Genomic DNA, 55344 nt, shown 5'->3' with positions numbered 1-55344 from the left:
ACCGGATAGTTCGACAACGCCGTTCTGAACGCTCACCTTTATGAAGCCATTCTGGCTCCAGCTCTGATGCGACAGTTCCGCAATGACCGCCTCGGCGATCTGATCGTCGCTGGCCTGCGCCTTCTCCTTTGGCAGCATGTTGGCCAATGCCCTTAACAGATCCGATCGGCAGACGATGCCGATCACTTTGCCTTGTACGACGACGGGCAATCGCTTGATCCCATGCTTCTCCATCAGACCGACGGCATCGGTGAGCGCGGCTTTGGGGGCAATAGTGACAACTTCCGACGTCATCACTTCTCCAACGCTACGGCCATGCGAAAGAACATACTCATCAGCAAGCTTGCCGGGGCTGGTCAGAAACTCGAGCAGCCAGGATCGCTTGCGCTCCGTCTGCAATTCCCCGCGGCGAAGGAAATCGCCTTCGCTGACAATGCCGACAAGCTGTCCGCCGGCATCGACGACCGGAAGACCGCTGACGTGACGGTCGAGCATAATTGTGGCCGCGTCCACGACAGATGTCTTGGGGCTTACGGTGATAGCTGGCGCGTTCATGATTTCTTGAATGAGCATAGTCGTCTCCGGGCGATTATTTGGCTTGTGGTTGCCGATAGGGGTGGTCGTTCTATGCCGAGAAAGTTATGGCGTGCAGGATGGCTATGCTTTGATCGACATCAAATGAGCAGGATTAGTTGAGGTCATTGGCAAGCTTTGTTTGCGCGACAACCGACCGCTTGCTTGAAAGCAGTGCGGCAACTTCAAAATGACCACAGCGGGAGAATCGCGGGGCGGCTGCTATGAGACGAACATCATTATGGCTGCGACCGCCATCAATACGACCGTGGCCCAGCCGATGCATGCCGCCAATATCCCTATCGTGTATGGACCCATGACCTTTGGGTTTGCCGCCAACAACAGAATGACGGCAATCAGGGGAACCGCCAGCAGCCCATTTATGACGGCGCTCCAGAACAGTGCGCTCATCGGATTGATCGGCGAATATTGTATGACCAGAGCCAGCAACACACTTATGGCGATCACACCGTAAAAGCCTCGGGCATCATTAGGAGTGCGCTCCAGTCCGAATTTCCAACCCATGGCCTCTGCAAGTGCATAACCGGCGGAACCTGCGAGAACAGGCACGCCGATGAGGCCGACACCTAAAATTCCGAGCGCGAAGATAAGGGCGGCAAACGGTCCAGCCAGTGGCCGCAGCGCGCTTGCCGCTTGCGCGGCGGTGTCGATCTGCGTGATGCCGGCGACATTCAGCGTCACGGCGGTTGCCAGTATGATGAAGAAAGCCGTGAGGTTGGAGTAGAGCATGCCGCTCCAGGTATCCCAGCCAATCCGTCGGAGCTCTTTGGGGGCTGACGCATTGTCTTTGGACAAAGCCGTCGCATTGGGTTGCGCGTTCATATCCTCCACCTCCTCTGATGCTTGCCAGAAGAAAAGATAGGGGCTGATTGTGGTCCCGAAGACGCCGACGACCACAGCGGCGTAGGCTGGTGTCGGGGTGATGGTCGGCCAGATTGTTCTCAAGGCGACCTGCTGCCAGTCGATATGAACGGTGAAAAGGACGGCCGCATAGGCCAGGAGCGAAACTGTCAGCCACTTCAGGAACGCGACGTAGCGGTGGTATGGGATGAAGACCTGAAGCGCGAGCGTCCCGAAGACGAAGAACATCGTCATCAGATGGCGGTTGAAGCCTGTGACCAACTCCGCGACTTCACCCATGGCCGCAACATCTGCGGCGATATTCAGAATATTGGCGATCAGAAGCGAGAACACCACGGCATAGAGCACGAAGGGCGGGAAGGTTTCCTTTATGTTTGCCGCCAAGCCCCGCCCGGTCACACGCCCGATCCGCGCGCAAGTCGCCTGGACGACGGCCATCATCGGAAACGACACCGGCATGGTCCAAAGCATGTTCAGGCCAAACTGCGCGCCTGCCTGGGAGTAAGTCGCGATGCCGCTCGGGTCATCGTCGGCAACGCCGGTAATGAGACCCGGCCCGACGCTGGCGAGCGGGTGCTCGCGCAGGCGAGCCAGCCGACCCGATATGCGCGAACGCCACGAGGTTTGTTGAACAGTGGTGAGTTCCTGTGTCATCGGCCATCGTCGGGCGTGGCTGAGAAGCCGACAACGTTCGAAGGCGAGAGTATTGTCCGATCAACATATCCGCCGACACCTCGAATGTTCTCCACAAGTATCCGGATCGCCTGACGTTGGATATCGGAATCGAGGTTTCCGCGCACCTCCACCTGTCCGTCTTTAACGGTGACGTCGACCCTGTCGCTCCCGATCCCAAGATCCGTTACCAACCGGGTTCTGATGGCGAGCCTCACGGCATCGTCACCAATGGCGACATTTTGAACAGGCGCGTCAATGATCAGGTTGAGCAGATCGCTCCGACTGACGATACCGACAAGGCGATGCTCATTGATGACCGGAACTCGTTTTATCTTGTGAGATAACATCAGGCCGCCAATCCGCCCGACATCCGTATCCGGCGCGACGCTTATAACGTCGTGGCTCATGGCCTCGCCGACCGACCAGCCGTACATTTGAATATAGGTGCTCAAACCATGCTGATCGTCCTGTTTCAGGGTGCCATTCACAGCCGACGCGCAATTATTGCCAAAGCGTCGCATGAGATCCCCTTCGGTCAGCATGCCACACACCTTGCCATCGTCATCTATTATCGGCAAGCCGCTGATATCATTGGCGCGCATCAGCAATGCCGCATTTCGAACGTTCATTGTCGGCGGTGCCGTGATGACGTTCCGTGTCATGATGTCCTTCGCTTGCATTGCTCTCATCCCTGGTTGCTATGGATATTCCTGTTACAGTTGTGCTTATGGAAGCTGTAGCGCGGCGAAATGAACATCAGGCGTTCCCCGAGCCGCTCGATCTTCCGAGCGATCAGCAGGCATGTTTTCGGGTTTTCTCCAGATCGATCGCTTGTTCTTGTGCGCAAGCCAGCAAACCTTCCGCATATTTCTCGGCGGACTCAGTGTCGGTTCCGCACAATCTGGCATCATGGCATTTTCGATCGATGGCGTGCCGCATCGCTTTCATGAGATCGCCTCTCTCGCCGACGTCATGAAGGCGTATCAGCCGAGTGAGCGCCGTCAGCGCGATGAGTTCGAGGATCATCATGCGGCCTTCTACATCGCCGAGGGAGGGGATGGCTCTAGAAGCTGCACCGCCGAGGCTATCGCGCTTGGCTCTGAGCATTGGCTTGTTCCTTCATGGGTTGTTTGCATGAAACAGTTTGCCAACAATCGTTGCAGCGGCATTGATCGGTATCAATGATGCAAGGAATCTTCCGGCCACCCGAAAGTGTTAGTCAGGCGATTTATCTCTTAGGACAACTGTGTATTGGAGGCTGGTCTTGCCTCGGTATTCCTGCGGTGCCTGGATGAACCATTCTCCAATTCAGACGATAATCCCAAAACGCGCAATGCATTCAAGATGACCGCGACGTCGATGGCTTCCTGCAGCAGAGCCCCATGCAGCGGCGGCAGATATCCAAACGCTGCGGCGATCATGCCGGCGACCGAGAGGCCAAGCCCCACCATGATGCTTTCGCGCGCGATCGTAACGGTCCGGCGTGCGACGACCAGCGCATTTGCCAGAGGATCGAGCCGATCGACGAGCAGGACGACGGATGCCGCCTCCGAAGACGCTGCTGCTCCGCGTGCGCCTAAGGCAACACCCACGTCCGCGGCCGCCAGCGCCGGAGCATCGTTGACGCCATCCCCCACCATCATGACCGGGCCGAAGCTTCTCGCCGCAACGACAGCGTCAACTTTCGAAGCGGGCGTCTGTTCGCCGAGCACCCGTTCAATGCCAAGTATGCTGCCGACATGCGAGGCAACATCCAAACGATCGCCGGAAGCAAGAATGATTTTCTCGATTCCAGCGCTGCGCAATCGCTGCAGAACGCCCACCGCTTCCGCACGCACCGGATCGGCCATGATGATACTTCCTGCAACCATACCGTCGATCGCGACCGTCACAACAACCTCGCCGGCGCGATGATGACCTTCAACGGTGTAGGATGGGCGCTCAGAGCTTCGACTTTTCACGAACCGGTCGCCGCCGACCACAACTCGGCGTCCATCGACCGTTCCTTCAAGCCCGGTTCCACCGATCTCTTCGACGTCGGTCGGCGGCGAGAGTGTCAGATGGCGCGCCTGCGCTTCTGCAATCAGCGCGGCCGCCATGACATGACTCGAGGCTTGATCAACCGAAGCGGCAAGACGCAACAACTCGTCCTTGTCGATCCAGTCGCTACAGCGAATGGCCACGATTTGTGCCTTACCGTGTGTGAGCGTGCCGGTCTTGTCGAGCACGGCAACCCGCACTCGGCTGAGAGCTTCAAGAGCGCCACCGTCTTTTACCAGGCAGCCGATCGAGGCGCAGCGCGAGATGCCCGACATAAGCGCGACCGGGACCGCCAGGATAAGCGGACATGGCGTCGCTATGACCAGTACCGCCAAGGCGCGCCGCGGATCGTCGGACAACAGCCAAGACGACGACGCTATCGTCACCGCCATGAGCAGAAACACCAGGCCATAGCGGTCGGCGAGGCGTGTCATGGGCGCTTTGCTGTTCCGCGCCGTCTCGACGAGGCGCACGACCGCAGCGTAGGTGCTCTCAGACGCGGGGCGCAGTGCCTTGAGGGTAAACACAGGACCTATCGATGCGCTCCCGCTTAGAACCTCTTCGCCGGTCAGATGATCCACCGGCAGCGCCTCGCCCGTCAACGCTGACTCATCGAGGACAGCTCGGGGAGACAGGAGAATGCCATCAACGGGCAGAACTTCGCCTTGGCGAATCATGATGCGATCGCCTGCGCCGATCGCCTCGATCTGGATCAGTTCCAATTGGTCGCCAGAATAACGAAATGCAGTTCGTGCCACTCGTCCGACAAGGGCCGCCATTTCACGAGCTGCGCGGCCGGATGCATATCCTTCCAACATCTGTCCGCCCGCATACATCAGGGCTACGACATTGGCGGCCAGATACTCACCAAACAAGAGCGCGAATGCCATTGACAGAGCGGCCAAGATATCGAGCCCAAAATCGCCGCGGCGCAAGGAACGGAAAGCCTGCAGCAACAATGTAGCCAGGATCGGCAAGGTAGCGAAAGTCCAGATAAGAGAGGCAAGCGCAACACTGTCGATCGATAGAAGGGTCAAGCCTGCGAGAAGCCCAGATGCTGCGATCAGCAACAACAATGCCCCTTCGATCTTCAGCGAGGATGTGAGAATGCTGATCACTCCGACGAATGGCATGTTTTGCTCCGGTGCTGCCTGTAGCCGATATGCGGCTCAACCAATCGGCTCATTGAAGCCGGATTCCTCGGAACAGACATTGATCCGTCGCAATGTGGCCGGCTCCCTCTCTGCCAAGTATCGAACTTCTTTTTTGATCGCCTTTCGCGTGTCACGGCTGGTTGACCTTGATCAATGAAGCGATCCTCGCGCGGCCCTATGCTTCTTCAGTCAATAGAGTTTTAAGGAGGTGGCCATGGACGACATCGCTCTCAGACAGAATATTCTGGATGAACTGGAATTCGAGCCGAGAGTGGATGCGGCCGATATTGGTGTCGTCGCACGCGACGGCATCGTCACTCTCACCGGACATGTTGGCACATATGCGGAAAAGGATGCTGCCGAGAAGGCCGTGAGACGCGTCAAAGGCGTCCGCGCCATAGCCCAGGAAATGGACGTTCGGATCTTGGGTCCAAGGCGCACCGATGACGACGACATTGCCCGTCGCGCTGTCAAAATGGTGGACTGGAATATCTCCATTCCAAAGCAAATGGTGCAGATCCGCGTATGCAAGGGCGTCGTCACGCTTACCGGCAAGGTGGAATGGCAGTACCAAAAGAATGCTGCCGCTGCCGCTGTCAGGGATCTCGCCGGAGTCGTCGGCGTCTCCAATCTCATAGATGTCGTTCCCGGCATCAGCGCCGACGACGTCAAGAGGCGCATTGAAAATGCGCTGGAACGCGACGCGGAATTAGAAGCCCAGGCAATCCGGGTCGATGTTTCCGATGGCAAAGTCACCTTGAAGGGCAACGTCAGGACCTTGTCCGAGCGTCGTGCGGCGGAACGTGCCGCATGGTCGGCTCCCGGCGTCCACACGCTCGATGATCAGCTGTCCATCAGCTGATCCGCCTTCGACATTAAGAGAGGATGCAAAAACATGAGCACGGATTGCACACGAACGGGGGAAGCTCTGCTTGCAGGTGCAGGATATCCCCTCCCGCACCACCAGGACTGCGACTTTCGCCTCGACCGAGCAGACAGCGACGAATGGGAGATTGCGGTCCTGTCGCCTTGCGCCCAAGCGTGGGTTCGCGACGAACTGTGCTATCCTTTGGGCCAATCTCTGGGCGGCAGCTTCAAGGTGGACATACTGAGTGCGGACCGGTTTCTGAAGCAGGCGCGCGCGCGAGGATTTCGAACCGAATTTGTCGGCACGGGCGGTAAGGATCTCTTTTGAGAGGTGGGGGCATGTATAAGACAATCGTCTGTGCCATTGGTCCTGGATCGAAGGAGAGGGCCGAGCATCTCCTGCGTACCGCCCACGCGCTTCTCGATGCCGATGGCACCCTGCATCTCGCTCACTCCGTCGAGCGTTTTCCGTCCCTTGGGACGCAAGGACCGGATGATCGGGCTGTCTCTATCATCAGCGAGGCGGAAGAAAAGCTCTCGCAGCTTTGCAGGAAGCTTCCAATGCCGGCGCCTGTCCATGTTTCCACCGGCCGTGCCGCCGATGCGGTCCTGGCGATTGCCGCCGACGTGAAGGCCGATCTGATTGTCGTGGCCGCTCACGAGCCCGACATTCTCGATCATGTCTTTGGATCGACGGTCGATCACATTGTCCACCATGCAAAATGCTCCGTTCACATCGATCGGATTCCCCCGGCGCCGAGACAATAAATATCCAATCTATTCAGATGCTGGACTGCGTCGTCGCATTGGCCGTTCGATCATACAAGCGTAGGCTTGATGGCGTGTGTTGCGACCATTCACGGCCCTCGATCTCAAGACATATGGTTTGACCTCAGACGAGGTGGCGATACGCCGCCAGACAACAGCAAGTGCGGACGTCGACAGGATCACCGTGCCTCAACAACCTTGTGTTCAGTCAATACGGGCCATCCGTCGCCGATCTGAATGCTATCGCCGGCCTCGCACCTCATTGAGACATGTCAAAGTGTCCGTTCAAGCGCCTTGCTAAGCATGACATGTGCAACCATTCCGTTGGGATTTGCCCGCCCTTGCGTGGTTGCTGATGTTATCGCGCTGTGGAGACCATGCGCTATGAAATGGCATACATCGCATCAGTTTCCCGCGCTGAGGCTTGTCGTGCGCTCCGGTGAGAAATGCAGGGTCGTCAAAACCGTTTGGGATGCGGCGGTAACTTTGATCTCGGACTGGCCAACCGACGATGGCGAGGAATATGTCGTGGCGATCAGGGCATGCCTAGATGCCTTGCATGACGTCATCCCCCCGGAAGCGGTCAGGGAAGCTCTCATCCGCGCCGCTGCAGAAGAGCGGATCCTGTATATTTCGGTCATCGAATGACGAGGCTTTGCGCACACGAGGCTTACTCGCTTCACCCAACGACGCCGAACCTTGGCCTGTTGATGTATATCAAGGCCCCAAGTCCCAAGAGCGCCTATCAATTAGTGACGAATGCTCAGCGGAAATCTCATTGTTTGCTGTGGCTTCAGGACGATAGATTCGTGACAAGGAGAAGAACATGCGTGCAGCTTTGCTGATCGCCGTGATAGCAGGTGCTATGTTCGGTGCTTACACGTACCAATCCAGCGGCTCCGACAAACCAAAAGAACCGAGCCAACAGTCGTCGACCAATACGGGTAACGGTGCTGCCAAGCCTAAGCTCGGCTACCCAGATCCCTATATTCCCCCGACAAAGGGTAATGGCTTTTGACTTCTGACGGCATTCAAGGGATTGGTATAATGTCAATACGTAGCCCGAATATTGTGGTCAAGCGTCGGCGCCCCCCCGCGCCGAGATTGGCCAGGAGCCTATCCGAGACTTCGAACTTCCGTCCACCAGATGGGTCTCCCTCGAATACGCAAAATCTGCGAACTCGTCGGGTGCTCCATCTGTCGGCCGTTCCTTCCAACGATGTGACAGCTCGTTTGCCGTGGCTGAATGCCCGAGCCCAGGCTTCTGACGAAGCCTGACGCCCTATCGATCTTCAGGTCATCCACATCAGGCACTGCAATTTTCACAGCCATCGGCCGAATTTCTAAGACACACAGGCGGGGAATACGGTCCCTATCGATATCGGGGACCTCCTCAGGCACGCTATCGCTGTGCATCATCGATTTTTCTCTCAATATACACGCGAACACGTTCGCTGCGCGGTTGCGGCAGTTGTCTCAGACAGAACTGGTCGGACGCGAGATCCCTGATCAACATCGGCGAGAAGTGCAGTTTGCAGCACGGCTGCTCGACAGATCAATCCAGATACAGGTTTGCCACTTTCCGCAATATCCTGATCCCGGTGTCCGAGATCACCTGCGGAGGCAACGAGCCATTTTCAAGTCTCAGGAGCGAGCCGCTGGAAATGGGGCAGAGCCTGGTAATTCGCCCGCTATAGCGGTGCCAACCTGAGCGGAATTGTATATGAGGCCGTACTTCACCTGCGTCACACGCAGATCGCGATACCAGTTGACGAGATCGCCCCATGGGTCGTTTATTTTTGACAGGCCGGATACGAAGGCGACGACAGTCCCGATTTCGGTCTTCCCGCTGACCACGAAATACCCGCCCATCGCGAAGATTCCTGCGTAACCCATCTGGGTCATCAGGTTCATCATGAAATTCATCGTGAACTTGATTTTGTAGATGCTCATGTTGATGCGGAAGACACCTCCGATACGCGACGCCTGAAGGCCGTTTGTGTCAATTGCTTGCCCCATTTGGACGATATCCTCGCTGACGTTGCGCATGATGCCGATCCTTTTCCCGACACGCCGGTTGATCGCTGCCTGCATGATCGGGACGAAGCCACTTTGCGGAAGAAAGATCGTGACGACGATGATCGTCATGAGTGGCTGCAGATAAACCAGATAGCCGCAAACAGCTGTTAATATGCCGATCTGCAACAAAGGCTCCGAGACACTCGTGCCAACGAAGCCACCGACAGGCTCGGCTTCGGCCAGGATGATCGAGAGCTGGACACCTTCGCTGGCCATCATGGTGCCGTCCGTCAACGATGTTTGTGATGCCTCGAATACTTGGAGACGGAGCCATCGGACGGCCGCTTCTCCGATCCAACTGCTGTAGATATTGAGCCCAAGTTTCACGGCTCCCTCGATCAGAGCCAAAAGGACGTATATCAGCACCAGAATGGCGATCGTTCGATAGGAACCATTCTCCGTTGCTGCATTCACGATCCGTCGCTGTATCTCCAGCGGTATGGTTCCTGCCGTAAAGAGCACGATGGACAGCATTGCGACGGCCAGCTGATGCCATCCCGATACTCGAAAGACGAAACCGTAGAGCGTCCGGGGCAGAACTATTTCTTTCGGGATCTGGCGCGATGTCGCCGCCTTCGAACCTCGAAATTTTTTCAGGATGGTCATTGCGTCGCCGATTTCTCAAGCGCCGCCTGTCGCCCGGTACCGGCGATCGGCTCCACCCACAAAATGCCGATGATCGTGGCGATCATGACGATCAATATGATCAGCAATAGCTTTTGCACCGATGCCCTCCTGGCGTGCCATACAATTTGCCCTGTCTTTGGACGTTTTCACGTTCTTGCTATGCGCGCGTTGATCCGGGTCAAAGCCGAGGCAGCATTTGTGTGGGAGGAGAAGGGTGGTAGATCAAACTGCTCGCCGGAGTGATCCAGTGGCGGAAAAGGTTGCTTGAAACGCAGATGGACGCGCCGTTTCTCGGCTTCTTCTTCCGACATTGAGCTTCGAAACGAGCCCGAATTTGGATGGGCTTCAGCCATGAAAGCGATGGTTCTTCGACAAATCGGGAAACCGCTGGTATTTGTCGAACGTGATGATCCAAGGCCTGGCCCAGGCGAGCTGAGGATCAAGGTTGAGGCCTGCGCTGTCTGTCGTACTGATCTTCATGTTGTAGACGGTGACCTCGACAATCCAACGCTTCCGCTCGTACCGGGTCATGAGATCGTGGGTATTGTCGATGCTGTGGGCTCCGGCATCGCAAGCGCCAAACTTGGTCGCCGCGTCGGCGTTCCCTGGCTTGGCCACACATGCGGAACATGTTCTTTCTGTCAAATGAAGGCTGAGAACCTATGTGATCGGCCGCAATTCACCGGCTATACCCGCGACGGCGGTTTCGCGACGCATGTTGTGGCCGACGCAGCCTTTGCGTTCGATCTCGATGCGGACGCCGATCCGGTATCGCTCGCGCCACTTCTGTGCGCCGGATTGATTGGCTGGCGTTCGCTCAAGAAGGCCGGCAATGGCAAGAGCATCGGTCTCTTCGGCTTCGGCGCCGCCGCGCATATCCTGACCCAGATCTGCATCTGGCAGGGGCGTGACGTCTATGCGTTCACGCGCAGCGGCGACCATGCAGCGCAGCAGTTCGCGCTGGAGCTTGGCGCGGTATGGGCCGGCTCGTCGGAAGAGAACGCTCCAATTCTGCTCGACGCAGCCATCATCTTTGCACCCGCAGGCGATCTGGTGCCGACAGCGCTCAAGGCGGTTCGCAAGGGCGGGGTCGTTGTGTGCGGCGGAATTCACATGAGCGACATACCGTCCATGCCCTACGCTGTTCTATGGGGGGAACGCGAGCTTGTCTCGGTCGCCAATTTAACACGCGCGGACGCAGCTGAGTTTTTTCCGATTGCCCAGAGCGCCGGCGTGCGAACCCACACCACGGCCTATCCACTCGAGAGGGCCAATGAGGCGCTCGCCGATCTGCGCGCCGGGCGTCTTGTCGGTGCAGCTGTATTGGTGCCCAAGGCAAGCTGACCGGGTATAAAAACGGGCTTTACCATACTGCCGACACCATCATCCCCGGCGGAAATAAATCCGTTTCACCAGCTCGAGCGTCGCCGCGTAGATTACCGAGATCGCGATCAGCCCTCCCATCAACGGAATGGGGAGCGGTGTGAAATCGAATATGCTCGCAACCGGCGAAAAATAGGGCAACACGAGGGCGATGAGGGTGATAAGCGCCGTCGACCAAAGGAGTAGGGGACCGGGCCTATCCTTCCATGCCGCCATGGTCGTGCGAACGATCAGCATGGTCACGAGCTGCGTAATGAGTGATTCGACAAACCAGGCCGTTCGGAACTGATTGGTCGTCACGTGCACGACAAACAACAGAAATCCGAACGTCACGAAATCGAACAACGAGCTGACCGGGCCAAAGAAGATCATAAATCGTTGGATGCCACGAATGTCCCATCGCCTCGGACGCTGCACTTGCTGTCGATCGACCCTATCCGTGGCGATTGCCATAGATGGAATGTCGGCAAGCAGGTTGTTGAGCAAGATCTGTTTGGCGAGCAGCGGCAGGAACGGGAGGAACAGAGAGGCGATCGCCATGCTGATCATGTTGCCGAAGTTCGCGCTCGTCGCGATCGATATGTATTTCATGGTGTTGGCGAAGGTTCGCCGACCGTCGTCCACGCCGCGAATCAGCACGTTGAGGTCCTGTTGCAACAGCACGAGATCAGCAGCCTCCCGGGCGACATCGACTGCGCCGTCGACAGAAATGCCGACGTCGGCGTCATGGAGGGCTGGAGCGTCGTTGATACCGTCACCCATATAACCGACCACATGACCGGAACGCCGCAGCGCTTTGATAATGCGCTCTTTCTGGTTGGGATCAATCTCGACAAACAGATCTGTTTTTGGCGCACGGGCGAACAATGCGTCGCTGCTCATCGATGCCAGCTCTCCGCCGGTCAAAACATGTTTCGTTCTCAGCCCGATCGTGTCGGCCAGGTGTTTGACGATGTAGCGATTGTCGCCGGATATGATCTTGATGCCGATGCCGCGATGTTTCAGTCCTGCCAGCGCATCCTTGATGCCTGCCTTCGGCGGATCAAGAAACAGGAGAAAGCCCTCGAGGCAGAGCTCGCGCTCGTCGCCAACGTCATAAGATCCCTTGTCTTGAGCGAAGCGCCGAGTGGCGATTGCGATCACGCGAATGCCATCCTCGCCCCATTTGCGATAAAGCGCGTCGACGGCCGCACGTGACCGGTCATCGAGAGGCCCGACAGCGTCGCCTGTCCTGACGGAGGTACAGACGGAAAGGATATTGGCGACGGCGCCTTTGCAGACCATCATCGTATCCTGGCCGGCGCTATTGACGATGACCGATAACCGTTTGCGCATGAAATCGTATGGAATCTCGTCTTTCTTCACGAAGGCTTTCAGATCTGCGCCAATCTCGCCGGATGCCAGTATAGCATCGTCGAGCGGGTTTTTGAGGCCGGCCTGCAGCGATGCGTTCAAAACGGCGAGTAAGTGGACCTGCTGCGAGCGCTTGCCGCCCGGATCGACGAAATCGTCGAGTTTTATGATGCCTTCCGTCAGCGTGCCGGTCTTGTCGGTGCACAGAAGGTTCATGCTCCCAAGATTTTCAATAGCGTCGAGCCGACGAATGATGACGCCGCCGGCAGCCATGGCGCGCGCGCCGCGGGCGAGCGTCATGCTGATAATCGCCGGCAGAAGCTCGGGAGTCAGCCCGACGGCCAACGCCAGAGAAAATAGCAGTGAGTCGATCAGCGGCCGGTGCAGGAGCAGGTTGGCAACAAAGACGGTAATGACGATCACCAACATGATGCGCGTCATCAAATAGCCGAAGCGACGTATACCTCGTGAAAAATCCGTTTCGGGTATCTGTTTCGCGATTGCGCCGGCGATGGTCGCGTACTCGGTGCGTCCACCTGTTTCGACAGCGATGACAGTTGCCGTGCCGCTGCGAACCGACGTGCCGGTGAAAACGCAATTGGACCTGGCGGCGATCGGAGCGTCGGGTGGACAGACACCGGCAAGCTTGCCGACCGGGAAGGTCTCACCCGTCAGGGTGGCCTCGCTGACGTTCAAGTCACGTGACGAAAGGATCACACCATCGGCCGGCACAAGACTGCCAGCTGCAAGCTTGATGATGTCACCGGGGACGATGGTGTTTGCCGGCACGAGGGATTCTATTCCGCCCCTTACAACTGTTGCGGACAACGAAATGCTTTTCTTCAGCGCCTCCAACGCCTTCGTCGCTCCGTACTCTTGAGAAAAGCCGAGCAGACAGCTCGCAAGGACGATGAGGCTTATGATGATGGCATCATGCATCTCCCCGACCAGCGAAGATACCGTCGCGGCAAAGATGAGAATGAGAACGAGGGGATTCAGAAATTGCCGTGCCAGAATATGAAGCGCATTCGTGTGCGTCATAGCGACGACGGTGTTCGGGCCGTAGCTCCTTAACCGGTACGCTGCCTCCTCGGGGGAAAGACCTCTTGTCTGTGAGCCGAGATCGTGCAGCAGAAGGTCTTCGGCCTTCGACCAATAGGGCGAGGTCGACGTCGTTGCATCTTGGCTTGCGGAAGCCCGATCTTTAAGCGGAGCGTTCATGTCAATTGACCCCTTGAGTGTAACTGACGTTAGCCGGTCCATCCCCAGCGCTTCATTGACGCTCATCAAAACTCGCGGTTCATAGCGTTCGACGTCTTCCCGTTCAGAGACGTCGCGCGGGAGAAAACGCCGAATAGGTCGAAGCGGGCGTCAATCGAGCGACTTGCGAAACCGCATCACACTCAGTGTCAGCATTCCAGTTCCGAGGATTGCCATCGCGGCGAAATCGGGCCAGAGAACATCGATACCGGCTCCTTTGAGGAACACGGCGCGGATGACGACCAGGAAATAGCGCAGCGGATTGATGATGGTCAGCCATTGCAGGACTTTCGGCATGGCTGAGATCGGAAATGCAAATCCTGAGAGAATGAACAATGGATTGAGCAGGAAGAAATTCAACGCGAAGGCCTGCTGTTGCGTCCGCGAAAAAGCCGACAACAGAAGGCCGAGGCCGAGTGCGGCCAAGAGGAAGAGACAGGCGCCCAGAAGCATGATCCAGGGACTTCCGACAAATGGCACGCGAAACCAGAGCACCCCGATCGTCGCCACGAGAGCGATATCGCCGAGGCCGATCAGGAAAAACGGCAAGGTTTTGCCCAGGATGAATTCGAAGGGGCGAATGGGGCTGACCATGACCTGTTCGAGTGTTCCCACTTCCCGTTCACGCACGATCGCAAACGCCGTGAGGCTCATCACCTGCATCAATGTCAACGTGCCGATAACGCCGGGAATGAAGAACCAGCGATCGTCCAGGCTCTCGTTGAACCAGGGGCGCTCTTGCAGCGACACGGTGACCGTGCGAGGTGCCACTTGGGTGTCCGGGCGCCTGTCGGCTGTGGAATTTTCTGCTTCGAACTGGGCAACGATCTGACTGACATAGCCGGCTGCGATCAGTGCCGTGTTGGAATTGGTGCCGTCCACCACGACTTCGAGGGCTGCGGAGCGTCCATTGTTCAGGTCCTGCTCGAATCCGGGATGGATCAAAACCGCGACGGTTGCTTGATCCGTGTCGATATCATGGGTGATCCTGCGTTCATCGTCCGTGCGGTCGACGATGTCAAAACGCCCCGCAGCTGCGAAATGGGAGATGAGATTGCGGCTCGCCTGGCTTCGATCCAGATCGAGTACGGCGGTCGCCACATGATTGACGGTAAACGTTGCGGCATATCCATAGATGACCACCTGGAGGACCAGCGGGACGACCAGCCGGAAGATTGCCCACCGATCGCGCTTGAGTTCGATGAACTCCTTCATCAGCATGACGTATAGGCGCTCGAACATGGCTAATCCAACCGTTTGCGAAAGGCGATGGCGGCCAGATAGGCAATCACGGTTGCAAAGATCACCAGCCCGAGAAGCGGGCCTGCCAGATCCGCTAGGGAGCTGCCCTTCAGAAATATGGAACGAAGGATGCTGACATAGTACCGGGCATAAACGAGGAACGTCACGGCGCGGACGGGTGCGGGCATCTGGTCGATCGGGAAAGTGTAACCGGATAACATGGTGGTCGGCAGCATCGTAAGGATTAATGCAATCTGGCTGGCGCCGAGCTGGCTGCGAATGCGAACCGACAACAGGTATCCGATCCCCAGCACCACGACGGCAAACAGCGCGGTCGTCATCACCAAGGTCGTGACGCTGCCCCTGAACGGTACCTGAAACCAGAAAATCGTAACCAGAAGACAGAAGGCGGCGTCGATCAGTGCAATCACAAAATAGGGAACCAATTTCCCGAGCATGACTTCGAATGCAGTGACAGGGGTGGAGATAAGCTGTTCCATCGTACCCCTTTCCCACTCGCGCGAAATGGTGAGCGAGGTCAGCTGAGCGCCGACGGCGGCAAGGATGACAGCAACCACGCCGGGAATGATAAAATTACGACTTTCCAGGCCGGCATTGAACCAGACACGCAGTTGCAGATCGATCTGGCCGATGGCGTCAGGCTGTAGGCCGTGCGCTTGCGCCCATCGGTTTTTGAAATCGGTCAAGGCCTCGGCAATCACCCCTTTTGCATAACCCGTCGCTATATTCGTGGTATTAGCATCGGTGCCGTCGAATATCGTCTGGATGTTGGCCTTGCCGGCGGAACTCATGCTCTTCGTGAAGGTTACGGGAATGACCAGCGCGCCGATGCAGGTGCCGCGGTCGATGGCCTGTCGAATCGCGCGGTCGCTGTCGAGCGCGTGGACCGCTTCAAACCATCCCGATGCTACGAAACGGCTGGTGAGATCACGGCTGGTCTGACTGTTTTCCTGATCGTAGACGCAAAGGGAGACGTTTTTGATGTCCAGGCTGACGCCGTAGCCGAGCAGCGCCATCTGCAACAGCGGCATCAACAACGCTATCGCAAGACTGCGTGGATCACGGCAGACTTGCAGTGTCTCCTTGTAGGCAATGGCGAACAATCGACGTCCATTCATGGATGAGCGCCTTCGACGTGGCCGCGGGAGACAAGCTGGACGAAAACGTCCTCCAGACTTGCCGAGATGCGATTGGGGGAGCCGGCGATGATGCCGCCTTGGCTAAGCAATAAGGGAAGACCTATCGCCATGGCGCTATCGCGGAGCAAAACATGCAATTTGTCTCCAAAAATTGCTGCATCGATCACGCCTGGGGCCTGCCGCAGCTTTGCAAGGCCGGCTCCCAACATGTTGCAGGAGATCTCGAACAATTCGCCACCGAGTTCGCGCCCTCGCAGTTCGCCCGGGCTTCCGAGAGCAACCAGTTTGCCCGCATTGATCAGCGCAATTCGGTTGCAATACTCGGCCTCGTCCATGTAGTGCGTCGACACGAGGATGGTTACGCCGCTACCGGCCAGATTGTGGATCATGTCCCAAAAATGACGCCGTGCTTCAGGCTCGACGCCCGAGGTGGGCTCGTCGAGAAACAGGACTGGCGGACGGTGCAGAATAGCGCAGCCGAGCGCCAGCCGCTGCTTCCAGCCACCAGCCAACGTTGCGACGAGAGCGTCTTCACGGCCTTCTAGGCCGGCGGTGGCTATCGCCTGCGCCATTCGCGAGGCCATTTCCCGGCGGGGAACGTGATACATCCCACCGAAGAATCGCAGGTTTTCCCTGACCGTAAGATCGGAATAAAGAGAGAATTTCTGCGACATGTAACCTATATGCGCGCGAACATCTTCAGGACGGCGTGCAACGTCATAACCCGCGACGAATGCCGATCCGGCGCTCGGCCGTAGCAGGCCGCAAAGCATGCGCAGCGTCGTCGATTTGCCCGCGCCGTTCGGACCGATGAATCCGACGATTTCACCCTTGGTGATGGTAAGATCAAGGTCGTCGACGGCCACAAATGTGCCGAACCGTTTGGTAAGTCCCTGCATCTGGACGGTTGGTGCCGATGGTGTCGGATCAATGTTATCCATCCCGCCGCTCCTTGCCCAGAAGTGCGACGAAGACATCCTCGATCGCCGGCTCGACCGGCGTGATCGCCATCACGGGGATAGCGCGCCCGGCGAGCCGCTCACGCAGTTCGGGTTCTCGCATGTCGGCGTCGTCTACCCGGACATTGACCCTGTCTCCCATCAGAAGCAGGCCAAGAACGCCAGGAGCGCCCACCAAGGCATCGCGTGCAGCGCGAGGATTGTCGGCAGAGATGGCAAGAAGGGCACCCGGCATCGCTTGTTTCAATTTCGCCGGCGTGTCGCAATGATGTATTTCGCCGCCGCTGACGAGCGCCAGGCGCGAACAGCGCTCGGCCTCATCCATGTATGCCGTTGAAAGGATGATGGTGACGCCTTCTTCGCGCAGGCCATAAAGGATCGCCCAAAAGTCCCGGCGTGAGACAGGATCGACTCCAGTTGTGGGCTCGTCGAGGAGCAGGACTTTCGGGGTGTGTATGAGTGCGCATATGAGCCCCAGTTTCTGTTTCATGCCGCCGGAGAGCTGACCGGCAAGACGGTGTTCGAAGCCACGAAGCCCGGCTGCATCCACAAGTGCCCCGGTACGTTCTCGGCGGATCGCCCGCGGAACGGAAAACAGCTCCCCATAGAAGAAGATGTTTTCGGCAACGGTCAGATCCTCATAAAGCCCGAAGCGCTGCGGCATATAGCTGATCTGCGATTTGGCCAGCTCCGGCATTGCAACGACGTCGATACCCTCGATGGTGACGGTGCCTGCATTCGGTCGCAGCACACCGGCGAGCACGCGCATGATGGTGGTCTTGCCGGCACCGTCCGGCCCAACTAGCCCGAATATCTCGCCACGCGCGATGTCGAGGTTGACGTTACTCACGGCCGACAGCGAACCGAAACGGCGAATGAGGCCCTGCACGTGGACAGCGATGTCGGTTGCCGCGCCGATCATTGGCCTGACGCCAGGAGAGAAATGGTCGCATCGGCCGGCATGCCTGGCAGCAATTCATGTGTCGGGTTGTCGATCTCGATGCGGATCCGGTAGACAAGCGTGATGCGTTCGGCGTGGGTCTCGACGGTTTTCGGCGTGAACTCAGCCTGCGGGGAGATGAAGCTAATTCGGCCCTTATAGATTTTACCAGGATAGGTATCGGTGACGACGTCCACCGCTTCACCCAGCCGCACCTTGCCAATATCGGGGCCGTTCACATAAGCGCGAAGCCAGATGTGATCGAGGTCATCAAGTGTGAGGATGGCGACGCCCGGAGCGGCAAGTTGACCGAGTTCGGCTTCGCGAACGGCGACAACCCCGGTGAAAGGGGCGCGAAGCGTGGCGTAGGCTAGAGTCATTTCGTCCAGCTTGATCCTCGCTTCAGCTGTCGCGACGCTTTCCGTAGCGAGCCGGACGTTGGCTTCTGCCACCCCGACCAGGGCTTGATCGTGCGCAAGAAGCGCTGAAGATTGCTGTTGCGCGGTCAATGCGAGATCTCGTGTCTGCTGCGAGACAACGTCACTCTTTGCCAGAGTTTCCGCGCGAGCGAAGTCGCGCTGTTTCTCGGCAAGATCGAATGTGTCGCTCACAACGCTATGCTGGGCAGCCGAGAGATTACTTTGGTTGACGCTGACCTGGGCAATTGCGACGTTGAGATTGGTGTGGTCTATTGCCAGCTGCTGTCGATAAAGACGGTCGTCGATCCGTGCGAGCACCGTGCCGGCCTCGACACGCGCCCCTTCGTCGAAAGGAAGCTCAATGATCGGAGCCTGTACTTGGGTAAAACTCAGGACGCTCTGATGTGCTTCGATATTGCCGGAGATCGTGATGTGGTCAACTGCGAGGGAGGGGCCGAATAGGGCATTTTGGAGCGGCTGCCGATACCAGAAGCCTAAACCGGCCATTGCAACGATGATCGCGACACCCGCAGCCAAGCGACGGTTTCGACGCATTCGCTCTCCAGCCCTATGATCTGCAGCTCGTCCAGTGATTGGATCATGCGGTGATCCATCGGGGGCGGGTGCGATCTTCATCGTCGCGATATCCCTCTGTCGATCGATCCCCTCCGCTTTGTTGACGGCGGGTTCAATCGATTTCTCCGCGGAGTTTTTGGTGGTTTCGTCAGTTTCAGTTGGCATCAGCGTTCACCTCTAATGCCTTGCTAACCATTGCACGGCGCGCGCGCCTTGACCTTTGTCAACAGGCGATCGTCTGAACGCGTTGGCTGCGGGAATGGGTTGAGTGCCAAGCGTCAAGTTGGCTGCGACGGAGCAATTCCCTGCCCACCTACCGGCAATCCGCGCGCCAGGCCGGCATGGAGGAATAAACGCCTTACCGACCTTCCATTGCTTGATCAGTGAGCGACAAGAACCGGCATTTCGAGATCGGCCAGCAATGATCGGGTGACGCCGCCAAGGACCAATTCACGCATTTTGGAATGCCCGTAGGCACCGGCGACAAGCAGATCCGCGTGAAGGGCTCTGGCGGCCGATTGGATAGCAACGGCTACCTCTTCGCCATTTGCACGAGCAACGACAACTTCGACATCCAGGCCGCTGTTGCGAAGGACATTCGCGTATCGGTCCCGAGCCTTCTCGTTCATTGGAGCCTCGTTGGTGATCGAGATCAAGATGATCTTCGAAGCACTTTCCAGGAATAATCTGGCACCGGTCAACGCAGTTGACAGCGGCGCGCTCCCATCCCAGGCGATTGCTACGGTATCGATCCGGCTACAAACATGGTTTACAGGGAACAGGACGAGAGGTCGGCCGCTTTCGAACAGAAGGTTCTCAAGCAAAGGCATCATGGTCTCGGACGCTTCGACGATTGAGAGATCATAAGCGCGCGAGATTTCCACCAGAGTATCCGGGATCAGCGGCTCCGACGCTTCGAATGTCTGAATGACGGCCCTTATGTCTGCTTTGTTGGCGTAGTCGCACACTGCTTCGCTCAATGCGACACCGCTGTCGCGGCTGAAGCGCTTTGCCTGCGAACTCAATCGTTCAACGTCGTCCACCCATGGGGATGATTGTCCGACGAGCGGCGTCTTGATCTGCAGAACGCTCGCGGTGAGATCTGCTTTTTGATGTCGCGCCAAGTCGACTGCGTTTTGAACCACGGAAAGCGAACTGGCACTGGGATAGGTGATCAATGGCAGATGCAATTGCGGTTTCATGTCAGTGTCCTCCAACAGGCTGACATAATGATCGCGTCGCTGCCCCACCGCCGCTTTGATGAAGATCAAGGTTGTCCCGCCCCGAAGGGGGCGCCGATCGATTTCATGATCGGCAAGATGACGATCGCGATCGCCTCGGGACGCGCGACAGCGCGCCATTTTGATGCTGATCAATGAACAACGTCGCAACACCGTCTTTGATGATATCGCGTCCTGCAAAGACGATTTGGAAAAGGGCCGGGGCAAGGTCGTCCTCCAATGGTACTCGCAACGAAGAGGAGAAATGATATGGCCGATATGGCAAGGAAGCTCCCCGTGAGCACGGAGAAGAAGGCGGCACCCGCTATGGAGCGCTGGGCGCCATTCGAGAGCCTGCGATCGGAAATTGATCGCGTCTTCAATGACTTAACCCCTGGCTTTTTCGATCGCACACTCGCACGTTTCCCGAATGCTTTCGCACGTCGCATGCCGGCCATCGACTTCGTCGAGTCCGATAAGGCCTATGAGCTCACGGCAGAGCTTCCAGGTATCGATGCGAAGGACGTGGAACTGACGCTCGCGGACGGCATCCTGACGGTCAAAGGCGAAAAGCATGAAAGCAAGGAGGAAAAGGAGAAGGAATACTACCTCTCCGAACGGCGCTATGGATCGTTCCAGCGCAGCCTCCAGCTTCCCGACGGCGTCGATGCCGAGAAGATCGATGCCTCCTTCGCAAATGGTGTTTTGAAGGTCGTTCTGCCGAAGACAGCCAATGCGCAGAAGAATGACCGGAAAATTGCGATCAAGGCAGGCTAACCCATCTGGCCTCAATCCGGTGTCCGTCGCGGCTCAGCTGTGGGTTATCAAGGGGGCCGGCGGCACAGGAAGGGAGGGGCTCGCCCCATATGCGCTAACTTAAGGGCTGGACGGGGCGAATCTGTCTGTGATTCATAAGGTGGATGCGAACGACTGATTCCATCGACCCCGATTGGTCCAGACTGCTATCGAAGCTGGAGCACGTCATCGATCTCGGCACGACAGCGCGTACATCCAAGGCGCTTGTGCGACGACGCGGGGTTGGTGACGCCGCGACCTTGCTGCGGCTGGCATTGGCTTATGGGCCTGGCGGCATGAGCTTACGCTCTGCGGCCGCTTGGGCGGGCCCGAATGATGTGGCCGCGATTTCCGATGTTGCTCTTTTGAAGCGATTGCGCGGCTCGGCGGACTGGCTGGGGGACATCGCCGGCGCATTGCGAGTCAACGTTAGCGAGGCGGCGTATAAGTTGGCGCATATGGCGCGCAAGGGGAGCCCTTCGAAGGCGGTCGGGTTCCTCGTAAAAACCCGGCCTGAAGCTCTGCCGCATCTCTCGGCGTCGCCATGAATGACATCCAACAAACGATCTCAAGCGTCAAGCCGCTAAGGTCACGGAGCCGATCGGCGACACGTTGCGAGGTTTCAAAGACCGGTCAGCTGCGAATGACGGCACATCAACGCCGCTTGATCTGCGCGCGCTTCTGCGTGATGAATGGTTTGGCAGCCTCCGCAACCTTTCCCAAGAACGCCTTGCTGAACTGCCCCAAAATTTCGGCATTCGGATCGTAGTAAAACGAGGTTTCCGCCACATCATAATTGTATTCGGAAACCGTAATCCAGCCGTCTTTCCACTCGCGCAAACCTGAACGACGGCGCTCGAGAGCCGGGATTTCCAGCGCGGTCTGATCGCTGCGAGGTGGTGTTCCTGATATTGCCAGAAGGATCAAATGCGTCTGCTTCCCGCGTGGGATAGCGAGCATCATGCACACTGGACGCTCCTTGCGACCTTCTGTTTCCCCGCGGTCTTGCTGCCATTTCCACAGGTAGGGATACTGGAAGACTGAACCGTTGGGTGGCATGCGATTGTCACTCATCGCCAGACTTACCCTCCGCGATTAGCCGGTCAAGTTCCGGAACGATCAATTCAGCCAGTTCTGTCGGTGTCTCGCCAGGGCCGAAAACCCGGCGCGGATCGCTGTTTTCTTTCATCGCGGCAAAGTCCTCATAGGTCATGAGAACGTAGCGCGCCTTTCTGTGCTGCGTGATGGCCACTGGCTGGCGGTCCGCCGCCATGGTAACGGTCTTGATATCGCGCAATAATTCCACTGTCGAAAATTTCTGCATAAAAGCGCCTCCTATGACTTAAGCGAATAATACGAATTATTTGACTATTCCTCAAGCCCAATATTGAACTTGAGGGGCAGGGCCAAAGTGGGAGCCCCCCAATCCGGTCCTTTGCCATCGGTTTCATGGCCGGCGCAAACGACTCAGCCGAGCAAAAGAAAGCGATCTACAAGAAATTTAAATCTGACGTCCACTCCACCCTCCCTGATCTGACAACGCCGGATGGGCAGGTTTTGCCCAAGCCGGAGATTTTTGTGTCCCTCACCAATCCCGATTTGACAGTGACCGAGGAAACCACGTTGATCGGCTTCACCAAAGAAGAAGGTTTTGCGGGGTGCGAGATTATGGACCGCGAACGTATTCGCATCGCTCTAGACGCTGTCGACGGGTTTGCAACCCGCTTTCAATCTCTTGGGATTGTGCTTTCGGAAGCCGAACAGGCCAGTTTCTTCTCTCGTTGGGGCGATGACATTCAGTTTGTGATCTCAACGGGCTTTTCCTCGCTCAACCAAACTCTCAGCCGGGTACTGTTCCTTCAAGAAACCGGTGATGTCCTTGACGGACTGTATGTCCGATATGAACTCGATCGCGAATATACGGCCGATGAAATCGGTCATTTCCGGATTTTCGTCGCAATGACGCTCAATGAGCCGAAGCTCAATATATTTCAGATACTGTTTGGCGCGTCTGATAAGTCGGGTCGCTACAGACCTCAAGATAACACCTGGGACAATCCTGGCATTGGCGCCGGTAAGGGCGGCGGCTACTGGGAGCGCCACGTCGGAGGTCATAGCGATGGCGATGAGGATGACGCAAATTCGAAATGGCAATGTGTTGGCACGTGGAGCAGCGTCGGCCAGGCCCCTGTTGATGGGCTGGAACCGTCGTGCCAGTGTTGAATGCCATTCAAGAAGGAAGACGATATTGATTGAGGCTCACACCCCAGTCTGGCGGGGCTCCGTCATGACTAGCAGGCGAGTGTGGATCCAGGCCCTCTGCGCCGGGACTAGGGGAGATGGGTTGTCGCAGCTCTGCCGACGGTCGATCGCTACCTAGTCTCTTGCGGTCTATCTGTCGGAGAGGTCGCTGGCGATTGAGAAATACCGGGCAAGCATCGAAGAAAGCCGTCGGCGCTTGTCGCTAATGCGCAAGAAACAGCGGAATGTCCGAGTCTTCCAGCATCGATCGCGTCACTCCGCCGAAAAGGCGCTCCCGCAGTCGTAGATGGCTGTAGGCTCCCATGACGATTATGTCGGCGCCGATATCGACCGCGTGTTGTCGCAGCGTTTCATCGACCAGTCGGCCGCCGCTCGCAATGCAATCGACACCGACGTTTACGCCATGCCGGGCGAGGAAGACGGCGATATCCGCGCCGGGCTGCTTGCCGTTGACAGACTGTGGGGCAAGCGGATCGACGATCGTAACATGCACCTTTCCGGCGGCTTGCAACAAATCGATCGACTGCCGCGCGGCGCGCGCTGCCTCCTCGCTCGAATCCCAAGCCAGCAAGATTACTTTTGACGCAAACTGAAGCGTTTTGCCGCTCGCGTTGACAAGTACCGGCGTCGGCGACTGGAACAATGCCCCATCGATTACCCTTTGCTGAAGCTCCTCGTTACGGGCCGCCTGGGGACCGATGAGGACGAGATCGGCATAAAGCGCGCGGTCCGCGATATCCTCGTCAGCCCAGGGAAATTCCGTATAGACTTCCTGCACGTCATAGGATGCGATGTTCCCGCTGAGCTGGGATCTGATATCGGATGCCTTCTCGGTCAGACTATCTATTTCACGTTGTCGCTCGTTGAGCTTGGTGATGGAGAGAGCATCGTATGCGCTGTGGGGAGGCGTGCCACCCATTGAAACGATCAGCGCGGTTAGGTGCGCACCATGTGTCTGGCAAAAGTCAACGGCGCCCTTCAAGTCATTTTTAAATTGATTGACGTCGAGGATACACAAGACGGTTTTGATGGACATGGTCTGATCGCCTTTCTCATTCGGAGGTCGGCAAAGATAGTCACCATCGCATCCCCGTTTCCTTGATCCTCATCAAAGCGAAGGCGATCCGGCATGCATTAAAGTCGAGACGCATACGAGGAAAACCGATGACGGACCCCATATTACATTTCTACGGTGCAGCCGGATCGGTCACCGGATCGTGTTTCGTGCTTGAGCACGCCGGCGCTCGCACCATGATCGATTGTGGCATGTTTCAGGGTTCGAAGACCGAAAAGGAGTTGAATTACCGGCCTTTCCCGTTCGAACCGGCTCTGATTGACTCCGTCATCCTGACCCATGCCCACATCGATCACTCGGGCCTCATCCCGAAACTGGTCAAAGCCGGTTTCGAGGGGGCCGTCCATTGTACGCCGGCTACCTTGGATCTGTGTTCGATCATGCTGCAAGATTCGGGACACATTCAGGAATCGGAAGTCGAGCAGCTGAACCGCCGCAACCGGCACCGATCGCGTGACATGTTGCAACCCATTTACACAGCAGAAGACGCGCGCGCCGCGATGACGCAGTTTCGAACGGTTGCCTATAAAGAATGGCAAAGATTAGAAGGTGGTCTGCGGTTTCGGCTTTGGGACGCCGGACATCTGCTCGGTTCGGCCTCGGTCGAGATCGAGTTGGCGACCGAAACTGGACCGATCCGCATTCTGTTTTCTGGAGATGTTGGTCCGCAGCACAAGTTGTTGGAGGGTCGGCCAGATGCTCCGCAGGACTTTGACTATGTCATCTGTGAAAGCACGTATGGGGATCGGGAACGAGACGAAGTCTCGGACGTCGCCCGTCGCGGGCAACTTCGGGAAATCCTTCTCAATGCCTATCATTCCAACGGCGCCCTGCTGATCCCATCATTTGCGGTAGAACGCACGCAGGAATTGCTCGCCGATCTCAACGTCCTCATGGATGCGGGCGAGATATCGCGGTGTCCGATAATCATCGATTCTCCACTAGCATCCCGCGCAACCGCGATCTTCAAGCAGCACGCACATTCCATCCCCAATGGCGACCTGCTGATCAAAGCGCTGAATGCGAAAAATGTGCGCTTCACGGAAACGGCCGAGCAATCAAAAGCAATCGATTTCATTCGCGGCTTCCATATCATCATTGCTGCCAGCGGCATGTGTGAAGCCGGTCGCATTCGTCATCGTCTCAAGAATTGGCTCTGGCGGGATGAAGGCACCGTATTGCTGGTCGGATTCCAGGCAGCGGGCACGCTTGGGAGAATTCTTGAAGAGGGTGCGCGCACCGTAAAAATCCAGGGTGAGGAAATCATCGTCCGCGCGACTGTGCGATCACTAGATGCCTATAGCGGTCACGCCGACGCTAGCGAATTGAGAGCTTGGATAGAAGCCAGAGAGCCGATTCAATCAGGACTGTTTCTGGTTCACGGCGAGCCTGGCGCACGCGACAGTTTGAAATCCCGTCTGTTAGTCGGGAAGCCGGACGCGACCATCATCGTACCATCGCTCGACGACAGCTACAGCCTGACGAAAACAGCCGCCGTATCGCTTGCACGCGTCACGCCGCCCCCGCGCCTCGTGCCCCAGGATGTCGGCCATTCGGATTGGCACAATGACTATCAATCGATTGTCCTCGATCTGGAGGAGCGGTTGCGTAAAACCGCCGACAGGAAGGCTCGCTCCGTTATTCTTCGGCGCGTCAAAAGAGCTCTTGAGGAAGACGGACGTGGAAGCTAGCCGCAAAGGAGTAAGACCATGCTGACGACGGATCGCGATTGCAGAAGGGGAGGGCAGCGATTTGCCATTCCGACACTCGGAGAGGTCGAGGGCAAGCTCATCGCCTCGGAGATTGTCGCCACAAGTTGCCTCCGCGAGCTTTTGGCCTATTCCAGTAGCAACGAAATGCTCTCGCTCAAGAGTAGGATCAGACAGGCCCTTGATGCGCGCTGCACAAACGCAAGCCTTTGTCGCGAGGATACCGATGCGGCGGTAGCATATGCCTTGGAGCTGCTTGATGCAGCAGCCGAGGTCGCAGGCAACCAAGCTGGAACCTCTGCGAAGTCCGGTGGCTGCGAGACGGTCCGCCGACTGCGTCGCATGGCGAGCATGAGATGACAGCGCACGGCCGTAATCGGCCGGAATAAAGAGAGCGCGGCAAGCCTATTCGGTTCTCACATCGCCGTTTGCCGGTGTTCTTCCTTTTAAGCTACGCGGCGCTATTCGATTGCTGCGGGCGCTCGGGCCAGAGCGTTCCGAGAGAAGGATTCATCGCCAGTTTGACTCTTTTAATTACAGGTAGGCTCAAGTGATGATCCAGCAACTTGAAGACATTCCGTGCTGCCTGCTCGACGCCAATGTCGTTCAGCTTCACTGACCGCCTGCCTATGCTTGCAAAGAAGTCCATTCTATCTGAGCACGGCTGGGCGTGTTGAGGCTGCCAGTTTTCGTAGAATATTCCCCGGATCAATGGCGGCAGATGCGATGAAAAGTCGGCCATCGCCTTCAGATCCATTGAATCTCGAAGCGCGTGCAGGACGGACCGCAGGCAATCGTAGGCCTCATTCCGTTCACAATGGAGATACTCTGACAACTCTACGACCCAGATTTCGGCTTGGTGCGCAGAATCCGAGAAGGTCTGGGAAGGGATAAAGCTCATGGTAGGCCTCCTTGATGAAGGGTATCCTCACCGAATTCCCGCTGATGCGCATTGTCTTGGGTCAACATCACGATTCTATTCGCATAGAACGTTGGGACGATGTCCCTCAAAGCTGGTTTCTATCTTTGCGATCGCGGGCATCCTGGGGTCAACCTTTCAACCTTTGCTCAATTTCCGGAATGGGAAGCATGGTGAAATCATTTGCTACCTCGCCTTTGACGACGGAGTGCACCGTCGGTGTCAAATGCGCTCGAAGGACGCCCAGGACTTTCGGCGGAGCGATGATGATCAAATGCTTGACTGTGCGGTTGCGGACCAGTTGATCAAGTCTGCGGGCGACATCGCTCACAAACGCCTCTTCGCTCTGCCATTTCAGATCGACCGCCTCAACGGAGCTGCGCGATCGGCCTTGTGATTGATAAATCCGACCGGGGCGATCCGCGGCGGGCGCCTGAAAAGCTGTTTTGTCACCGTAGATCTCAACCGGAATCAGATTGATGAGTTCGGCGTCGCCATCGTTGCGCAGAAACAGCGCCTTGACGCCGTCACAAACCAATACCCAACTGTCTCTCGGGATTCTGTGCTTTTCCATCTTTTGCTCCTGTTGGCACGATGTCGAATGCTACGACCAGACTGACCGTCTTCACGCATCGGCGGGTTGGTGTCTTGCGGTCGCGCCTGCCGCCGCTTGGACGGCCGCAGATTTCTTTCGTCGCTTTGAAGCTTCATCTGCGCCTGTCGCCACTGAATTGAAGGAGCAAGACGAAAAGGTTAATGAAATCAAGGTAAAGTGTGAGGGCGCCCATTAGCACCATCTTCACAGTTGGCTCCGACGGATAACAGGCCTGATAGATCTGTTTGAGGCGCTGTGTGTCGTAGGCAGTCAGCCCGACGAAGAGAACGGCGGCCACTGCCGAGACGGCAATTTGCAGAATGGTCGAGGCCAGCAAAATGTTTGCGAAGCTAACAACAATGGTTGCAAGGAGTGCCATTGTCAAAATGGAACCAAAGCGCGAAAGATCGGCTTTCGTGGCGTAGCCGTAAAGGCTCGTGGCGGCGAAGATCGCTGCGCTGATGAAAAAGGTCCGCACAATGCTTTCATCGGTGTAGATCAGGAAAATGCCGGCGAACGATAGTCCCATTAGGCAAGCATAGATCCAGAACAGCGCCATGACTGAGGCGAGGGGCATCTTCTCCAGCCGGATGGTCAAAAACAGCAGTGCCACCAGCGGAGCGAAAATAACCAACCAGATGAAGCCAGTCCCGGCGATCCTTTGATAGAAGCCGGTCTCGATTGCCAGATATGCGGTAAGGCCGCTCAGGCACAGCGCTCCGGCCATATAATTATAGACTTGCAGCAGAAATTGCCGCAGCCCGAGATCGACATTGTCATTTGCGGACCGGTCGTGGCGAAGTGATGTTGCGGGGACGAAGCGATCTTGGGCCATAGTCATCTCGTGAACTGGGGTTTTCCGAAGGGGCCATGACGCTGGGCAAGCTGATGGCCAATAAGGCCGCACGCCATGGAAAGCGTCTTGAGAGAGCTACCACCAGGCGCCAAGCCGGTCTTTGATCCGTGTCAAGGACGTGGCTGCGGCCGCATGAAACCAATGAGGTGTCGATACGCTACGCCCGGAGGCACCCATGGACCGGAAACACACCTTCAGCATTGGTTATTTTCTGGTGGCGTTCCTGCTGCTCAGTCTTTTCCAGATATGGTTCGCCTATCGCGACACGGCCGAGATATCCTACAGCGACCTGATGCGCATGGTGGCCGACGGCAAGGTTCAATCGGTCACGCTGACTGAGACGATGGTCCAAGGTGTCTTCAAGGTTCCCCAAGATGGCAAAACGCTCTTCATATCCAACCGCGTGGACCCAGCCGTTGCTGCGACCTTCGAAAAGGCCGGGGTTCAAGTCTCCGGCGGCACCGACAGCAATTGGCTGACAACCATCCTCTCCTGGACGCTGCCGACACTCTTCTTCCTTGGAATTTGGGTCTTCTTCTTTCGCGGTATGATCGACCGACAAGGCGTGGGTGGCTTGATCAATATCGGAAAATCAAAGGCGAAGGTCTATTTGGAGCGCAAGACCGGAGTCACGTTCGACGACGTGGCAGGCGCGGACGAGGCCAAGGCCGAACTGCAGGAAATCGTTTCCTTTCTGAAGGAGCAGGATAATTACGGTCGGCTCGGCGCGCGGATTCCCAAGGGTGTGTTGTTGGTCGGCCCACCCGGTACAGGCAAGACGCTTCTCGCGCGAGCTATCGCCGGGGAAGCGAACGTGCCGTTCTTTTCCATCTCCGGCGCCGAATTCGTCGAGATGTTTGTCGGCGTCGGCGCCGCCCGCGTCCGCGATCTGTTCGAACAGGCACGCAAGGCTGCTCCCTGCATAATTTTCATCGATGAACTGGATGCCCTCGGCCGAGCTCGCAGCCCGCTTGCAGGTTATGGCGGCGGCGACGAAAAGGAGCAGACGCTCAATCAGCTGCTGTCGGAACTTGACGGATTCGACCCGCGCGTCGGCATCGTGCTGCTCGCCGCAACCAATCGCCCCGAAGTTCTCGATGCAGCCTTGCTGAGAGCGGGCCGGTTCGACCGCCAGATCGTCATCGATCGTCCCGACCGGAAAGGTCGCGCCGACATTCTCAAGGTTCATATCAAGAAGATCGCGGTTGCCGCCGACTTCGACATAAACGACGTCGCCGCACTAACGCCGGGCTTTACCGGCGCAGATCTGGCAAACCTCGTCAATGAAGCTGCCATCATTGCCACCAGGCGTCACGGCGATACCGTCACCACCGAGGACTTTGTGCAGGCAACGGAGCGTATCGTTGCGGGGTCGGAGCGCCGAAGCCGGCTGCTCAATGCAAACGAGAGGGAACGCGTTGCCTATCACGAGATGGGGCATGCGCTGGTCGCGACTTCGCTTGCCAAGACGGATCCCGTTCAAAAGGTCTCGATCATTCCGCGGTCGATCGGTGCGCTCGGATATACCTTGCAGAGGCCGACGGAGGATCGCTTTCTCATCACGTCGAGTGAATTGAAGGAACGCATGATCGCCTTGCTCGCCGGTCGCGCGGCAGAGGAGGTGGTCTTTGGAGAGGTATCGACCGGTGCTGCCGACGATCTTGGCAAGGCCACCGATATCGCGCGTGAAAGCATCACTCGATTCGGGATGAATGCCTCGGTCGGCCAGGCGGTCCTTGAACCCCAAAGAGCACAGTGGCTCGACGACAATCAGCTCGGCGTCCGTCCGCGCGACTATTCCGAAGCAACCGCTCGGGAAGTCGATCTGGCGATAAGGGGGATGATCGACGAAGCTTACCAGATGGCGAAGGAGATGCTTTCGGCCGACATCGAGAATCTGAAAGCCGGTGCAAAACTTCTACTTGAAAGGGAGACCATCACGCCCGCAGATTTCGCACCGCTTCAGCGCCAGCCAAAATTGCCGGACGCTGGTATTTCGCCTCGCCTTGCCGTTAGAGGGATTTGAGGGCGATCCAGCCCTTTAACATCATGGCCAAGTCAGCGAGCCGATCGGGCATTTGCCGACAGATGCGGATCGAACAAGGTTCCCTTTTCGCCGCGGACGATAGCGCTGGCGTCCTCGAGCTTGCCGATGCCAGCCGGTCTGTCCATTTCCACTGCAAACTGGATTGCGGCAGCGACTTTCGGCGCCATCGAGCCTGGTGGAAACCTCGCGGCGGATAACATCTCCGGAGCAATACGACCCAAGCTTCGAGCCTTCGGTGTCCCGTAATCCAGATAGACTGCGTCGACATCAGTTAGAAGAAGCAACATGTCGGCATTCAGCTGTCGCGCCAGGAGCGCACTGGCGGCATCCTTATCGATGACGGCCTCGATCCCGGTAAGTCCGCCGTCCGCCTGTTCGATCACAGGAATGCCGCCGCCACCGGTGCAGATGACGGTCACGCCGTGATTGACAAGCAAGGCGATGGTTTTGGCCTCGATGATTGCCAAGGGTTTTGGCGACGCGACGACACGCCGCCAGCTTTCACCGTCGGGCGCGATTCTCCAGCCGCGCTCTCTGCCAAGCCGGCGGGCGGTCGGCGCGTCGTAAACCGGGCCGATGAACTTGGTCGGATGTGAAAAGGCGGGATCGCCTGCCTCCACCCGTGCCATCGTCAGCAAGGTTGCAATTGGATGGTTCTTCAGGACATTTCCGAGCTCCTGTTCGATCATATAGCCGATCATCCCCTCTGTTTCGGCACCGAGAACATCCAACGGAATACCATTGCCGTTGGAGGCTTCTGCCTGCAAGGCAAGGAGCCCAACCTGAGGGCCGTTGCCATGGGTGATGACCAGAGAGTGACCGGCAAGGATGAGTTCGGCCAAGGCAGCGACGGCAAGCCGGACATTCGCCCGCTGGTGTTCAGCCGTCATCGGCTCTCCGCGACGCAAAAGCGCGTTTCCTCCCAATGCTGCGACGATCAACATCTCAGCTTCCGATCGTCGCAACGAGCAGCGCCTTGATCGTATGCATTCTGTTTTCGGCCTGATCGAAGACAATGGAGGCGTGGGACTCGAAAACCTGGTCCGTCACCTCCATGCAATCGATGCCGTATTCCTTGGCGATGCGGGCACCGACTTCCGTCTCGGTGTTGTGAAACGCCGGAAGACAATGCATGAATTTCACATAGGGATTTTCGGTCGCCTCCATCACCTGGGCGGTGACCCGGAAGGGAGAAAGAAGCCGGATGCGCTCCGCCCAAGCCGATTCATTCTCGCCCATTGAAAGCCAGACATCCGTGTAGATAAAATCGGCACCCAGCACTCCGGAGCCGACATGTTCCATCAAAGCGAACTTGCCACCGCTTTTCCAGGCTTGCGACTTCACATGATCGACAAAAGCTTGGTCCGGCCACAGGGCCGTCGGCGACACGAGACGAAAATCGATTCCGACCTTGGCAGCGCCGAGCGCCAGCGACATCGCCACATTGTCGCGCCCGTCGCCAAGGAAGGTCACGACCATGTCCGACAGGTGCTTGTGGGTGAATTCGCGCATCGTCATGAGATCCGCGAGAATTTGCGTCGGATGAGAAACATCGGTGAGCCCATTATAGACCGGCACGCCGGAATAGGTTTTCAGGGTCTCGACCGCACTCTGCGCGAAACCGCGATATTCGATGGCATCATAAATGCGGCCGAGAACACGCGCGGTATCTTTCATCGATTCCTTGTGGCCGATATGACTGCCGGTGGGACCCATGTAGGTGACGTGTGCACCCTGATCATAGGCTGCCACCTCGAACCCGGTTCGGGTGCGGGTCGAATCCTTTTCGAAGATAAGTGCGATATTCTTTCGCGTCAGGCGCGGCACCTCGTATCCGCCTAGTTTTGCGACCTTGAGATCGGCCGCAAGGCGCAGCAGGTGGCGGATCTCCTCGGCTTCCAGATCATCGAGGGACAGAACGCTGCGACCATGGAGATTGATAGGCATGGCAAGTTCCTCTGTAGCTAAAGGGGGGCGCGATCAATCGGGCATGTCATGCAGTGTCCGCCACCACGGCCACGGCTGAGTTCTGCCCCTTCGATGGTGATCACCTCGACGCCTGCGCGGCGCAGCAGCGTATTGGTGTAGACGTTGCGGTCGTAGGCGATGACGACGCCGGGCTCGACGGCGATCACATTGTTGCCGTCATCCCACTGCTCGCGCTCGGCTTCGTAGCGGTCGCCGCCGGTCGCAATGACACGCAAGCTCTTCAATCCAAGCGCTTGCGCAACCACGTCCGTAAATGGAGATGTCTCCTCCCGGGTGTCCACCGAACCTTCGACATCACCTGGTCGCAGCGAGAAGCTCCGCAACCGATCGACGACGGGGGGATACATCGTCACCAGATCCCGGTCGCAGAAGGTAAACACGGTATCGAGATGCATGAAGCTGCGATCGCGCGGCATCAGCGCCGCGATAATGCGTTTTGCGATACCAGCGGCAAAAAGACTTCGGGCCAGCGCGCCGACCGCCTGCGGGGTGGTGCGTTCGCCCATGCCGATCAGGACGACCCCGTCGCCAACTGGCATCACGTCCCCACCTTCAAGACTGGTTCCGGTGACCGGGTTCTCAGGCGAGACGAATGTGAAGTCGGCGGCGTCGAAGCGAGGATGAAAACGATAGATCGCCTCGACATTTGCAGCCTCTGGCCGTCGCGCCTGCCAATACATGGCATTGACCGAAACGCCACCATAGATCCAGCAGGAACTGTCGCGGGTAAAGAGCTGGTTCGGCAGCGGCGGTAGCACGAAATCCTGCGGTGCCAGCGTGCGTCCGGTCAGCCCGAGGGGCTCGAATGGCAATTCGGCACGAGCAATGCCGCCCACGAGGTAGGTTGCCAGACGATCCGCCGGCATCTCGTTCAGCCAGCCGCGCAGTTCATCGACCATGTCACCTCCGACAACCGCGGATTCGACGCGGCGATCAAGCAGCCAGCGGCGCGCCTTGGGCAAAGCCATCGTTTCCGTGAGCAATTCGCCCAACGACTGCACAACCACGCCGCGTTCGCGCAGGGCATCAACGAAGATGTCGTGCTCCTGCCGGGCACGCTTGACCCACAGCACGTCGTCGAAAAGCAAGGCCTTGCAATTGTCCGGTGTCAGGCGCTGCAGGCTTAGGTCAGGGCGGTGAACCATGACTTCGCGAAGACGACCAACTTCCGAATGAACCCCAAGAATATTCATGACGCTGATCCCTGTTAAAACGGGCTGACAATGCCGGCCCACATTTCGTAGGCGGCAAGAAAGGCTACCGCGACAAGCGCGACGGCCAGGAGCGCCTCGAACGGCTGGAAGGGTCTTTGCCCCGCTTCTCGACGCGCAAGAAAAAAGAACAGAATGCCCGGCGCATAGAGGATCGCACACATGAACAGGTAAGCCGGGCCGGCGGCATAGATGAGCCACAGCCCGTAAAGCGTTGCAAGAAGCCCGACCAGCATCGGAGCTGTTCGCTGTTCGTCCGGTGCATAGCCTTCTCCGGTTATGGCCAGCTTTGCGGCATAGGCGCCCGAGAAGATGTAGGGCACGAGGATCGCCGTTGATGCGATGGAAAACAACGCCTGATAGGTGCTGTGGGCGTAGAGGGTAACGACAAGGAACGCTTGGACGAGAAGATTGGTGATCAGGAGCGAGGCCCATGGGACGCCCCGTTCACTTTCCGAGGCGAGGAATTTCGGCATGGTCCCGTCCTTCGCCGCCGCGAAGGGAATCTCGGCTGCCAGAAGCGTCCAACTCAGAAAGGCACCGATCACCGAGATGACAAGCGCGATGTTGATGAGAGCCGCACCCCAGGGACCGACCACCACCTCAAGTACCCCGGCCATGGAAGGATTTTTCAGGGCGGCAAGTTCAGGTTGGTTCAGAATGCCAAGCGAAAGCAGGGACACGAGCGCGTAGAAAGCAAGGCAGGTGAAAAAGCCAAGGACCGTTGCCGTCGCAATGTCGCGCCGGCGCTCGGCGCGGGCGGAGAACACGCTGGCGCCTTCTATGCCGATGAACACCCAGAGCGTGACCAGCATGGTGCTCTTGACCTGCGTGGTGATCGAGCCGAGGCTTGCGTTGCCCAGACCGGTAAAATCGAGCGAGAAGACGTTCAGCTTGAAGGCGACGACGCCGACGCCGATGAATAATAGAATCGGTGCGATTTTTGCGACGGTGACGATAAGGTTCACGACCGCCGCTTCGCGAATGCCCGCCAGCACAATAGCATGAATCAACCACAGCAAGATGGACGCACCAAGCACGGCCTGCCAGGTGTTTCCGTCGCCGAAGGACGGAAAGAAATAGGATAGCGCGCTGAAGACGATAACCGCATAGGAGACATTGCCGATCCATGCGCTCAGCCAGTAGCCCCATGCACTGTTGAAGCCGATAAATGGACCGAACCCGGCTTTTGCATAGGCATAGGGGCCGACGTTAAGGTCTGGTTTGCGGGTGGCCAGGGACTGATATACGAAGACCAGCGCCAGCATGCCGATCGCCGTAATCCCCCAGCCGATTGCGATGGCCAACGGGCCGGCGCCTGCAGCCATGTTCTGCGGCAGGCTGAAGACGCCGGAGCCGATCATCGAGCCGATGACTAACGCCGTTAACGAACCCAGCCGCAATTTCCTGCTAACCGCCACCGGCTCGGTCGAGGTGACAAGCTTTATGCCGATCGAAGTCATCGTCTTCTCCCAAGGATCGAAAATATCTATGGGAGACACTGGACACCGGGTGGCGGCGACAAACCTTGATCCTGGTCAAGACGGTTGTAATTTTTTGCAGGCTTGGAAACAGCACCGCTAGAATGTTGGCCAACGATCCCGGAGTTGGCCGCAGCTACAATGCGGCATCACCTGCCGTCCGTCTGGCTGACAGTACCTTGCGCGCCCGGGCAATGCAGTCTCTCCAGACGTTCCAGGAAGGGACGTTGACCGCCGACGATCTTTTGGCCCGCCTCGGAAAGGGTGAACCATTCGGCACGATCGATCTCGGGGAAGGACTCGAAGCGTCCGCTTCGTGGCGGCCACTCGATTTCAAACAGATTGCTGTGCAAGCAGGATGTGTCGAATACCCCCTCAAGGGCAAAGGCGGTGACGGTCTTTCCGCTCTTCTGGCGCAATTCGCCAAGAGGCTGCAGTGCACCTTCAGGCGCGGAACCTGTTTCCTCGGCGAATTCCCGTCGAGCGGCCGCTTCAGGTGCTTCAGCCTCGCCGTATTCGCCCTTGGGAATGGACCACGCGCCGTCATCACGTTTGCGCCAGAATGGGCCGCCTGGATGGACAAGCAGAACCAAAATACCGTCCTGCGCCTTTTTATACATTAGGATGCCGGCGCTCTTCTTCATGTCCGATCGTTCCTACGAATGGAACCCCATATGTCTTTGCCTTGTCTCCAAGATTTTGACCTCTCGACGGCGATCGAATGCAAGGAAAAAACGGATACGACACCAAAATTGGCCAACCGGCGACATGTCCCAGCTCGTGACTTCGGAAGCAAGTCGTGAAACGGTGGACAATCGCATTGTCATCTCTGGCCGGGATCAAGGCAAAGGGGCAAGCCCGCGGCCGTCTGAGCGCCATATGGTCTCGACCAACCAATGACGGCGATCAACCATGTTTAGATGATGAACACCGACGGTCATCATCCAAAATCTCGCCGCAGCACGACGATCGTAGGATCGTCTTTGTCGTCATGGGCCTGGAAAGCCATGTCGCGCTCCAGCTCGATTGCGGCATGGTTTTCGCGGCTTTCTATGGATTCGATGCTTTTGAAATTATGTCGTTCCGCATAGCGGCAGATGTGCGCGAGCATTTCCCAACTTATACCCTGATGCTTGTAGTCTTCACGAATGGTCAGCGCGACCTCTCCGCGTTGAGCATCCTTGCCGACCGCCAGCATTGCCACCGCCAGCAAAGTCTGATCCGGTGAAAAGGCAAGGAAGTTGACGCGCTTGGCATCGCCAGCGCTTGTCATTTCAACGAGCCTTTCATGAGAAACGGATTTCATTCCGGATAGGAAACGAAATCTGACGTCCTCTGGTGTCACATGATTGAAAAAATCAGCGACAATTGCTTCATCCTTCGGCTCGGCGCCCCGAACGTGAAAGTGAAATCCGCTACGCGTGGTCAGGTCACCCTTGGTATCTTCGATTTCCATCATGCTTCTCCTTCAGGTCCGCGGAACAACTGCTCGCTGCGGCCGAGACGCAGGGAGTAATGCATTTATTATAGCAGTTAGGATTCATTGACTTTGACTCAACTCAAGTCACGCGCATTTTCCGGAGCGGGGATGTAGCGTGACCGCCAGCGGTTTGGCGGCAGTGCGGATGATGATGCTGAACCAGGAGGCTATTACGGCTACTGCAGTAGGCCAAACCGTCACATGCAATCGTGATAGGGTCCTCCGGAACGGTAGATGCCATGGTCCCCAATCTCCGCGAAATCCAGGTTGCCCAAGCGCGTTTGTATTCGATTTTGGGAAATGGCGAGATGGCCGAGGACCACGGTCATGTCGGATTGACCCTGCGCAGCCATCCGCTTTCCTTCCTGAGCGCGGATCTGGGGAGGGGCCGTATCGTCACCTGTCGCAAGGCGATGCAGGCCAGCGATGGCACATGGCTCTCGAGGCTGCGGGGCCCTTGTGCTTGTTCGCTAGCGGCCCGGTTCGAACCGCACTCGAGAAGCGTTGGTCGCGAAAACGAGGCTTCGCCTGCCCGAGTTCAGATCTCATATTTTTTGCTCGCCCATGCTGTCGTTTGTGGGCGTGGCGGCGGTGGTGGTGCTTTGGCCAGTTCCTCAATAAAGAGTGCAAGCGGGCGGATATTCTCGTTCTGGCTGGCCTCCTCAAGACATGACATATACCTGTCGCGTTGATCGACAGGTACTACCGTCCAAGGTAGTCCGGCTTCAGCCAGCAGTGCGTTCATGAGGAAGCGACCTGAGCGTCCATTTCCATCTGGAAAGGGGTGAATGTAGGTGAAGAGGAAAGGGGCAACAATAGCCTTGGCCCGTGGATCGGATTCATCCTCGATGCACTCGAACAGAGCGTCCATGGCATCAGCTATCGCATGCGGTGGTAGGGGGACATGAGAGGAACCCCGCAGATACACATTGTGACTCCTATAACCCGCGAGCTTGTACGCTTCTATGATGCCAGCTTGTACTGATGGCCGGAACATCTCCCTGAACCAGTCCTGATGTCGGTGCGATAGAAGAGGTCCCGATGGTTCTCCCTCAAGGATCGACCGGATATCCTTTCTTACCTCTTCGTACGCGAGGCGGTAGCCTTTCGCAGCCAAGGCGTTCCGGGCATCGGCATCCCCTGCATGCTCTTCGGGGTTCCAGGTACCCGACTGAACCCTCTCAATGAGTTCTTCCGACACCTGATAACCTTCGATTGAAAGGGAATTCAGCGCATCCGCGACATATCGTTCTTCGATCTCCTCCATGTAGGCGTCGATGTCGTTGAAACGCGTGCCTTCTATATCGATGCTGTCCAGAGCATCCCGGCTCATTTTCGCCCACAGATTCTTGATGCGGGTGGCCGCAGGTGTCGCCGCTCTTCGTTCGTCAAGCAGAGCGTGGCCACTGTCGTCAAATGGGTCGTCTTCGTGAACGACATATCCGGCCGCGCTCATCGTTGACAGGATGCTATCGGCGTCGCGGATCCTTCCAAGATGGCGCAGGGCACCGGCTATCCTTCCGGCCATGGTGCTTCTTGCGCCGGAAAGGAGAACGCGAAGAAGCGATGCAGAACCGCGAATAGACCCCATGACGGCGATCATGTCGGTCGGTATTGCGGTCCAGCTATTCTTTGCGCTGTTGATGATCGCCTCTTCCTTGGTGAGCACCCGGACACCATTGTGAACGACAGATTGGTCGGGTTGTGGAACCCGCAACAAGTAAAGGGACGTTCCGCCCGGCATTGGAAGAACCTGATTATTGGCTGCAGGACTGCGAACGACAATCTGCGGCGCGACAGACCAGTTTTCGGCCCACAAAGTCACCGACGTTTCCGGCGAGAAGCACCAATCGCTTCCGAAGCGATCGTCAAGATAGCTCCGTACGAATTCCCAGTAGACGGTGCTCCACTCGGAGTCGATCCGACGCCTATCGGAAGGTCGGGAATTAACCGCGAGCCACCCGCGCATTATCTCTTCCACAAATCCCGCCTTGGCGAGACGCTCGCGATGAACCCTGCTCAAGAGGTCGCTCTTCAGAACTGATCGAGCCCCTTGTTCGGTTGCACCTCGAAGCTCCCGAAGCGATGAGGCAAGCAAGTCATTTGGCGGGCGTCCTGACATTTCGTAAATCCTACAGGTGCGACGACGGCACTAATCCGGCGCTTTGCGCCAACACTAATTAGACGTATTTGTCTCGCACTAATTTGCTGTATTTGCAACACACTAATTAGACGCAGGCATCACGCAAGGCTCAATAGCTGCGAACCAATTGAAGCGATGTTGGCGAAGACCGATCTCTGCCTGCTTTTTCACCGACAGGAAGTCTGGTGGCAGTTGCTACCTAATTCCGCATAGTTCTTGGAAGCCCGCGCCGTGATGGCTCCGACATGGCATTCCGCGAGGGTGCGCACCGGAATAGGAGATCCTCGATGAAGCCGCGTGGGATCCGGATGCTGGACAAACGTGATAAACACACTTTGGGGCGCGCCCCGACTACCATTAACTACATGAATTTGCTGGCAAATCCATAGCATGGGTGGAGTCATCATCGGCGCCGATCATGACCCCACCAAATTGTCATTTTCTGTCTGTAGATCAAAGCCTTAGACTCACGTCACGAGGGGTCAGCCTCGGCTCCGACTCACAGTCTACCGGACGGTGAGAACAGAGACCGACATCTTTCCCTCCAGGCGCCTATCGGAACCGTCTGATGTCTGAAGTGTTACCCCGCCATCGAAAGGAGTCGACCATGCCGTTTCCCTCGCCAACAACCGAAGACCCACGACAGCGCTTCGAAGAATTGAAGGTCGCCGCAAGGGCTGTATTGGAAGAGATCATCGCCTCCGCAAACGAAGCTGGATGGGGCACTCAGGAGATCGCTGTCGCGCTGAGCGAGGCAGCTCAGTCTCTTAAGGATGACAACACCGTCGATCCCGATCCGGCCGACGAACCGCCAGTGCCAGACGCCGTTCGCGGGCAGATCGGCCATGGCGAGCAGTTTGACTAGATTTGCCGCTCTCATTACACTAATTCATTGGCTTGAACTATAAGGTTCTACCATGACAGAGTACGGCGGACTCAGGCAGGAGATCGCTACACGTGCCGACGCGGCCGATGCCGATGCCGAAAGGGCGGCTGGCCTCAAGTCTTTGGCGGCGCAGCTTTGGGCCAACTTCGACGAGTTCACGGTCGAGGAACTGGAGGATACGGACGGTCGCGATCCGGAAGGTTTTTGACCAGCCGCGGGCATGCCGGAGGGAACAAATTCCTCTCTCATAACTCGACGGCATGGAGGAGAACCACGATGGCCAACGATCAATGGCACATGCCCGTCGTTCTGGAGCTACATGCGGTCGGACAATACCGAACAATCTCCTGCAACGCTGAGGCCTCGACTGTCTTTGGGATAGATAGCCAGGCGAAAACGATCGCGCGTACAGCGATGCGCTTCTGGTCTGTCTAGCAACGCTGGATGGAAGGACGACACGCGAAATGGCCCATCAAGCCTTTGTCGAGGCGGCGCGGGGTGCTGGCATTTGCAACCAATCCGCTTCAGAATGCTGGCGGTCAGTGAGACTGATGCCGCGGCTGAAACGCGCGCGCAAGGCGTCACCGCTCGCCGGTTTGCCAGCGTTACACCTATCCAAATATCCTCTCGTACTCGCCATGTCGTATCGCCGCGCCAGCCGTAGACGCGATTATAGCCAACGTCGCAATCGTCGGCGACCGTCAGGGCGAATAATGGCTAAACACAAAATCCTTCGAGCGGTCCAGTTTGGTGTGACACGCAAAACACGATTTCAAAAGCGGTTCGCTCTGGTTCGCGACGCCATTTTCGAACTGCCCATAACCCCAGCCGCCGCTATCCGCGAACTTTTTTGAGTCTTTCACACTGATCTGCACGTTCGTCGGGTCACCCGCCACAAAGGATTGCGGCGCCGGGAATACGGCGTCATTCTCGGGAGACGATTTGTAGACGTATGCCAGGCGAGCGATTACCGCTCCATCCGGAAACGGCCGAGTGCCTTCGCGAAAAGCCTTCACCGCGACGTCGTTTCCCAAGATCGCGCGGATGTCGTTGTTCTTTCCGGCTTCGTGGGCGACCGTTATGACCCGCCAGTCGCGATATCCTTCGGGAAGGCTGACGCCGTAGATCGGCGATGCGTTCTCGCTCGCAGCGCGGGCAACGACAAGGGATAGGCAGATCACAGCAAAGCCTGACGGCACCATCCAGAAAGCAGTTATTTTCCGCATTTTCACCCTCCAGATTACACTTATCTGGCTTGCCGCTCCGTACGCCAGACGACTTCTTGGAACCCGCGAACGCGTGGACCAATTTATTAAGGCGACCGCAGACGATATTTCGAATTCGTGCGATGACGGAACTCGCACTAAAGCGGACGCGGTAGCGCGGCATCGTACTCTTTCGATAACCATCCACCAAAGAAAGGCCGATGATGGGTTCAAAGTATAGTAACCCATTGAAGGAACAGCGTCGTGCCGAGCAAAGTTTTCCAAACCGTCAAGCATCGTCACCGATGGCCGTGCGGGCGCAGACATCGTTGTCTGCAGACCGGTGTCGGACGCGGGATGCCGAGCGCTGAAACGCGTTCGGAACTGGCTTTCCTCGGCCCTCAGGATTAGCATCCCGGCATGTGATCGCGGAGCAGTCGCATCGATGAACGATGTCTCGCATGACTGGAAAGGAACATGGCCGGATCATCAACGTGATCAGCGAGGATTGCGGCTCCCACTCCGTGGTTGTCCGGGTCGAGGACAATGGCAAAGGTCTCGACACCATTGCATCAGAGCGCATTTTCGAAGCATTCTTTTCGACCAAGCCGGAGGGGGCCGGCATGGGTCTGGCGATCTGCAGGTCTATCATCGAGTCGCATGGTGGGACGCGGGCGGCACGGTCGCTGGCGTCTGGAGGATCGGCGTTCAAATTCGCGGTGCCGTACGCAAGGGGGGCAAATGAACCAGAAGCAACGTGAGGACGTTTCCCCGCAGGTCGTCGTCATTGAAGACGACGTCGGCGTACGCGAGTCCCTTGTCGGTCTGCTGAAGTCCATGAAGTTCAACGTGACCGCATTTTCGTCGGCGACCGAGTTCTCGACGAAGGGCCAATTGGGGTCTGTCGGCTGCATGATCCTGGACGTGCGGCTCCCCGGCCAGAGCGGCATTGAATTCTACGAAGAGGTACGATCCCGTGGTTTCCACAGGCCGGTGATCTTCATGAGCGGCCATGCCGACGTTCCGATCGCCGTGCGGGCGATGAAGGCAGGCGCGGTGGAGTTCCTGACGAAACCGGTGCGCGAGCAGGATCTCCTGGACGCCGTCCACTCTGCGATGGAACGGGACAGCCGCTCGACGATGAAGGAGGAGGCGGCAGCGAGTGCGCGAGCCGACTTCGAAACACTGACGAAACGTGAGCAGGAAGTTCTGATCCGGGTGGTGGAGGGACAGCGCAACAAGCAGATCTCCACGGCCTTGGGGATTTCCGAGGCGACAGTTAAACTGCACCGCGGGAATGTGATGCAGAAGATGCATGTCCAGTCCCTTCCGGAACTGGTGCGCCATTACGATTTGCTCGAGTCGGCAGAGCAGACGAACACCTCTACTAAAGGCTAGTTTTAATAGAATATTTCCAGACGTTAGTCGCATTGCGAGCGCTCAACCCCGGCCATAGGATTACAGCGATTGGATCGATTGATGGTTGATGCGCCGAAGACCTCCCTAGTGGTTTGCGTCGAGGATGACGAGCCCGTCCGTGACGCGCTCAGAGGGCTGCTGCGCGCCAACGGCATGCGGGTTGCCGCCTTCGCGTCGGCCGAAGAATTCCTCGCGTCGACGGAGTTGCGGACCGCGGCTTGCCTGGTCACCGACATCCAGCTCGGCGGTATTTCGGGACTGGACTTGCTGGACAAGCTGTCCGGGATGACTAGACGGATTCCGTCAATTCTTATCACCGCCCACTCCGATCTCGCGGTCGGCGACCGTGCCAGAAATTCAGGGGCGCTAAGGATCTTCTTGAAACCTGTCAATCCGACGGACTTGCTGGAGGCGATCAGGAACGCTTTGGCGAGCGGTCCTGCTCCAACTGCGTGAGAGCATTCATGCCACCGATTGCCGCACCAGATCCGACCGTACCTCACGACAACTAACTAGACTTCATCAACCCTCCGGCAGAAAATGGCGGAGCGTTGAGAGCCGTCGCACGGATCATCGAAGCAATCGAGCCAAGGGGCGCGCGATGACGACGCCTGGCGCCTCGGGCCAGACGGCTCGGCCTATCAAGGGTCCTTCACCGCTGATTGCCATTGAAGACGAGCCGGGGCCGAAGCTTGTCGTCGATCTGCCGCTGCCCGAGCCATTGTCCCACGGACTTGTCTTCATCCAGTATCGGGCGGAGAACATCTGCATAGTCTCCGTTTTTGGAGGAGGCGCGCTGCAGGTCTCGCCCTGCGTCGGATGCGTGCACGTGACGGTCGATGATCTTCCATGGCACTTCATCGATAAGAGCGGCGAGACGCTAACTATCGTCGGTCTTGCGGCCGGCCGGCATAAGGTGCTCTTGGAATAGGCGGATCCGAAGCATCATGTGATCACGGAGCAGGCGGTCACCTTCCTGGCGCAGGAGAAGAGATAGCCGATAGGATTCGAGCTCTCAAGGCGATCGCAGGCGGAACGTGCTGCCCCAAGTAAGGTCTGCCCCAATCAGGCCACGATCGCCGAAAACATGCCCTCGCACACCCTGTCGTGAGAGCATGTTCTATTGCGAATAGGGAGGCGAATGTAATGACAGATTCCTGGATGGCGGGATTGCCGCCCTCCAGGGAGGTGCCTCGTTCAGGCGGCTTCGCGTTCGACTTTCGGGAAGTCGACGTCGGTCATGAAGACCTCGTTCATGTAGTTCGTGAAGGTGTTCGCCGCGACGTGCGCGACAATCTCCAGAAGCTCGCCGTCATCGAAGCCGGCCGCCTTCAGTCCTTCCACTTCCTGTTCGGAAACACCGCCTCTGGCTTCTGCAACCCTGACCGCGAACTTCACCGCGGCGTCGGCCCTTCCCTCGGAGGATCCGCCCCGGCGGGCCGCTGCAATCTCCTCGAGACTGAGCTTGGTCACGTGGGTGCCGGTGTAAGTGTGGGCGGCGAGGCAATACTCGCAGCGGTTCTTCTGAGCGATCGCCAACGCGATGCGCTCGCGGATCTTTTTGTCGAGCTTGCCCTTGCCGAGCGCTCCGTTGAGGCCTGCGTAAGCTTCCAGCACGGCGGGGCTGGTCGACATCATGCGGAACACGTTGGGCAGTGCGCCGATCTGCTTCTTGATCGCCTCCAGCGTCGGCTTGGAAGCTTCAGGCGCCGCGTCGAGTGTCGCGGGAATTGGAATTCGTGTCATTTTGGATCTCTTTTGTTGCTTCGGTTGCTGTAGTCGGGCCGCCCCGGTGCGGGTCTTCAATGCAGTGCGTGCGGAAGGAATCCCTTAGGCTGTCCCGGCAGGTGTTCGATAACAACGACGCCGTCAGCCATTTGCTCGCGGCTTTGCGCCATTACGGCGGACCGACGGGACTTCCGCCATTTTCGCGGCGTGACTGCGGTGATCCTCTTGAAGACCGTCGTGAAATGCGGCTGGTTCTGGAACCCCGTCTGCAAGGCGATCTCGACGAGAGCCAGATCGGTGCCAATGAGTAGCCTTGCCGCGGCCTGGATTCGCATCCGTAGAAGGAACTCGTGAGCGCTCATCGAGGTGGCCGCTTTGAACGTGGCTGCGAAATGCGCTCGCGAGAAGCCCGCGACGTCGGCGAGTTCCTCCAGCGACATCCTCCGGTCGAGACGAGATTCGGCGTAGCGTCTGACGCGGCTCAGTCGCCATGCCGAAAGGGGATGGACACGCGGCAGCGATCGATAGTGTTCGAACGCCAACCGCGAGAAGTCCTTGGTGAGTTCGCCTCTTCGCGCCGGCGAGCTTTCACAAATCTCGCCTATCAGGTCCCTTAATCGGACATCGCGGATGTTGAACCTTCCCCCCACAACGGAGCAGGGGCCTCGAAAGGGCTCTCGCAGAAAGGTGAGCACATAGAGACACGCATCGGACTGAAGTTCGACGGCGATCGGATCCGGGCCTTCCACGAAGGTGAGGCTGTCCTCGACCATCAGCCCCTGAAACAGGACACGCCCTTTTTGCTCAAGGCGTAGCTCGGAATCGCGGGCCGCGACGACGAACGTCCCGACGCCGGAACCCAGCGAGGTGGTGATCGCCCGGTTTCCGTTCTCGCGTGTCAGCTTTGCAAGAGAAACGTTCGGGTCGGCGACGCTGTAGTGCTCGACGTGCAGGCAGTCGTCGACGGCTTCGAAGACGCGACGCATCCCGCCTAAGCTCACCTTGATTGCGATATCGGTCTGCATCTGCTGCTCCTCATCGGAAGGGCGCGAATTAGTGGATGGTCGTGGCGTTACTTGTCGGCGGCGGCCCGCTCGATCATTGCGGACACGAGATCGGGATGGGAGATCATCACCACATGCGACGCGCCGTTCACGCCAACCGTTTCCTTTGCGCCAGCCCGCTTCGCCATGAACTCGTGGAGCTCAGTTGGGATGTTTTTGTCAGCGGTGCCGTAGATGAAATGCGAGGGCAGCTTCTTCCAGGATGGATCGCCGGAAGGATCGTTCAGGGCCTCAGCCGTAACCGGACGCTGTTCCGCGCCCATGAGCGCTGCTTCCTGCTCCGGAACGTCTGCGGCAAACTGCTTCCAGAACTTGCTCTGCAGGATGTAGAGATCGTGCTTTCCATCGGACTGCACTACGGGCGGCGCCAAGGCGTCCCCGAGTGTGCCGGTTGGGAACTTCTTGCCCAGGCCGCTGGCGCTCTCTCCAGTGTCCGGCGCGAGTCCTGAGACGAAGACCAGGGACTTGACGTTCATGCCTTCGACCGCGACGTCGGTGATGACCGAGCCGCCGTACGAGTGACCGACGAGGACGACGGGGCCGTCAATGGACTTCAGGACTGCCAAGACGTAATCGGCGTCGTATTTCAGTCCTCGTAGCGGGTTAGCGACTGCGACGACAGGATAGCCGTCCGTCAGCAGCTTGGCGGCGACGCCGTCCCAGCTCGCGGACTCCGCGAAGGCTCCGTGGACAAGGACGATCGTCGGCTTCGACTCCGCCATCGCGCTCTGGCTTAAGATGAGAGCCGCGACCATTACTGAACTCGACAGCCACTTGTTCATGCGAAGAACCTCACGGTGGGCGCGTGCAGCAGTGCGCATGCGCGCTCGGTTTATCTTCCAGTGAGGCTACCACGCGGCGCCGTCCAATGGTGTGAGTTGTCGAGATGGCGTGTGAGATTCAGTTGGCCGCTGGATCTGCTTTCGGTTTCGGGTCAGATATACCGTGAAGGCTAAAATTGATGCCACAATGGACGAAGGCGGCCCTCGCGGCCGCCTTGAGTTTAAACGTCAATGTTCGGTCGTGCTTATACGGCGTTTATCGCTATATCCACCGCCGATAACAGATCCTGATGCCGAACAGGCTTCGTCAGGAACTCGACCGCGCCCGCCTTCATCGCGCGCACCGACATCTGGATGTCCGCATGGCCACTGATGAAGATGATCGGGTATCGTATTCCAGTCTTCAGGAGGTCGGCCTGAAAGTCCAAGCCGCTTCTGCCGGGCAGGCAGACGTCGAGGATGAGACAATCGGGCTGAGGTGCGTCCCCGCTCTCTTGGTATTCCTTGACGGATTCAAAGGATGCGACGCAAAAGCCGACCGATCGCAGCAGTGTTGAAATAGAGCGCCGGACGCTCTCGTCATCCTCGATCAGCACGATGTAGGGTGCCGCGACCTTCATTGCCGCAGGCTTGCCTATCTGCGAAATTGTCGTCGATCTTGTCGCGTCGAACGGCGCCCTGTCCTCGGGTAGCACGTCGTCCCTGATCAGCATGTAGCCTCTTCTGACGATCGTCTTGATGATGTTGCCTTGACTACCCAACGCCCGCCTCAAGGACTTCACCTGGAAGCGGAGATTGCATTCCTCGACCACCATCGACGGCCACACCTCGTTCAGGATCTCGTCCTTGCTGACGATCCTGCCGTTGGACCTGAGCAGAACCATCAGAAGATCGAAAGCCCGCCCGCCAATTTCCTGCGGGCGCCCGTCCAGCAAAAGCTGCCGGGAATGCGGGACTGCGCAGAACCTGCCAAAGCGGATCGCGTCGTTATAGGATTCGCGGCGCTTCGCCTCTCTGGAAGGGTGAGGCAGGTATGGGTCTGCTGGGTTCGTTTGTTCGAGCGTATCGGCGAATTGGACTTGCATGGCTGACTTCTCCGTCGGCTGCAATTGTTCATCGCGCTGCTGAAGATCGAACTCTTACAAATCTGGCCCCGCTAGCGGGAGGCGATCTTCAATTGGGTGCGAGTGGGAAGAGCCTAGCTCCGGCCCGGCACGCGAACAATCCGACCAATGGCCAGCCCGACCCCGACAACGTCGTGATGAACTAGACCAAGGTCTAGGAATTCGAACGATTTGGCGATGTCGTTTGGCACGACGCCTCACGCAAACTCACAACGGCTTACGACAACTAGCTCGTCGTTTCCGCTCGCTGAGAGTAGCAATTAAGGAGAAATCAGCGACGCAACGAGCAGTCGCACTCGCGTCCTCATTCGAAAAACCGGAGGCTGAAATGAACAGATCGATCCTAGGCAGGAGCGCATTGGCCATCGCGATCGCGTTGTCCGCGTCGGCGACGTTGCCGGCCACGTCCTATGCTGCGAAGAAGGTCGTCGCCGCCCACAAGCTAATAGTGCCACAGGTGACCTATCACACGGTGGACGTCGATGGGACGAGCATCTTTTACCGTGAGGCCGGCCCCGCCGACGCTCCCGTCGTACTTCTGCTTCATGGGTTCCCGACGTCGTCCCACATGTTCAGGAACTTGATCCCGATCCTCGCCGACAAGTATCACGTGATCGCGCCGGACTACCCGGGATTCGGCCAGAGCGCCGCGCCCGACCATACAAAGTTCGCCTACACGTTCCAGCACTACGCGGACATCGTCGACGGTCTTCTTGGCAAGCTGGATGTCAAGGAATACGCGATGTATGTGATGGACTATGGTGCTCCGGTCGGATACCGCCTCGCGCTCAAGCATCCCGACCGCGTGACGGCGCTGATCGTCCAGAACGGCAATGCCTACGAAGAGGGGCTCAAGGAGTTCTGGGACCCGATCAAGGCGTACTGGAAACACGACACCCCAGAAAACCGCCAGGCCTTGATGGTGCTCTTCAAGCCCGAGACGACCAAGTTCCAGTACACGGACGGGATGAGCGACCTCGCGCACATCGATCCCGACAACTGGGGTCACGATCAGCCGTTGCTTGATCGCCCTGGGAATAACGACATTCAGCTAGACCTCTTCCACGACTACGGCACGAACGTCCCGCTCTATCCGGAATTCCAGAAATTCTTCCGGGACAAGAAGCCGCCGACCCTGATCGTCTGGGGCAAGAACGACAAGATCTTCCCGGCCGACGGCGCGTCGCCCTACCTTCGCGACCTGCCGCATGCCGAGATGCACCTTCTCGACACCGGGCACTTCGCCCTGGAGGACAAGCTTCCGGAGATGGCCCCGCTCATTCACGACTTCCTCGATCGAAAACTGAGCCGGGACTAGATCGAGGCTTGGCCACCACGCACGCCTCCCTGCGTGGTGGCGCCCATCCACCGCGACTGTCCAAACAGATGGAGCCGGAAATGAACAAGCACGATTACGCACTACCGAGACGTGGTTTCTGCCTTTGCTGCCTCGGTGGCGCGACGTTCGCGGCCACGGGCGGCTGGCTTTCGCCAGCGGAATCGTTCGCGGCCGCCAAAAGTCTTGTCGTCCAGATCCGCGAGGCCGCGGCGGCGGCGGACATCACCACGACTAAGCTTCGTGGCGGCATCAGCGCTTTTTCGGGTTCCGGCGGTAACATGGGCGTCCTGGTCGGAGATGACGGAAAGCTCCTTGTCGACGCAGGGATCACGGCGACGCGCCCCAAGATCGAGAAGGCGCTGGCCGATCTCGGTCTGCAGCCGATCAAGCACCTCATCAATTCGCATTGGCACTTCGACCACACCGACGGCAACGAATGGCTCAATTCGGAAGGCGCCATGATCACGGCCCACCCGAATTCATTGAAGCATCTGACGGTCGCCACTCGAGTCTTCGACTGGGATTTCGACTTCCCAGCCTCGCCGAAGGGCGCGCTGCCGACGATGCTGATGAAGGGCGACGAGGAGACGTTGAAGCTCAACGGTCAGACGATCGCGCTGAAGTACTACGGTCCCGCCCACACCGACAGCGACATCTCGGTGTTCTTCCAGGAGGCGAACGTCGTGCACGTCGCCGACACCTTCTGGAATGGCGTCTATCCCTTCATCGACTATTCGACGGGTGGCAGCATCGACGGGCAGATCCAGGCCGCCGAGGCCAACATCAAGATGGTCGACGACCAGACGATCGTCATCCCTGGGCATGGCGAGATCGGCAACAAGAAGGACCTAATCGCCTGGCGGGACATGCTCGTCGGCATCCGGGAGAACGTCGCCAAGCTGAAGAAGGATGGCCGGACCGTGGATGAGACGATCGCCGCGAAACCCACGGCGAAATGGGACCCGGTCTTCGGCAACTGGGCGATCTCTCCGGCACTATTCACCCGCCTTGCCTACGAAGGCGTGTAAGTGGAAACTCCTCGCGGCGGCGTGGATCGCCGATCCTATAGGGAGGGCAGGCGGCCGTGGATACCGAAAGACATTTCTCGAGCGACGTCGCCTTCTCACGATCCGTGAAGGAGATCCAGGAGCGGAAGGGCTCTCGCAAATCCTACGCCCGCGTCGAGGAGCGCGGCGGATGGGCGACCGCGATCACGCCCGATCTCAAAGACTTCATTGAAAAGCAGATCAGCATCTTCATGGCGACCGCCAACAAGGAATGCCAGCCGTATATCCAGCACCGGGGCGGGCCACCAGGGTTCCTCCATGTGATCGACGAAACCACGCTGGGATTCGCGGACTATATCGGCAACCGGCAGTACATCACTCAGGGAAATCTTGCCGACAATGATAAGGCTCAGCTTTTTCTGATCGACTACGGAAGCCGAACGCGCATCAAGATCTGGGGAACGGCCAAGGTGGTCGAAAACGACGCGGCGCTCCTCGAGCAGTTGACGCCGAAGGGATATCAAGCCAGACCCGAGCAGGTGATCCTCTTCCATGTCGAAGCCTGGGACGCGAACTGCCCGCAGCATATTCCGCTCCGGTTCGAGGCCGACGAAGTTCTGAAGGCGATCGAAAGCAGGGACGCGAGGATCAAGGAACTGGAGGCGGAGATCGCCACACTAAAATCTGCGGCGTCTGCTGGCGTTTAATAGTTGAACTCGAAAGGATTCAGACATGACTCGTCCGCCGTTGCCTCCCTTAACCCTGCGGTGCGCGATCGAGAAAGTGCGGCTGGCGGAGGACGGCTAGAATATAGGAATTGAATGGGCGCCTCCATCTCTCGTACACAAGCTTTGATCCGCCCGGTTATTCAGGAGTTGCACATTGCTCTTGCGAGGATAGCGGAGGTGGCAGGGTGAAGCTGAATGTGCTCCCCTTGCCCTTTTCAGTCGCGACCCAGATATGGCCCCCGTGCGCCTCGATGATGGATCGGCAAATCGAGAGCCCCATTCCGATGCCGGTCGCTTTGGTGGTGAAGAAGGCCTCGAACGCCCTTTCCGCAGTATCCGGATCAAGACCTACGCCGCTGTCCGAAACGCTCACCTGGATCATTCCTTCGCACCGCCTCGTGACGACGTGGAGCACTCGCCGCTGGCCTTCCAACGCTGCCATTGCGTCCGCGCCGTTCATGACCAGATTGATCAGGACTTGCTGGAGTTGGATCCGATCCCCGTTGACCGCATCCGCTGCACCCTCATAAACGGTTTCGACAAGGACGCCTTTTTGCCGGAGTTCGTTCTTGGTCAACAGGAGCACTTCTTCGATCACGCTACGGATGCTCAGCGGCCCGACCTTAGGTCGAGAATTCCGCGCCAGTGCAAGGATGCTGCTCAACACCTTGCCCGCCCGGTAGCCGTCGCGCAGAACCCAGTCGATCGCCTGCACGGCCTCTTCGATGTTCGGGGAAGCGGATTTCAGCCAACTCATGGATGCTGCGGCGTTGGTGACAATGGCCATGAGGGGCTGATTCATTTCGTGCGCGACGGACACCGCCAACTCGCCTATGGCGGTCAGGCGGCTCATGCGAGCAAGATCTTCCTTCGACTTTCGCAGAGCGTCCGAGGTCTCGTTTCTCTGGGTCATGTCCCTGAACACGAGAACCGCGCCTTTCATCTCGCCGCTCGTGTCGATGATCGGTGCCCCAGATACATCAATCACCATCTCGGAGCCGGCCTTCGAGCGGAGCGCGTATTGGGTACTTATCGTAAGCTCGGCTTCGCGGCCGAGGATCTCCGAGACGGGGTCGACCAGGACTTGGTGTGCCTCGTCGATCAGCTTGAAGACCTGTTCGACAGGTCTGTCAGCGGCCTCCTGCTGTGTCCATCCCGTCAGCTTTTCTGCAACCGGATTGAGAAACGTCAGCCGCCCTTGGTCGTCTGTCGATATGACCGCATCCCCGATACTCGAGAGCGTTGCCGCGTAGCGCTGTTCGCTCTCCTGAATTCGGTTTTGCGCAATTTTAAGGTCTTCAACGTCAGTGTTCAGGCCATACCACTTGATGACCTTGCCGCTCTCGTCACGGATCGGCACAGCACGCAGCAAGAAAGTACGCGAGGTGCCGTCACGAGCGACCATGCGAGCCTCGACACCCCCCGCGACCTCGTTGGTCAACAGCCCCGTCCATAGCTCCTGGACACGTTCCCTATCGTCTGGATGGAAGACTCGCATGTATCCGAAGCCCATCGACTCTTCTTTTGTAAGACCGAAGTAGCTCAACCACTGTCGATTGACGTCCTCCAGCCTCCCGTCCGGGCTCGTGTGCCAGGCGTGGGCTGGAAGCGTATCCCACGAAAGACGAAGCTCCCATTCGGCAAGGCGAGCTCTCTCCTGCGACTGACGAAGCTGGGCGTTGATCGAGGCATTCTCGATCCGCACGGCGGCATAGGAGGCCAGATTTTCGAATGCATTGGCCAGGTCCTCGTCGAACTCCGCGACTGTGGAGCTTTCAATCTTCAAGACGCCGAGAACAACCTCCCCGACGAGAAGCGGAACGAGCAGCTCATGGGGCAGACGGGAACCATTCTCGCCCGCCGTGGCGACCGGCATTTTGTTTCCCCGGAGCGAGGACATAACCGACGAAGTGAGCGGTGCGGGACCGTCTTCTGTGAGGAAGACTACCTCCGCCCGGCCGACCCCGCCGAACTCAAGACAGGCGGCCGCGAGCGCATCGGCTATACCATCGCGGTCCGCATCGACGGGCAGCGCTCGGAGCATTCGCAAGCCTGATGTTGTGTCCATGACGATGTTCGCCAGAGGTGGTCCCCGGCAAGCAGAGTAGCAGGCCCCGAGATATGGGCAAGCGGCAGCCCGATTTCGTTAAAGTACGATAGCGGACGCCGGTTGCTGGATGCCTCTCGACAGGCGAATGGAACGAGTGCCTTATGCGTGAGAGGCAACGAAAGGGGGGCGGGCATGGATCAGAAGTATCCGCCGCTGTCACCACTCAAGACGGGCGTTCGCGGATTGTGCCCGCGATGCGGTCGAGGTCATCTGTTTAGCGGCTTCCTAACATTACGCAAGGAGTGTGAGGTCTGCGGTCTTGACTATGCGTTCGCCGATCCCGCCGACGGGCCTGCGTTCTTCGTGATCTGTTTCGCCTCCGTTCCGACCGTGCTGCTGGCAGTCTGGCTCGCGGTCGCGCACCACGCCTCGATCTGGGCGCAGATCTTTGTGACGGGGCCATTCATGATCCTGACGTGCATCCCGCCGTTGCGCCCGCTCAAGGGGTGGCTTGTCGCTAGCCAGTATTTCTACAAGGCCGAGGAGGGGAAACTGTCCCGTGGGGACGACGCTGGCGAAGAATAGGGGATTGCATATGCGTTCAAAAGCCGTCGAGCACCGCACGACGCACGCCTTCCAGGAGGCGCTGAAAACGGTCACAAATGCGATCGGGAAGGCTGGGATGACAGTGTTCGCGGAGATCGATCACGCGAAGGCCGCACGAGATAACGGGCTGTCGATGCCGGAGACGCGTGTAATCGTCTACGGCAATCCGAAGGCGGGAACGCCAGTCATGCTGCACACGCCGCTGACCGCCCTCGATCTGCCATTGCGAATTCTCGTCCGGGAGCTGCCCGGGTGCAGTTCCGCCGTTGCGTTCCATCCGATGGCGGAGATGTTCGAAGAACTTGGAGTCAAGCGCGAACTCGCGGCCCGATTTGATGCGATCCAGCAGGCGATCATCGACGAGGCCTGCGGCGGCTGTCCGACGGCGACTCGCGAACAGAAAGGCACCTCATCCCATTCTTAAAAAGGAGAAGCCGATGAGCAATTCTGTTAACGGAAAAGTGGCGCTTATGACTGGCGGCTCCCTTGGTCTCGGCGCTGCGGTAGCGCTTGCTCTCGCCGACGAGGGCGCGGACGTCGCGATTAGCTACGAAAAATCGAAGGAGCGTGCGGAGGCCGTCGTCGCGCAGATCGAACGGCGCGGCCGCCGCGCCGTGGCGATACAGTCGGACCACGGCGATCCGTCGACCGCCGGACCTCATCGCAAAAGTGGTCGAGCATCTCGGAAAGCTGGACATCCTTTGTGAACAACGCCGCCGTCGCGTGGCAGGGGGCAAGGATTGATGATCCGGAGATCGACAACTTGGCAATGGACCGGCAGTGGGCGATCAACGTGAACGGCGTAGTCGCCAACATCAGAGCGGCGTCGAAGGTTCTCCCTGAGGGCGGGCGCATCATCTCGGTCGGTTCCGGCGTGGGCACGCGCGCGGGCTTTCCTGGAACTGCGGACTATGCGGGCACCAAGGCAGCCCTGATCGGCTACACGACGGGCGTCGGGCGTGATCTTGGTCCCCGAAAGATAACCGTCAACGTTGTCCAGGCGGGGATCATGGCCACCGACATGCTGGCTGGTTCGGAAGACAAGCTGCCCGCAGGCATCCTGGACCTTCATGCCCTCGGACGGATCGCGACTGTAGAGGAAGTGGCGGCCGGCATCGTATTCCTTGCAAGCCCGGCCGCGAGCTACGTGACGGGGTCAGATCTGGACGTTAACGGCGGCTATCTCGCCTAGCTGGCAGTGCTAATCAAAACAGACGTTTTCGAAAGACCGGCTGCTATCACCACGCGACAATCGTGCCGCTTTACGAGGCGGCCGGTACGCGCGGATTGCCGTAGACGCGAGCCACGAACTGGAGGTTCTTCCGATGACATCGTCGTCAGTTATTTCCCTTACGAGACGAGACGCCCTTCTTGCAGGATCCGCCACCGCGTTCGTACTGGCAGTCGGTCAGTCGGCTTCAGCCGCCACCAAATCGAAACAATCAACAACGGAGAACAAGTTCATGGGTACTGTGAAGGTGAAGGACGGAACCGAGATCTTCTATAAGGACTGGGGCCCGAAGAATGCGCAGCCGATCGTCTTCCACCACGGATGGCCGCTCAGCGGCGACGACTGGGACAATCAGATGCTCTTCTTCCTTGGGGAAGGATTCAGGGTCATCGCGCATGACCGCCGCGGTCATGGCCGGTCCTCGCAAAGCCGAACTGGTCACGAGATGGACACCTACGCAGCCGACGTCGCCGAGGTGGCGGAAGCTCTCGATCTCAGGAACGCGGTCCACATTGGTCACTCCACCGGAGGAGGCGAGGTCGTGCACTACGTCGCCCGGGCAAAGCCGGGGAGGGTTGCCAAAGCGGTCATTGCTGGCGCTGTCCCTCCGGTCATGTTGAAGTCCGACAAGAACCCCGGTGGCCTGCCGATCGACGTCTTCGATGGGTTGCGCAAGGCGCTCGCCGCCAACCGCGCGCAGTTCTACATCGACGTTCCGACCGGACCTTTTTATGGCTTCAACCGTCCCGACGCCAAGATCTCTCAAGGTCTGATCAACAACTGGTGGCGGCAGGGCATGATGGGTGCCGCTAACGCACACTACGAATGCATCAAGGCGTTCTCGGAGACGGACTTCACCGAAGACCTGAAGAAGATCGAGGTGCCGGTATTCGTAATGCATGGCACCGACGACCAGATCGTCCCCTACCAGGACGCCGCCCTTCTGTCGGTCAAGCTTCTGAAGAACGGGACTCTGAAAACCTACGATGGATATCCGCATGGAATGCTGTCGACGCATCCCGAAGTGCTGAACCCGGACATCCTGGCGTTCATCAAGGGATGACACGCAAGCGGGGCCGGCAATCGGCCCCGCAACGCTTGCGGCGGTTGCCGTCTCTAGCATCCGCCGAGCCGCCGCGCATACGTTCTAACGCAAACTCACAAGCTCTTCCTGCAACTCCTTAGCCTCGCATAGACGCAAGGAGTACCGTCTGGTCATCGTAGCCGATCAAGCGGACATAGGAGATCAACATGCGGCTCCAGGCAAAAATTGCAGTCGTCACAGGCGCCAACAGCGGCATCGGCCTCGCAGCCGCCAAGCTATTTGCAGAGGAGGGCGCTCGGGTCTTCATGACCGGCCGGCGTAGCGAGCAACTCGACGCGGCCGTCCGCGAAGTCGGTGGGAGCGCCCGAGGCATCCAAGGCGACATTGCCAA

General features: G+C 58.1%; 56 protein-coding genes and 4 pseudogenes (2 of these 60 running past the window's edge). 28 read left to right on the top strand and 32 right to left on the bottom strand.

Going from position 1 to position 55344, the window contains the following annotated elements; genetic code table 11:
- The 3 genes from AB8B29_RS24125 to AB8B29_RS24115 all read right to left on the bottom strand — a co-directional run.
- Window positions 1–573, bottom strand: the 5' portion of a protein-coding gene (locus AB8B29_RS24125) for a CBS domain-containing protein (protein ID WP_113119557.1). Its footprint begins 141 nt before the window's first position; the window shows 573 of its 714 coding nt (coding positions 1–573); the start codon lies at window positions 571–573; its stop codon lies beyond the left edge, outside the window.
- A 222-nt stretch (window positions 574–795) separates the two neighbouring features.
- Entirely contained in the window at window positions 796–2109 is a 1314-nt protein-coding gene (locus AB8B29_RS24120) for an NRAMP family divalent metal transporter (RefSeq protein WP_439006738.1), read from the bottom strand.
- Entirely contained in the window at window positions 2106–2792 is a 687-nt protein-coding gene (locus AB8B29_RS24115; RefSeq protein ID WP_439006916.1) for a CBS domain-containing protein, read from the bottom strand. The genes AB8B29_RS24120 and AB8B29_RS24115 overlap by 4 nt, the downstream gene beginning before the upstream one ends.
- 139 nt (window positions 2793–2931) lie before the next feature.
- Here AB8B29_RS24115 and AB8B29_RS24110 point away from each other — a divergent pair, with 139 nt between their 5' ends.
- Complete coding sequence (locus AB8B29_RS24110; RefSeq protein WP_047640906.1) at window positions 2932–3315, top strand: hypothetical protein; 384 nt, start codon at window positions 2932–2934, stop codon at window positions 3313–3315.
- A 50-nt stretch (window positions 3316–3365) separates the two neighbouring features.
- On the opposite strand, the gene AB8B29_RS24105 is transcribed toward AB8B29_RS24110, so the two are convergent.
- Entirely contained in the window at window positions 3366–5303 is a 1938-nt protein-coding gene (locus AB8B29_RS24105; RefSeq protein WP_113119559.1) for a heavy metal translocating P-type ATPase, read from the bottom strand.
- Window positions 5304–5538: 235 nt separating this feature from the next.
- Between AB8B29_RS24105 and AB8B29_RS24100 the strand changes: the two genes are divergently transcribed.
- The 4 genes from AB8B29_RS24100 (at window position 5539) to AB8B29_RS24085 (ending at window position 7977) form a co-directional block, all read left to right on the top strand.
- On the top strand, window positions 5539–6186 hold the full coding sequence (locus AB8B29_RS24100) for a BON domain-containing protein (RefSeq protein ID WP_047562087.1): 648 nt from the start codon (window positions 5539–5541) through the stop codon (window positions 6184–6186).
- 344 nt (window positions 6187–6530) lie between these two features.
- Window positions 6531–6959, top strand: a complete 429-nt coding sequence (locus tag AB8B29_RS24095; protein ID WP_112442893.1) for a universal stress protein — start codon at window positions 6531–6533, stop codon at window positions 6957–6959.
- Between the two features lie 384 nt (window positions 6960–7343).
- Window positions 7344–7607: a DUF982 domain-containing protein gene (locus AB8B29_RS24090; protein ID WP_037201041.1), complete on the top strand. Its 264-nt coding sequence runs from the start codon at window positions 7344–7346 to the stop codon at window positions 7605–7607.
- Between the two features lie 178 nt (window positions 7608–7785).
- Window positions 7786–7977, top strand: a complete 192-nt coding sequence (locus AB8B29_RS24085) for a hypothetical protein (protein ID WP_113119560.1) — start codon at window positions 7786–7788, stop codon at window positions 7975–7977.
- A gap of 626 nt (window positions 7978–8603) precedes the next feature.
- Here the strand turns inward: AB8B29_RS24085 and AB8B29_RS24080 are convergent.
- A complete protein-coding gene (locus AB8B29_RS24080; protein WP_312865287.1) occupies window positions 8604–9644 on the bottom strand; it encodes an ABC transporter transmembrane domain-containing protein in 1041 nt (346 codons plus the stop codon).
- The gene (locus AB8B29_RS24075) at window positions 9641–9763 is read right to left on the bottom strand and encodes a hypothetical protein (protein WP_280518139.1); all 123 of its coding nucleotides are present in this window, start codon (window positions 9761–9763) and stop codon (window positions 9641–9643) included. Before AB8B29_RS24075 ends, AB8B29_RS24080 begins: the two co-directional genes overlap by 4 nt.
- A gap of 253 nt (window positions 9764–10016) precedes the next feature.
- Here AB8B29_RS24075 and AB8B29_RS24070 point away from each other — a divergent pair, with 253 nt between their 5' ends.
- A complete protein-coding gene (locus tag AB8B29_RS24070) occupies window positions 10017–11009 on the top strand; it encodes a zinc-dependent alcohol dehydrogenase family protein (RefSeq protein WP_113109117.1) in 993 nt (330 codons plus the stop codon).
- 39 nt (window positions 11010–11048) lie between these two features.
- Here AB8B29_RS24070 and mgtA read toward each other — a convergent pair whose 3' ends face one another.
- The 7 genes from mgtA to AB8B29_RS24035 form a co-directional block, all read right to left on the bottom strand.
- Window positions 11049–13622 carry a magnesium-translocating P-type ATPase gene (mgtA, locus tag AB8B29_RS24065; RefSeq protein ID WP_113119561.1) on the bottom strand — a complete coding sequence of 858 codons (2574 nt, stop codon included), beginning with the start codon at window positions 13620–13622 and terminating at the stop codon, window positions 11049–11051.
- A 150-nt stretch (window positions 13623–13772) separates the two neighbouring features.
- A complete protein-coding gene (locus tag AB8B29_RS24060; RefSeq protein ID WP_037201046.1) occupies window positions 13773–14903 on the bottom strand; it encodes an ABC transporter permease in 1131 nt (376 codons plus the stop codon).
- 2 nt (window positions 14904–14905) lie between these two features.
- Window positions 14906–16042, bottom strand: a complete 1137-nt coding sequence (locus AB8B29_RS24055) for an ABC transporter permease (protein ID WP_037201050.1) — start codon at window positions 16040–16042, stop codon at window positions 14906–14908.
- Entirely contained in the window at window positions 16039–17004 is a 966-nt protein-coding gene (locus AB8B29_RS24050) for an ABC transporter ATP-binding protein (protein ID WP_113119565.1), read from the bottom strand. Before AB8B29_RS24050 ends, AB8B29_RS24055 begins: the two co-directional genes overlap by 4 nt.
- Entirely contained in the window at window positions 16997–17944 is a 948-nt protein-coding gene (locus AB8B29_RS24045) for an ABC transporter ATP-binding protein (protein WP_113119566.1), read from the bottom strand. The genes AB8B29_RS24050 and AB8B29_RS24045 overlap by 8 nt, the downstream gene beginning before the upstream one ends.
- Window positions 17941–19122: an HlyD family secretion protein gene (locus AB8B29_RS24040; protein WP_210166113.1), complete on the bottom strand. Its 1182-nt coding sequence runs from the start codon at window positions 19120–19122 to the stop codon at window positions 17941–17943. Before AB8B29_RS24040 ends, AB8B29_RS24045 begins: the two co-directional genes overlap by 4 nt.
- 215 nt (window positions 19123–19337) lie before the next feature.
- Window positions 19338–20159: a universal stress protein gene (locus AB8B29_RS24035; protein ID WP_439006737.1), complete on the bottom strand. Its 822-nt coding sequence runs from the start codon at window positions 20157–20159 to the stop codon at window positions 19338–19340.
- Window positions 20160–20186: 27 nt separating this feature from the next.
- Between AB8B29_RS24035 and AB8B29_RS24030 the strand changes: the two genes are divergently transcribed.
- The 3 genes and pseudogenes from AB8B29_RS24030 to AB8B29_RS24020 all read left to right on the top strand — a co-directional run.
- Window positions 20187–20336 (top strand): hypothetical protein, encoded by a 150-nt coding sequence (locus AB8B29_RS24030; protein ID WP_156151567.1) that lies wholly within the window; start codon window positions 20187–20189, stop codon window positions 20334–20336.
- A 111-nt stretch (window positions 20337–20447) separates the two neighbouring features.
- Window positions 20448–20954, top strand: a complete 507-nt coding sequence (locus AB8B29_RS24025) for an Hsp20/alpha crystallin family protein (RefSeq protein ID WP_439006736.1) — start codon at window positions 20448–20450, stop codon at window positions 20952–20954.
- A 143-nt stretch (window positions 20955–21097) separates the two neighbouring features.
- Window positions 21098–21382: pseudogene (locus AB8B29_RS24020) on the top strand (IS4 family transposase); the annotation flags it as partial.
- A gap of 244 nt (window positions 21383–21626) precedes the next feature.
- Here AB8B29_RS24020 and AB8B29_RS24015 read toward each other — a convergent pair.
- Complete coding sequence (locus AB8B29_RS24015; RefSeq protein ID WP_113119174.1) at window positions 21627–22046, bottom strand: hypothetical protein; 420 nt, start codon at window positions 22044–22046, stop codon at window positions 21627–21629.
- Window positions 22039–22296 (bottom strand): prevent-host-death protein, encoded by a 258-nt coding sequence (locus AB8B29_RS24010; RefSeq protein WP_047562281.1) that lies wholly within the window; start codon window positions 22294–22296, stop codon window positions 22039–22041. The genes AB8B29_RS24015 and AB8B29_RS24010 overlap by 8 nt, the downstream gene beginning before the upstream one ends.
- Before the next feature lie 125 nt (window positions 22297–22421).
- On the opposite strand from AB8B29_RS24010, the gene AB8B29_RS24005 reads away from it, so the two are divergent.
- Window positions 22422–23195 carry a hypothetical protein gene (locus AB8B29_RS24005; RefSeq protein WP_439006735.1) on the top strand — a complete coding sequence of 258 codons (774 nt, stop codon included), beginning with the start codon at window positions 22422–22424 and terminating at the stop codon, window positions 23193–23195.
- Window positions 23196–23436: 241 nt separating this feature from the next.
- Here AB8B29_RS24005 and AB8B29_RS24000 read toward each other — a convergent pair whose 3' ends face one another.
- Entirely contained in the window at window positions 23437–24270 is an 834-nt protein-coding gene (locus AB8B29_RS24000; RefSeq protein WP_037200772.1) for a universal stress protein, read from the bottom strand.
- 128 nt (window positions 24271–24398) lie between these two features.
- Between AB8B29_RS24000 and AB8B29_RS23995 the strand changes: the two genes are divergently transcribed.
- Together AB8B29_RS23995 and AB8B29_RS23990 are read left to right on the top strand one after the other, a co-directional pair.
- On the top strand, window positions 24399–26000 hold the full coding sequence (locus AB8B29_RS23995) for an MBL fold metallo-hydrolase (protein ID WP_113108216.1): 1602 nt from the start codon (window positions 24399–24401) through the stop codon (window positions 25998–26000).
- 18 nt (window positions 26001–26018) lie between these two features.
- Window positions 26019–26378, top strand: coding sequence for a hypothetical protein (locus AB8B29_RS23990; RefSeq protein ID WP_112441835.1), 360 nt, complete (start codon window positions 26019–26021; stop codon window positions 26376–26378).
- A 91-nt stretch (window positions 26379–26469) separates the two neighbouring features.
- Here the strand turns inward: AB8B29_RS23990 and AB8B29_RS23985 are convergent, their stop codons facing one another.
- The 3 genes from AB8B29_RS23985 to AB8B29_RS23975 all read right to left on the bottom strand — a co-directional run bounded on the left by AB8B29_RS23985 (window position 26470) and on the right by AB8B29_RS23975 (window position 28367).
- Window positions 26470–26919, bottom strand: a complete 450-nt coding sequence (locus AB8B29_RS23985; RefSeq protein WP_112441833.1) for a DUF2267 domain-containing protein — start codon at window positions 26917–26919, stop codon at window positions 26470–26472.
- 148 nt (window positions 26920–27067) lie between these two features.
- Window positions 27068–27511 (bottom strand): baeRF12 domain-containing protein, encoded by a 444-nt coding sequence (locus AB8B29_RS23980; RefSeq protein WP_112441831.1) that lies wholly within the window; start codon window positions 27509–27511, stop codon window positions 27068–27070.
- A gap of 133 nt (window positions 27512–27644) precedes the next feature.
- The gene (locus AB8B29_RS23975) at window positions 27645–28367 is read right to left on the bottom strand and encodes a Bax inhibitor-1/YccA family protein (protein WP_112441829.1); all 723 of its coding nucleotides are present in this window, start codon (window positions 28365–28367) and stop codon (window positions 27645–27647) included.
- A gap of 196 nt (window positions 28368–28563) precedes the next feature.
- Here AB8B29_RS23975 and ftsH point away from each other — a divergent pair, with 196 nt between their 5' ends.
- Complete coding sequence (gene ftsH / locus AB8B29_RS23970; protein ID WP_112441827.1) at window positions 28564–30414, top strand: ATP-dependent zinc metalloprotease FtsH; 1851 nt, start codon at window positions 28564–28566, stop codon at window positions 30412–30414.
- Window positions 30415–30446: 32 nt separating this feature from the next.
- Here ftsH and arcC read toward each other — a convergent pair whose 3' ends face one another.
- The 7 genes from arcC to AB8B29_RS23935 form a co-directional block, all read right to left on the bottom strand.
- The gene (gene arcC, locus AB8B29_RS23965) at window positions 30447–31379 is read right to left on the bottom strand and encodes a carbamate kinase (RefSeq protein WP_112441825.1); all 933 of its coding nucleotides are present in this window, start codon (window positions 31377–31379) and stop codon (window positions 30447–30449) included.
- Between the two features lies 1 nt (window position 31380).
- Entirely contained in the window at window positions 31381–32382 is a 1002-nt protein-coding gene (gene argF / locus AB8B29_RS23960; RefSeq protein WP_112441815.1) for an ornithine carbamoyltransferase, read from the bottom strand.
- A gap of 17 nt (window positions 32383–32399) precedes the next feature.
- On the bottom strand, window positions 32400–33617 hold the full coding sequence (locus tag AB8B29_RS23955) for an arginine deiminase (protein ID WP_173412286.1): 1218 nt from the start codon (window positions 33615–33617) through the stop codon (window positions 32400–32402).
- A gap of 14 nt (window positions 33618–33631) precedes the next feature.
- Window positions 33632–35098: an arginine-ornithine antiporter gene (arcD, locus tag AB8B29_RS23950; protein ID WP_173412287.1), complete on the bottom strand. Its 1467-nt coding sequence runs from the start codon at window positions 35096–35098 to the stop codon at window positions 33632–33634.
- 167 nt (window positions 35099–35265) lie between these two features.
- Window positions 35266–35760, bottom strand: a complete 495-nt coding sequence (locus AB8B29_RS23945) for an NUDIX domain-containing protein (RefSeq protein ID WP_047561961.1) — start codon at window positions 35758–35760, stop codon at window positions 35266–35268.
- A gap of 296 nt (window positions 35761–36056) precedes the next feature.
- Window positions 36057–36575: a GNAT family N-acetyltransferase gene (locus AB8B29_RS23940; protein WP_439006734.1), complete on the bottom strand. Its 519-nt coding sequence runs from the start codon at window positions 36573–36575 to the stop codon at window positions 36057–36059.
- A gap of 559 nt (window positions 36576–37134) precedes the next feature.
- Window positions 37135–38619, bottom strand: a complete 1485-nt coding sequence (locus AB8B29_RS23935; RefSeq protein WP_439006733.1) for a Fic family protein — start codon at window positions 38617–38619, stop codon at window positions 37135–37137.
- A gap of 727 nt (window positions 38620–39346) precedes the next feature.
- Here AB8B29_RS23935 and AB8B29_RS23930 point away from each other — a divergent pair.
- The 3 genes and pseudogenes from AB8B29_RS23930 to AB8B29_RS23920 all read left to right on the top strand — a co-directional run.
- Window positions 39347–39604 (top strand): hypothetical protein, encoded by a 258-nt coding sequence (locus tag AB8B29_RS23930; RefSeq protein ID WP_047561957.1) that lies wholly within the window; start codon window positions 39347–39349, stop codon window positions 39602–39604.
- Between the two features lie 52 nt (window positions 39605–39656).
- Window positions 39657–39833, top strand: a complete 177-nt coding sequence (locus AB8B29_RS23925; RefSeq protein WP_168772616.1) for a hypothetical protein — start codon at window positions 39657–39659, stop codon at window positions 39831–39833.
- 190 nt (window positions 39834–40023) lie between these two features.
- Window positions 40024–40122 (top strand): annotated as a pseudogene (locus AB8B29_RS23920) (DUF982 domain-containing protein); the annotation flags it as partial.
- 204 nt (window positions 40123–40326) lie between these two features.
- On the opposite strand, the gene AB8B29_RS23915 reads toward AB8B29_RS23920, so the two are convergent.
- Complete coding sequence (locus tag AB8B29_RS23915) at window positions 40327–40851, bottom strand: cytochrome P460 family protein (RefSeq protein WP_080760666.1); 525 nt, start codon at window positions 40849–40851, stop codon at window positions 40327–40329.
- Between the two features lie 440 nt (window positions 40852–41291).
- Here AB8B29_RS23915 and AB8B29_RS23910 point away from each other — a divergent pair, with 440 nt between their 5' ends.
- From AB8B29_RS23910 to AB8B29_RS23895, 4 genes and pseudogenes are all read left to right on the top strand, one after another.
- Complete coding sequence (locus AB8B29_RS23910; RefSeq protein ID WP_037200748.1) at window positions 41292–41591, top strand: sensor histidine kinase; 300 nt, start codon at window positions 41292–41294, stop codon at window positions 41589–41591.
- Window positions 41572–42228 carry a response regulator transcription factor gene (locus AB8B29_RS23905; protein WP_439006732.1) on the top strand — a complete coding sequence of 219 codons (657 nt, stop codon included), beginning with the start codon at window positions 41572–41574 and terminating at the stop codon, window positions 42226–42228. The genes AB8B29_RS23910 and AB8B29_RS23905 overlap by 20 nt, the downstream gene beginning before the upstream one ends.
- A gap of 81 nt (window positions 42229–42309) precedes the next feature.
- Window positions 42310–42705: a response regulator transcription factor gene (locus AB8B29_RS23900; RefSeq protein WP_037200746.1), complete on the top strand. Its 396-nt coding sequence runs from the start codon at window positions 42310–42312 to the stop codon at window positions 42703–42705.
- Window positions 42635–43177, top strand: a pseudogene (locus AB8B29_RS23895) (DUF6130 family protein); the annotation flags it as partial. The gene AB8B29_RS23900 and the pseudogene AB8B29_RS23895, both read left to right, overlap by 71 nt.
- A gap of 269 nt (window positions 43178–43446) precedes the next feature.
- Here the strand turns inward: AB8B29_RS23895 and AB8B29_RS23890 are convergent.
- The 4 genes from AB8B29_RS23890 to AB8B29_RS23875 form a co-directional block, all read right to left on the bottom strand.
- Window positions 43447–43995: a carboxymuconolactone decarboxylase family protein gene (locus tag AB8B29_RS23890; RefSeq protein WP_439006731.1), complete on the bottom strand. Its 549-nt coding sequence runs from the start codon at window positions 43993–43995 to the stop codon at window positions 43447–43449.
- Window positions 43996–44051: 56 nt separating this feature from the next.
- Entirely contained in the window at window positions 44052–45002 is a 951-nt protein-coding gene (locus tag AB8B29_RS23885) for a helix-turn-helix domain-containing protein (protein WP_037200743.1), read from the bottom strand.
- A 47-nt stretch (window positions 45003–45049) separates the two neighbouring features.
- A complete protein-coding gene (locus AB8B29_RS23880) occupies window positions 45050–45823 on the bottom strand; it encodes an alpha/beta fold hydrolase (protein ID WP_037200773.1) in 774 nt (257 codons plus the stop codon).
- Between the two features lie 245 nt (window positions 45824–46068).
- Entirely contained in the window at window positions 46069–46908 is an 840-nt protein-coding gene (locus AB8B29_RS23875; RefSeq protein ID WP_173412289.1) for a response regulator, read from the bottom strand.
- A gap of 367 nt (window positions 46909–47275) precedes the next feature.
- Here AB8B29_RS23875 and AB8B29_RS23870 point away from each other — a divergent pair, with 367 nt between their 5' ends.
- The 3 genes from AB8B29_RS23870 to AB8B29_RS23860 all read left to right on the top strand — a co-directional run bounded on the left by AB8B29_RS23870 (window position 47276) and on the right by AB8B29_RS23860 (window position 50000).
- Window positions 47276–48265 carry an alpha/beta fold hydrolase gene (locus tag AB8B29_RS23870; RefSeq protein ID WP_168597642.1) on the top strand — a complete coding sequence of 330 codons (990 nt, stop codon included), beginning with the start codon at window positions 47276–47278 and terminating at the stop codon, window positions 48263–48265.
- Window positions 48266–48345: 80 nt separating this feature from the next.
- Window positions 48346–49314 (top strand): MBL fold metallo-hydrolase, encoded by a 969-nt coding sequence (locus tag AB8B29_RS23865; protein ID WP_439006730.1) that lies wholly within the window; start codon window positions 48346–48348, stop codon window positions 49312–49314.
- Window positions 49315–49370: 56 nt separating this feature from the next.
- On the top strand, window positions 49371–50000 hold the full coding sequence (locus tag AB8B29_RS23860; protein WP_173412291.1) for a pyridoxamine 5'-phosphate oxidase family protein: 630 nt from the start codon (window positions 49371–49373) through the stop codon (window positions 49998–50000).
- Between the two features lie 157 nt (window positions 50001–50157).
- Here AB8B29_RS23860 and AB8B29_RS23855 read toward each other — a convergent pair whose 3' ends face one another.
- The gene (locus tag AB8B29_RS23855; RefSeq protein ID WP_234903947.1) at window positions 50158–51897 is read right to left on the bottom strand and encodes a PAS domain S-box protein; all 1740 of its coding nucleotides are present in this window, start codon (window positions 51895–51897) and stop codon (window positions 50158–50160) included.
- A gap of 366 nt (window positions 51898–52263) precedes the next feature.
- On the opposite strand from AB8B29_RS23855, the gene AB8B29_RS23850 reads away from it, so the two are divergent.
- The 5 genes and pseudogenes from AB8B29_RS23850 to AB8B29_RS23830 form a co-directional block, all read left to right on the top strand.
- The gene (locus AB8B29_RS23850; protein ID WP_037200734.1) at window positions 52264–52656 is read left to right on the top strand and encodes a DUF983 domain-containing protein; all 393 of its coding nucleotides are present in this window, start codon (window positions 52264–52266) and stop codon (window positions 52654–52656) included.
- A 10-nt stretch (window positions 52657–52666) separates the two neighbouring features.
- Window positions 52667–53101, top strand: coding sequence for a DUF302 domain-containing protein (locus tag AB8B29_RS23845; RefSeq protein WP_047561939.1), 435 nt, complete (start codon window positions 52667–52669; stop codon window positions 53099–53101).
- Window positions 53102–53114: 13 nt separating this feature from the next.
- Window positions 53115–53869: pseudogene (locus tag AB8B29_RS23840) on the top strand (SDR family NAD(P)-dependent oxidoreductase).
- A 271-nt stretch (window positions 53870–54140) separates the two neighbouring features.
- Entirely contained in the window at window positions 54141–54971 is an 831-nt protein-coding gene (locus tag AB8B29_RS23835) for an alpha/beta fold hydrolase (protein ID WP_037200730.1), read from the top strand.
- A 188-nt stretch (window positions 54972–55159) separates the two neighbouring features.
- Window positions 55160–55344 carry the beginning of an SDR family oxidoreductase gene (locus AB8B29_RS23830; protein ID WP_173412292.1) on the top strand. The gene runs 562 nt beyond the window's last position, so 185 of the gene's 747 nt are visible here — the first part of the coding sequence; it begins with the start codon at window positions 55160–55162; the stop codon falls past the right edge of the window.

The organism is Rhizobium sp. 11_C7_N12_5 (assembly GCF_051811145.1).
In the GTDB taxonomy this organism is placed as follows: Bacteria; Pseudomonadota; Alphaproteobacteria; order Rhizobiales; family Rhizobiaceae; genus Rhizobium; species Rhizobium lusitanum.
This window is presented reverse-complemented; position numbering and strand designations above follow the sequence as displayed.

Excerpts from the sequence above, each read along its gene's own strand:
- AB8B29_RS24120 (WP_439006738.1), bottom strand. The coding sequence starts at position 2,109 with ATGACACAGGAACTCACCACTGTTCAACAAACCTCGTGGCGTTCGCGC.
- AB8B29_RS24115 (WP_439006916.1), bottom strand. The coding sequence starts at position 2,792 with ATGACACGGAACGTCATCACGGCACCGCCGACAATGAACGTTCGAAAT.
- AB8B29_RS24110 (WP_047640906.1), top strand. The coding sequence starts at position 2,932 with ATGTTTTCGGGTTTTCTCCAGATCGATCGCTTGTTCTTGTGCGCAAGC.
- AB8B29_RS24105 (WP_113119559.1), bottom strand. The coding sequence starts at position 5,303 with ATGCCATTCGTCGGAGTGATCAGCATTCTCACATCCTCGCTGAAGATC.
- AB8B29_RS24100 (WP_047562087.1), top strand. The coding sequence starts at position 5,539 with ATGGACGACATCGCTCTCAGACAGAATATTCTGGATGAACTGGAATTC.
- AB8B29_RS24095 (WP_112442893.1), top strand. The coding sequence starts at position 6,531 with ATGTATAAGACAATCGTCTGTGCCATTGGTCCTGGATCGAAGGAGAGG.
- AB8B29_RS24090 (WP_037201041.1), top strand. The coding sequence starts at position 7,344 with ATGAAATGGCATACATCGCATCAGTTTCCCGCGCTGAGGCTTGTCGTG.
- AB8B29_RS24085 (WP_113119560.1), top strand. The coding sequence starts at position 7,786 with ATGCGTGCAGCTTTGCTGATCGCCGTGATAGCAGGTGCTATGTTCGGT.
- AB8B29_RS24080 (WP_312865287.1), bottom strand. The coding sequence starts at position 9,644 with ATGACCATCCTGAAAAAATTTCGAGGTTCGAAGGCGGCGACATCGCGC.
- AB8B29_RS24070 (WP_113109117.1), top strand. The coding sequence starts at position 10,017 with ATGAAAGCGATGGTTCTTCGACAAATCGGGAAACCGCTGGTATTTGTC.
- mgtA (WP_113119561.1), bottom strand. The coding sequence starts at position 13,622 with ATGAACGCTCCGCTTAAAGATCGGGCTTCCGCAAGCCAAGATGCAACG.
- AB8B29_RS24060 (WP_037201046.1), bottom strand. The coding sequence starts at position 14,903 with ATGTTCGAGCGCCTATACGTCATGCTGATGAAGGAGTTCATCGAACTC.
- AB8B29_RS24055 (WP_037201050.1), bottom strand. The coding sequence starts at position 16,042 with ATGAATGGACGTCGATTGTTCGCCATTGCCTACAAGGAGACACTGCAA.
- AB8B29_RS24050 (WP_113119565.1), bottom strand. The coding sequence starts at position 17,004 with ATGGATAACATTGATCCGACACCATCGGCACCAACCGTCCAGATGCAG.
- AB8B29_RS24045 (WP_113119566.1), bottom strand. The coding sequence starts at position 17,944 with ATGATCGGCGCGGCAACCGACATCGCTGTCCACGTGCAGGGCCTCATT.
- AB8B29_RS24040 (WP_210166113.1), bottom strand. The coding sequence starts at position 19,122 with ATGCCAACTGAAACTGACGAAACCACCAAAAACTCCGCGGAGAAATCG.
- AB8B29_RS24035 (WP_439006737.1), bottom strand. The coding sequence starts at position 20,159 with ATGAAACCGCAATTGCATCTGCCATTGATCACCTATCCCAGTGCCAGT.
- AB8B29_RS24030 (WP_156151567.1), top strand. The coding sequence starts at position 20,187 with ATGATCGCGTCGCTGCCCCACCGCCGCTTTGATGAAGATCAAGGTTGT.
- AB8B29_RS24025 (WP_439006736.1), top strand. The coding sequence starts at position 20,448 with ATGGCCGATATGGCAAGGAAGCTCCCCGTGAGCACGGAGAAGAAGGCG.
- AB8B29_RS24015 (WP_113119174.1), bottom strand. The coding sequence starts at position 22,046 with ATGAGTGACAATCGCATGCCACCCAACGGTTCAGTCTTCCAGTATCCC.
- AB8B29_RS24010 (WP_047562281.1), bottom strand. The coding sequence starts at position 22,296 with ATGCAGAAATTTTCGACAGTGGAATTATTGCGCGATATCAAGACCGTT.
- AB8B29_RS24005 (WP_439006735.1), top strand. The coding sequence starts at position 22,422 with ATGGCCGGCGCAAACGACTCAGCCGAGCAAAAGAAAGCGATCTACAAG.
- AB8B29_RS24000 (WP_037200772.1), bottom strand. The coding sequence starts at position 24,270 with ATGTCCATCAAAACCGTCTTGTGTATCCTCGACGTCAATCAATTTAAA.
- AB8B29_RS23995 (WP_113108216.1), top strand. The coding sequence starts at position 24,399 with ATGACGGACCCCATATTACATTTCTACGGTGCAGCCGGATCGGTCACC.
- AB8B29_RS23990 (WP_112441835.1), top strand. The coding sequence starts at position 26,019 with ATGCTGACGACGGATCGCGATTGCAGAAGGGGAGGGCAGCGATTTGCC.
- AB8B29_RS23985 (WP_112441833.1), bottom strand. The coding sequence starts at position 26,919 with ATGAGCTTTATCCCTTCCCAGACCTTCTCGGATTCTGCGCACCAAGCC.
- AB8B29_RS23980 (WP_112441831.1), bottom strand. The coding sequence starts at position 27,511 with ATGGAAAAGCACAGAATCCCGAGAGACAGTTGGGTATTGGTTTGTGAC.
- AB8B29_RS23975 (WP_112441829.1), bottom strand. The coding sequence starts at position 28,367 with ATGGCCCAAGATCGCTTCGTCCCCGCAACATCACTTCGCCACGACCGG.
- ftsH (WP_112441827.1), top strand. The coding sequence starts at position 28,564 with ATGGACCGGAAACACACCTTCAGCATTGGTTATTTTCTGGTGGCGTTC.
- arcC (WP_112441825.1), bottom strand. The coding sequence starts at position 31,379 with ATGTTGATCGTCGCAGCATTGGGAGGAAACGCGCTTTTGCGTCGCGGA.
- argF (WP_112441815.1), bottom strand. The coding sequence starts at position 32,382 with ATGCCTATCAATCTCCATGGTCGCAGCGTTCTGTCCCTCGATGATCTG.
- AB8B29_RS23955 (WP_173412286.1), bottom strand. The coding sequence starts at position 33,617 with ATGAATATTCTTGGGGTTCATTCGGAAGTTGGTCGTCTTCGCGAAGTC.
- arcD (WP_173412287.1), bottom strand. The coding sequence starts at position 35,098 with ATGACTTCGATCGGCATAAAGCTTGTCACCTCGACCGAGCCGGTGGCG.
- AB8B29_RS23945 (WP_047561961.1), bottom strand. The coding sequence starts at position 35,760 with ATGAAGAAGAGCGCCGGCATCCTAATGTATAAAAAGGCGCAGGACGGT.
- AB8B29_RS23940 (WP_439006734.1), bottom strand. The coding sequence starts at position 36,575 with ATGATGGAAATCGAAGATACCAAGGGTGACCTGACCACGCGTAGCGGA.
- AB8B29_RS23930 (WP_047561957.1), top strand. The coding sequence starts at position 39,347 with ATGCCGTTTCCCTCGCCAACAACCGAAGACCCACGACAGCGCTTCGAA.
- AB8B29_RS23925 (WP_168772616.1), top strand. The coding sequence starts at position 39,657 with ATGACAGAGTACGGCGGACTCAGGCAGGAGATCGCTACACGTGCCGAC.
- AB8B29_RS23915 (WP_080760666.1), bottom strand. The coding sequence starts at position 40,851 with ATGCGGAAAATAACTGCTTTCTGGATGGTGCCGTCAGGCTTTGCTGTG.
- AB8B29_RS23910 (WP_037200748.1), top strand. The coding sequence starts at position 41,292 with ATGACTGGAAAGGAACATGGCCGGATCATCAACGTGATCAGCGAGGAT.
- AB8B29_RS23905 (WP_439006732.1), top strand. The coding sequence starts at position 41,572 with ATGAACCAGAAGCAACGTGAGGACGTTTCCCCGCAGGTCGTCGTCATT.
- AB8B29_RS23900 (WP_037200746.1), top strand. The coding sequence starts at position 42,310 with ATGGTTGATGCGCCGAAGACCTCCCTAGTGGTTTGCGTCGAGGATGAC.
- AB8B29_RS23890 (WP_439006731.1), bottom strand. The coding sequence starts at position 43,995 with ATGACACGAATTCCAATTCCCGCGACACTCGACGCGGCGCCTGAAGCT.
- AB8B29_RS23885 (WP_037200743.1), bottom strand. The coding sequence starts at position 45,002 with ATGCAGACCGATATCGCAATCAAGGTGAGCTTAGGCGGGATGCGTCGC.
- AB8B29_RS23880 (WP_037200773.1), bottom strand. The coding sequence starts at position 45,823 with ATGAACAAGTGGCTGTCGAGTTCAGTAATGGTCGCGGCTCTCATCTTA.
- AB8B29_RS23875 (WP_173412289.1), bottom strand. The coding sequence starts at position 46,908 with ATGCAAGTCCAATTCGCCGATACGCTCGAACAAACGAACCCAGCAGAC.
- AB8B29_RS23870 (WP_168597642.1), top strand. The coding sequence starts at position 47,276 with ATGAACAGATCGATCCTAGGCAGGAGCGCATTGGCCATCGCGATCGCG.
- AB8B29_RS23865 (WP_439006730.1), top strand. The coding sequence starts at position 48,346 with ATGAACAAGCACGATTACGCACTACCGAGACGTGGTTTCTGCCTTTGC.
- AB8B29_RS23855 (WP_234903947.1), bottom strand. The coding sequence starts at position 51,897 with ATGCCGGTCGCCACGGCGGGCGAGAATGGTTCCCGTCTGCCCCATGAG.
- AB8B29_RS23850 (WP_037200734.1), top strand. The coding sequence starts at position 52,264 with ATGGATCAGAAGTATCCGCCGCTGTCACCACTCAAGACGGGCGTTCGC.
- AB8B29_RS23845 (WP_047561939.1), top strand. The coding sequence starts at position 52,667 with ATGCGTTCAAAAGCCGTCGAGCACCGCACGACGCACGCCTTCCAGGAG.
- AB8B29_RS23835 (WP_037200730.1), top strand. The coding sequence starts at position 54,141 with ATGGGTACTGTGAAGGTGAAGGACGGAACCGAGATCTTCTATAAGGAC.